A 56450-nucleotide genomic window follows, 5' to 3' on the forward strand; every position below is an offset into this window, starting at 1 on the left:
ACTCAGTCTGAACAGTGTCACCCCGACCGGCCACATCAACAATATTATCTACTGGTGCGCTGGCATCTTCAATATACGAGGTCTGACATTTGGACACGGACTCTTGCTTAGTACGTTCAATTCTTCGCTGCCTTTTGCGCCAGCGAAACGCGGTTGCCGGCTTCGCGCCAGACCCGGCATTCAAGGTCCCGCTGTCGTTACCGCAAATGATTGTCAGTCCAAGAGCGTGACGTTTTCAATGCCCCAGTACGCTCTGATGTCGCAGATTTTTCCTGATGCATCAAAGGTCATAACATCGATGATGTCGATGGAGATGTTGCGGCCGTCAATTTCAGCCCAAAACTTGAATGCCATCGCCGCCTGATTCTCCAGCGAGAAACGAATCGGAGAAATCAGTTCAGCCCTTTGTGGAGTAAAAGGAACATCGATCAATCGCGAGAGAACTTCCGAAACGCTCTCTTGCGTATTGCTGCCAGCCAATGGATCTGATCCGACCGGGTCTGCTAAAGTCAGACCCTCAGCCATGTACTTCGCGGCAAACTCCGGGTCCGCTTTGCCAATATTGGCGACGTATGCTTCCATGACTTTACGCATGTGCTCTTCAGTAGGGGAACTTGGCGACCGGTTCGGTGAGGTACCTGCGTCAAGATGCCGTAACAGTGCGCTGAAGCTGAAGTTAGTAGCCATGGCTTTCAATCCTTTCCAGTAAATTATCTAGAGCTCTATTGTATCGAACTCTAGATAAAATGGCGTACTGGTGCCGTCTCGTGATTGGTGACACTGGAGCTGGCTGTCAACAGGGATACTTAGGCATCAGCTGACCTGAGTACGCCCTAATGCATCAAGCTCCCGACGCAGCATTTCGGAGTGATCATCTGTCAACTTGCAAGCTGCATTCACCTGATCAGGGACCGCTTCAATTGCATCTCGAAGAAGCTCGCTCTCGCCTGTTAATACAACAAGTACCTTTCGTTCATCCTGTGGATCCCGTGACCGAGAAATTCTTCCTGCTTGTTCCATGCGTTTCAGCAGAGGTGTGATCGAACCGGTATCCATACCCAGCCTCGCACCCAGCGCGCCGACTGAACAGGGCGCGTTCTCAAAAAGTTCGATAAGGACGAGAAATTGAGGGAACGTCAGGTTCATTGGGGCGAGAAATGGCGTGTGCGCCTTTACCATCCGGCTCGCTGCGCCGTAAAGAGCAAATGTTACTTGTTTGTCTAACCGGCGCCGTGACGAACTTTTTGCAACCATGCAAACGCTCCAAATGAATGTGAATCGTGCAAGGTATATCGGTGTCGAAATTTTTACAACACCATGTCCAAATTGGCGCAATTCATGGAAGCACTTGGGGCAGACTTTCTTGTTCGCTCACGCTTGGCGCCGGTGGTAGGATGCTGCTTTCGTTCAGAAGTCCAGAGGAAGCAATGACCATATTCGCCATGTCCGTCTTCGATGCAACCGTGATCTACGACGGCAAGGAACTGTTCAAGGGGCAGGGCGCCGCCACTGGCTGGGCCGAGAAGCTTGCCAAGGAAATCGAGAGCCGCGTCACCGTCGAAAAGATCGGCACCGGTTGGGCGCTGGTGGGACGGGTCGACGGCGTCGATTGTCGTTGGGGCATCATGGGGCAGCGCCTCAAGCGGCTGGACTAATCGCCATGCGCAGTTCGAACGGCGGTCTCGTCTACTCCACGGAAACGGGCCGCATGTGCCCGACTTGTCGCCAGCCTGTGGCGCAGTGCACGTGCAAGACAGCTGCAAGTGCTGCGCCGGTCGGCGACGGCAATGTGCGCGTGTCGTTGCAGAGCAAGGGGCGGGGTGGCAAGAGTGTCACGCTCGTCAAGGGTGTGGCGCTCGATCCGATGGCCCTGGCTGTGCTCGGCAAGCAGTTACGTACGGCCTGCGGCGCCGGCGGGACCGTCAAGGACGGTGTGATCGAAGTGCAGGGTGACCATTGCGACACCATTCTGCAGGCACTCGCCAAACTCGGACATCGGGCGAAGCGGGCCGGCGGTTGACGCCGGCCCAGGTACATCAGTAGTCGCGTGCAGCGCGTGTGGCCAGCGCGACCACGGCAATGCCTGCCGTGACGATCAGCGCATCTTCAATCAGGCCGCTGCGGGTCTGGCCGATCTTGGCCATCGCCTGCTTGCGGGCGGCCAGCGTGGCATAGGCCAACGGCACGGCAGTCGCGACCGCAACCGCTGCGCCTGCCTTTTCACGACCTTCTGGCGCGAGCGCCGCACCGGCGATGCCGGCGCTGGCAATGCGTGCCAGCAGGCCGAGGAACACGGTGCGGTCCGGCGCCGACTTCATCTTGTCGCCATACAGTTCGCCGGCGCCCATGGCCAGTGCGCCGTACTTGAACAGCGGGCGGTCCAGCAGGAGCAGATTACCCGACGTGTTACGGCCGGCAAGGCGTGCGGCGGCAAGGGTGGCCATCGGGGTCATCGAGCGGGCGCTGGCGACGGCGCCAATCAGGGCGGAAGAAAGCAGGCTGGTAGATTTCATGGTAATTCCTAGGCAAGTTGTGTTGTTCGATACGTTGTTCAACCGAATGCAAGATTGATTCAGTTGCCTTATTTTTAACACAAAATCGGAAATCAGCCTGTTCTGTAAGGACGCTAGATCACGCGCCGTGGGGCCGCCGTGGCCAGGTGGCCGCTGTTGGGCGTGCCGGTGCGCTCGATCAGCATGATCTGCGCTTCGTGGGGCGCGCGGGGCCGGTGCCGCATGCCTTGCGGTACGACGTACAGCTGGCCCGGCCCCAGCGTCACGGTCGTGCCGTCGTCGAGATCGATCTCGAGACTGCCGGCCAGCACAAGGAAAAAATCGTCCGAATCGTCGTGCACATGCCAGTGGTAGTCGCCACGCAATTTGGCGACCATGACGTCGTGGCCATTGAACAGGCTGACCGTGCGCGGTTGCCAGGCTTCGCTGAAAGTGGCCAGTTTGCCGGCCAAGTCGATTGCAGCGTTCATGCGTTCTCCTTGAGTGAAAAAGTGAAAACGTCATGGTGCGCCTTTGGGTGGCCAGGGGTCTTGTACAATTGTTGCATGCACCCCCCACCCGCCCGGCCAGTGAACGACACCACCTTTTCGGCGCTGGCGGGCGGCGTCACGCTGATGCAGGCAAGCTTCACGGATCACGCGTTCGAGCGCCACAGCCACGATGGATTCGCGATCGGCGTGACGACCGCCGGGGTGCAGCGGTTTCGCTGCAAGGGCGCGCAGTACGACAGCCAGGTGGGCGATCTGGTCCTGTTCAATCCGGATGAAGACCATGATGGCAGCGCCGGCACGGCCGACGGGTTCCGCTATGCGATCTGGTATGTGCCGGATGCGTTCGTGGCAAGCTGCATCGCGCCCGAGGGCGAGCGCGCCGATGGCCGGTATTTCACCCGGCCATGCGTGACCGATCACCGGATGGCGGCGACGTTTGCGCGGCTGTCCAGCAATTTGCTGGCAACGCCAGCCGAGTCGTTGCGGGCGGAAACGCTGCTGCGTGCGTTCCTTGGCACGATGCTGGCGCGCCATGGCGAGCGACCTGGGGCGCCGGTTGTCCGGGCGGGCACATTCGCCGCCGATGCGCGCATGGCGCAAGTCAGGGACTATATCCGCATGTACTTCCAGCGCGATATCACGGTGGCCGACCTGGCCGCCGTGGCCGGCATGTCGCGCACGCATCTCACGCGTGCGTTCAGCGCGGCGTACCACACGCCGCCGCACGTGTACCTCAATTCGGTGCGCGTCGCCCATGCCTGCACGCTGATCCGGGGCGGGATGCCGCTCGCGGCGGTGGCGCCGGAATGCGGCTTTGCCGATCAGAGCCACCTGACCCGGCGCTTCAAGGGCTGTGTCGGCGTCACCCCGTCAGGCTGGCGGGACAGGCTGCGGCGCTAGCGCGCCGGCTGTGTTATCCGCTGCGTCGACCGCCGCAGGCCGGATCGTCAGCGTCTGCGCAAAGTGCGCGATCAGCGCCGTTACCTTGGGCGCGTGCTGGCGGCTGCGCTGCCACACCAGATACAGCGGCAGGCCGGACGTGGCCAGCTCGGGAAGGATTTTCACCAGGCTGCCGTCGCGCAGCTGCTGCTCGACGAGCCAGGTTGCCAGTTGCGCGATCCCCAGTCCCATCTCCACGGCCGTGACCTCGGCCTCGGCCTGTCCCAATATGATGCGCCCGTTCACGTGCTGGCGCGCCAGTGGCAGGTCGCCATCCTTGATCAGCCACGGACTCGTGCTGCCGTCGGCGCGGCCGTACAGAATCGCGTCGTGGCCCAGTAACGCTTCCAGCGTCGCCGGCGCGCCATGCCGCGCCACGTAGGCGGGCGAGGCGCAGAAGACGAGCTCTTCGTCACCCAGGTGCTGGTAGCACAGCGCCGCCGGCCATGTGTCCGAGCCGCCGATGCGCACCACCACGTCCAGGCCATCCTCGACCGGATCGACGAAGCGGTCGGTGAACGACACGTGCGGCTGCACCTGTGGATACTGCTCGGCAAACGCCAGCAGCGACCGCACGGCGTGCATGCGCCCGAAGGTGGCCGGCATGTCCACGCGCAGCCGGCCCGACGGGGCGATATGGTCATGCGCCAGCAGCCGCTCGGCCGCTTCGAGTTCATCCAGCACGCGTACGCAGACCTTGTAGAAGACATTGCCGGCATCTGTCATCTCGAGCTTGCGCGTGGTGCGGTCGAACAGCGGCCGTTTCAATCGCCCTTCAAGCCGGGCGATGGCCTTGCCGACCGCGGAGTTGGTCAGATTCAGCCGGTCGGCGGCCGCCGTAAAACTGCCGGCATCGGCCACGGCAACGAAGGTTTCAAGGCCTTTGAGGCGTTCTGCGGGTGTCATTGGCTATCTCCTAGAAATTTATTCCACATAATGCAGGAATTCTTATCCAACATGCGAATTTTTATCTCTTATATGATGACAGTCAGATAATTACAGGAGTTTTCCGCAATGCCCAATCCATCTACAACCACCGTCGATACGATGGCGGACAAGCCCCAGGCAACTGGCGGCACACTCTCCATCACGATTCTGGCTATTGCCGCGTTTGTCATCGTCACCACCGAATTCCTGATCGTCGGCTTGCTGCCGGCACTGGCGCGTGACCTGTCCATCACGGTTGCCACGGCGGGCCAACTGGTGACGCTGTTCGCCGTGGTCGTCATGGTGTGCGGCCCGTTTCTGACGGCGTGGCTGGCTAATGTCGACCGCAAGAAGCTGTTCGTCGCCGTGCTGGTGCTGTTCGCAGCAACCAATGCACTGGCCGCCGTCGCGCAGAACATCTGGGTGCTGGCGCTGGCGCGCCTGCTGCCGGCGCTGGCACTGCCCGTGTTCTGGGGCACCGCGAGCGACACCGCGGCCCAGATCGCCGGCCCAGAAAAAGCCGGTCGCGCCGTGTCGACCGTGTATCTCGGCATTTCGGCCGCGATGCTGTTTGGTATTCCGCTCGGCACGCTGGCGGCAGACGCCATCGGCTGGCGCGGCGCGTTCGGCCTGCTGGCCGCGCTGTCGCTGCTGGTGGCCGTGCTGATGTTCTTCAGCATGCCAACGGTGCGTGCGTCGCAACCGGTTGCCATGCGCGAACAGGCCAAGATTCTGAAAAGCCCGTTCTTCATGGCCAACGTGGCGCTGTCGATCCTGGTGTTTACCGCCATGTTCACGGGTTACACGTATCTGGCCGAGATGTTGGAGAAATCGGCCGGCGTGGCGCCGGCGCAGGTGGGTTGGTGGCTGATGGGCTTTGGCGCAGTGGGCCTGATCGGTAACTGGCTGGGTGGCCTCTGGGTCGACCAGAAACCGCTGGCCACCACTGCCATCTTCAGCCTCGTGCTTGCAGCCGGCATGGCCGCGTCGATGCTGTTCGCCGGCCTGAGCATCGGGTTCGCGATTGCGCTTGGCGTGTGGGGCATCGCCAATACTGCGCTGTATCCGATTTGCCAGATCCGCGTAATGAAGGCGGCAACCGGCGCCCAGGCGCTGGCCGGCACCATCAATGTATCGGCGGCCAACGGCGGCATCGCGCTGGGCGCCGTGATCGGTGGCCTTGCGGTGGCCAACTGGGGCGCGGGCAATGTCGGTTATGTGGCTGCGGGCATCGCCGTGCTGGCTGCGCTGGCGACCAGCCTGGTGGCACGCATGAATCCACCAACCAAGGCATAACATCATGGCACTCGCACCCATTGGCCCGTTGCCGGCCGAACTGGCAAGCCACGCCGGCTACCAGCGTATCTTCAAGCCGGGCAAGCTGACCTTCGGCTTCATCATGCCACTCGAAGGCTATCCAAATTCGCCGTTTCCGACGCTGGCCAATCACCAGACGATGGCGCGCATGGCCGACGAGGCCGGTTTCTCGACCCTGTGGCTGCGCGACGTGCCGTTTTACGATCCCAACTTCGGCGATACCGGCCAGGTGCTCGATCCGATGGTCTACATGGGCTTTCTGGCAGCGCACACGAGCCGCATCGCGCTGGGCACCGCTGGCATCGTGGCGACGCTGCGCGAGCCGTTGATCGTTGCCAAGCAGGCCGTGTCGGTCGACCAGTTGCTGGGCGGGCGCCTGGTGCTGGGTTTGTCGACCGGTGACCGGCCTGTCGAGTATCCGGCGTTTGGCCTGGATTTCGACAACCGCGGCGAGCGTTTTCGCGAAGCGTTCGGCCTGATCAAGACCGTGACCGAACAGGACTTTCCGCATGCGCGCACGGCGCACTACGGCAATCTCGACGGGGGCATCGACCTGGTGCCCAAGCCGGCGGCGCCGCGGCTGCCGATGATCGTTGTCGGCCGCGCACGCCAGGACATGGCGTGGATTGCCCGGCACAGCGATGGCTGGATCTGGCATCTGAGCGACTTTACCCGCCTGCCGCAACTGATCGAGGCATGGCGCGCCAGCCACGAGCCGGGGCAGTGGGTGCGCCCGTACGGCTACGGCACGATGTTCGACCTGGCCGAAGACCCGGATGAGCCGATGCGCTTCGTGCGCAATGGCATTCGTAGCGGCCGCCATGCATTGGTCGAGCTGTTTTACCATCAGCAGGAACAAGGCGTGAGCCATGTGGCGCTGAACCTGAAGCCGCTGCGCCGACCGGCGCAGGATGCGCTGGCCGAACTGGCGGAGCACGTGCTGCCACTGTTTAACGCTGACTGATTTTTTACCATTGTCTTTTAACGCACGATCAAGAAAAAGGAATGTCATGACCATTGATTTCGACCGTAGCGACAACCTGCAGCGCCCACCGATGGGCCAGACCCGCGATCCGATTACGCATCCGCTGATCGTCACGGCGACCTTCGTCAGCCGTGTCGACAGCACGCCGCGCAGCGAACGGCCGCAAGATGCCGGCTCGGCCAAAAGCAAGCACGGCAACGAGGTGCATCTGCCGAACTGGCGTCCCGGCGCGCTGGCGCTGGAAGGCAATGAAAACCTGGCGTTCGAGCACTGGGACGAATACTGGCGCAAGGTCCACGGCCCGAAATTCGCGTGGGATGAGCCGGGCAGTTCGTCCGAGCGCGTGCTGCGCTATGACCAGGTGCACCGTATTGCATCGGGCCCGTCGTCCTTCTTCCCGCCACCGTACCGCGCGATGATCGGTGACGACGGCAAGCTGCCGGCCGAGCCAGAAAAATGCGTGCCGCCATACGGGCGTCCGCGCTGGGATGGCCTGGCCTACATCACGTATGCCGAGCAGGACGATATCGAGCGCGTGCTGGGTCAGGAGAAATTTGCCGAGCGGATTATCGCTGACGAGCAGGTGGCGTTTCGCATGGTCACGCGTGAAATCACGCGCGAATACATCCTGATCCCGAGCGCGCGTCACCGTGATCCGATCAGCCTGGTCAAGATCCACATGCGCAACCCGGACCTGTCGCGCGAAGAATTCCAGCGCCGCCTGCTGGACGAGCACGCGCCGCTGGTCATGGGCCAGTCGGCGACGACCGAGTTCGTGAAGCGCTACGCTGTGCTGCTCAATATCGGCTCGACCCAGAAAGACCCGGAAGGCAGCAAGATCGATGCCGTCTCGATCCTGTCGTTTGCGTCACTGAACGATGTCGAGGATTACCTGGTCAGCAATGACCACGAAGCGATCGCGCAATCCGAAGCGGCGCTGACCGGCGAAGGCTCGGAGTGGTGGACGGCGATTAACTACAGCGTCATGAATCGCCTGATGCCGGAAGTGGCCACCGAGCGCTGACCGGCTACGGTAGAATCACGCCAACGCCGGTCGCGCCGACCGGCGGTAACGTGATACGGGGATTTGCCATGGCCAAGAAGGAAGAAGAACTCGATGAAGAAACGCTGGCGTTCGTCAACTGGTGTATCGAGGTCGAGGGGTTTTTAGTCGCGGGCGGCGCGACCGTACGGCAGGCGCAAGACCATATCGAAGAAGAAATCGAATGGTTCACCGACCAGTTCTACGATTCGCTCACGCCTGAAGAGGCGGCCAAGGAAGCACTGGCGTAACGACAGTATTGTCAATGAAAACAGGCCTGCACCGCGTGACCGCGGTGCAGGCCTGTTTGCTTGTGCGCGTGGCTATCTAGACGCAGGCGCCCGTGCTGCGGCGACGCAGCGCGGCGGCGCCCGCCAGGCCGGCGCCGAACAGCAGGATGCTGGCCGGTTCCGGCACATCGACGGGCACGTCCGGTCCGATGATATTGCTGATGCCGGACTGTTCGATCACGGCGATGTCATTGGTGGTACTGAGGAACAAGGTATCAGCTGTCAGGAACGACAGCGCCGAACTGCCGACGCCAATTGCTTCGAAACGAATGCTCGCCAGCAGGCCGCTGCCCGAGGCGCCCGGGCCAGGGCCAAACAGGGAGCCGTAGATGAACGAGATCAGTCCCGGCTCGTTGCCGACTGCGTCGACGCCGCTGGTGGTGGTACCTGCCGTGGCCAGGAAGCCGCCTTCGGTCACATCCAGTGCGCGCAGGTAGCGCGCGTCGTAGACAAGCGAAAACTGGTAGCCCGCCAGATCGGCGATATCGGCAATTTCGACGTTATAGGTCACTGTCGTGCCAACCTGCGCGGCAGGGCCGGTATTGATGCTCAGGATGGGCGCAGCCCAGGCTTGCGTGCTGGCGCCAAGCAGGACTGCGGCGATGAAGTGTTTCCATGTGCTCATTGTGTATCCCTTTTGTTGAATGGTTGACGCTGGCCGGATGACGTCACCCGGCCAGCCGGTCGAATCAGGCGCAGACCGTACCTGCCGGCACGCGCTGCGTTACGGCGTTCAAGTCGCGCAGGTTGACCACGCCATCGCCGTTCACGTCGGCGCGCGCGTCAAAACCAGCCTGGCCGGTGCGCTTGTTCATCGCTGCGCGCACCACTGCCACGTCGGCGCAGTCGACCACGCCGTCACCGGTCACGTCACCCACGACCGGCGCGTTCGCCAGTGTGAAATTGGCGTCCGAGACGTCGAAGAACACATTGCCCACGGCCTCGATCTTGATGCGGCCCTGCGTGGTCGCCAGTGCCGGGAACGTGACGTTGGCACTGCCCGTGTTCGGCACGCTTGCCGCCAGCAGGTGTGGCCAGGTCGCGCCGCCGTCGGTCGACAGCGTGATCTTCACGTTTGCAGTGCTCACTGGCGCCACGTTGGTGTTGGCCACGCTCCAGGTCACGGTCTGCGGGCCGGCGTTGATGGTGGCCGCCGTGTTGGGCGACGTGACCAGGAACGGACCGGCCGCAGGCGCCAGCACCAGCGTCGTGGTGGCGCTGTTGACGCCGCCACGGCCGTCACGCGCCGTCAGCTTGAAGTTCAGCGACGCCGGCGCCGCGTTGGCCCCGAAGCCCACGTAGGCAGCCGTTGGCAGGAACTCCGAGAAGCAGTCGATCTGCGCAGCCGTCAGTGGTGTGCTGGCCGCCGGGCAGGCGCCGGTCGCGGCATTGGTGTTGTTGGCCAGGATTTGCGCCATGTCCGGGAACACGCGGGTCGGATCGGTGGTCACCTGGTTCTGGCCTGGCGATGAGTACTCGAGCGTACCGGCGCTGGTCACGATGGCACGCGTGCCGAACTGGCGGAACAACGGGCCGTTGAGCTTGACGTTGTCGATCAGCGAGGTACCGGCGCTGCTGCCCCGGTCGTTCTGCTCCCACATATACGTCACGGTATCGTCGTCGCCATCGACGGCGCTGCCGGTCAGGGCGAATGGCGTGCGCACCGGGATCGTGAAGCTCGGTGGCACGGTGACGCTCGGCGCCGAATTGGTCGTACCCGCGACGCTGCCGCCGCGGGTGGTCGGGCCGCCGCGTGCGACTTCACCAATGAAGCCGGCGCCACCGCCGGTGACATTGCTCACCATCAGCGAAGGCACGTTGGTGCCGGCGAGCGTGCCGTTGAACGTCACGGTGAAGGCCGTGTCGGACAGCCCGGTGACCGACACGGTGGCGCCGGCTGGCCAGCCAGCAATACCTTCGATGGCCGCCTTGACGGCCGTAGCGGTGTAGTTGGGGCCGCGCACGATCGGGGCCGACAGGTTGCCGTTATAGCTCAGCTGGAACTGCTGGCCGTCGGTCGCAAAGCCGGTCAGGGCGCCTACCTGCACTTCGTTGAGATTGATCTCGGCGCTTGAGGTATAGGCCACGATCTCGTCGAAGCTGCGCTGCGACCAGTATGGATCGCTGTGTGGCTGCAGGTTGTCGACGCCGCAGATGCCGGCGTACGCCATGATCGACGAGCCACTGCCCGGCTCGACCGAGGTGGTGGCGCTGCGGTTGCCGCCACTGCAGCTGCCTACCGTGCCATTGAAGGTATGGTTGCCCGAGAACTGGTGACCCAGTTCGTGCGCGACGTAATCGACGGCGAAGAAGTCGCCGACGGGGGTCGGGATGCCGGTGCAGCCCTGGGCCTTGGCGTTGCCGCCCACGACACCCAGGCTGGCGACGCCGCCGCCATTCAAGCCGAGGGCGATGTGGCCCACGTCGAAGTTACTGGCGCCCGCCAGCAGGCCGGTGACGATACGGTTGCGGGACAGGGTGCTGCCCGTGCAGCCGGATGCCTGGGCCGGCGTGTAGCAGGCCGCGCCGCCGCAGGGGCCATCCGTGCCGGTCATCTGGGCCGCCGTATTCAGGTTGAGCGCATCGGTGGCGTCGATCAGCACCAGGCTGATCGAGGTTTCGTCTTCGTAGACCTGCGTCACGCGGTTGATCAGCGTGACCTTGGCGGCGGTGACGTTGGCAGGACCGAAGTAGGTGGCATAGCTCGGGTCGGTCACCAGCGCCAGGCGGTAGGTGCGCAGGGCGCTGCCGACGACGGCATTGGCCGCCATGCCGGCATCGACCACGCGGTAGGGCGCGCTGGTGCTGTTGCGGCCGTCGGAGGCGGTGATGTCGAACGCGCCCTGGCGCGCTGCGGCAGCCGGCAGCGTCACGCTGATCGCGCCGTTTTTGTCGGCGGTAGCTGTGGCATTGTGCAGCGCCACGCCGTCGCCATCGGCCGCGATGTTCAGGCTGACGCTGGCGCCCGGGGCAAAGCCGGCGCCGGTGACCACGACGCTGTCGCCTTCCTGGTAGAACGAGCGCGACAGGCTCAGCTGCGGCTCGATCGAGCCCTCGATCAGGGGGCCGCGTGGATTGATCAGGTCGGCGCGCGTGTAGCTGGCGTAGACGCTGGTGTCATTGCGGTAGTACGGATCGACATACCAGCCGCCGTCCGGCGAGCGCACCGATGCGTGCAGGCCAAGCTGCGTGATGTCCATGCGCAGCGTGGCGCGTGGATCGTCGACGCCCTTGCCGCGATAGGTCTTGATGTCGGGGTGTTTGGCAGCCAGACCTGGCTCCATGACCGGCGATTCTTCGAGCGTGAAGCGCTGGTAGCCGCCGTCCGGGTGCGGCAGCGAGATGGTCAGGCCGCTCGCCGACAGGTCACCGCTGCGCGCCATCGGCGCTTCGCGGGCAACGCCCCGGATACCGGCCAGATCGAGGCTGGCAGCGCGCACGCGGCGCAGTTGCAGGGCCGGGGTTTTGGCGCTGGAAGTGCGCGCGGTCGTTGATGCCGCCGGCACCGTCAAGTCCTGCCAGAATGCGGCTGCGCGCTGATTCTGTACCTGCACAGGACCGACTTGCGCCGCCAGCACGGATGGTGTACCAGCAACGAGGGCCAGCGCAACGCAGAGCGCGAGCGAGCCTTTTTTCAGGGGGGCGGTGTGCAGCTGGCTTTGCTTGCCGTGGTACGGCGAGCTCGAAGGCTTCGTTCTCATGCGTAGTCCTTTCGCGACTGGTGGGCGTGGGTCGTTGTGGTAAGCGTTGATGCGTCTTCCGTAGCTTCCTCGTGGTGCCAGCGATGCGTTGCACATCGAATTTCGCGATGAAAATAATGCAATGCGGGCGCATTGATATTATTGCTGCATTGATATTGAACGCAAGTAAATACTTTCTTGTTGTAATCCTGTTGAAATAATTGGTTTGGCCAATTGCGGTGCTGGCTTGCGGTCTTTTATCGTGCTAAATATGCACGCTTATGTCCGCTGCATACTTGTTGATAAATAAAGCTTGAGACGAAAAAAGGCGCATTCAACGTTATCTGTTGATGAAGCCGATTGCGATGCTTAGCAATTGTTCTGCAGAACTAACCCGCCTGCCGTCCAATGCCCAACGCCAACCCAGATAATTGGGCAGATAGCGTGACGCAACGCCACGAAAGCCCAACAGCCAGTTCTTGAAGCGCTGGTGATAGGCATTCACGTTCTGTACGTGGATGGCGCGACTGCCCGAATGCCGGACCCTGACGCCAGCGCGCAGGTTGACGGCCTCGTGCGCAATCCGGTGCTTGCGTGCAAAGGCGCGATAGGCGGCATGGCTGTCGCTGACCAGCAGCGCCTGCGGATCGAGCCTGGGCAGCAGATCGCGCTCGAGTTGGGCCGCGGTCAGTGCGCCGCGGCCGGTAACGGCATCGACCGTGCCTCCGCTGCGGTCGCGCGCCACCAGGATGCAATCGAGCTGCGTTGAAATGCCACGCTTGGTGGCGTGGCCGCCGCGCCGGCGTGGCGGGCGATCGAGCGTGCGCGATCCTTTTTGTGATTCGAGCAGGAACGTTTCGTCAGCCTCGACGATGCCATTCAGGGATGCAGGCCGGTCGAACTTGACCCAATCAAGGAAGCGGTGGCGCCACCGGAATGCGGTATTGCGGTGCACGCCAACCCGATCTGCGCCCTTTCGCACCGATAGTGAATCGAGCAGCACCTGAGAATACGTAATCCACTTGGCCTTGAGCCTGAGCCTTGCCAGCGGTGTGCCGCTCAGGTCGTTGAATGTGCGCCCGCAAGCGCAGCAGCGAAAGCGCTGCAGGTCGTTGGCGAAGCCGTGCCGGTGGCAGCGCCCGTTGCCACAGCTGGGACAGCAGCGGCCAGGCGCTCTGGCCTGAGCAATCAGCGCCACGACCTGGGCGAGGCCGGCCGCAGGATGCAAGGCGTCGAGCACTTGCCGGCGCTGCGGCTGATTCAGCGATGGCAGCCTGGCAAACCAGCTCTTGAAACCTGGCGCTTTCATGACCGACTCCTGGCATTGGGAACAGGAGTTGGACCACCGGGCTGCTCATCAGTTCAAAGCTCGCCTCTATTTAACGTTGACTGCGCCCGAAAAAATGCCCCGTGAGTGACACGGGGCATGCATGGGTACTGCGCTGGTCCGGTTACTTGTCCTGGACCGTGAATTCGCCATACGGCGCCAGCTGCGCATCGAGCTTGGAAGGGTCGCCGACGATCACGATCGACTGGTTCTCGGGCGCAAAATATTTCTGCGCCACCGTGCGCACCTGCTGCGGCGTGACCTTGCGCATCAGCGGCACGTAGTCGCCCAGGAACTCGGGCGGCAAGCCCACCAGCCAGTTGGCGGCCAGCGTGTTGGCCACCGAACGCTGCAACTGGTTATTCAGCAGGTAGCCGCCGGCGACATAGCGCTTGTTCATGTCCATCTCGGCCGTCGTGACCAGCTCGCTGCCCAGGCGCTTGTACTCCTTGAAGTATTCGGCCAGCGCCGCGCCCGTCACTTCATTGCGCACGTCGGCGCCGCCAACCATCATGCCGCCTGCGCGGCTCATGCGCGCACCGGCCGAGGCCCCATAGGTGTAGCCTTTTTCTTCGCGCAGATTGGTGTTGATCCGGCTCGAGAAGCCCCCGCCGATGATGGTGCTGGTCAGGCGCAACGGGATCTGGTCGGCGGCGCTGGCCGCGATGCCAGGGCTGCCCACGCGCAGCGTCGACTGCACGCTGCCATCGCGCTTGAGCAGGATGCGCGCCGGCTTCACGTTCGTGGCGACGGCAGGCGTGTCCGGCAAGGCCGCGCCGCTGGCCTTCCAGTCGCCAAATGCGGCTTGCGCCAGCTTCAGCGCTTCCGCTTCGGTGATGCGCCCCGTGATGACCAGCAGCGCGCGGTCCGGACGGAAGCGCTTCGCGTGCTCGGTGCGCAGCAGTGCTGCGCTCACGGCATTGATCGACTCGGCGGTCGGATCGGTGCGGCTGTACGGATGGTCGAGGTAGACCGCTTTCTTGATCGCGCGCTCGGCGCGGAAACCCGGCTGGGTTTCGGCCACGCGCAGCGCCTGCAGCGCATTGGCTTTCGCCAGCGCTACTTCGTTCTCGGGGAACGATGGCTGGCGCGCGATCTCGGCCATCAGCTCCAGCATGCCGCCCGCCTGCGAGGCGACGGCGTTGGCCGACAGGATGATGCCGTCCGAAGCCGGGCTGGCGGCCACTTCACCGCCCATGCCTTGCGCCGCTTCGGCGATGGCGCGCGAATCGCGCCTGGTCGTGCCTTCGTTGAGCATCCCGGCGAGCATCGCCGCAAAGCCGCCCTGGGCCGGCGCGTCGGCTGCAAAGCCGGCGCCGCGCAGTGCCAGCACGAAGTCCACGCGGGGCAAGCCCTGGCGCGGCACGACCCAGACGGTCAAGCCGTTGGCCAGCGTCTGCTTGCCGATCTTCGGTGCGGGAATCGATTTTTCCTGGCCATACGCAGGCATGCCGTTTGGCGTTTTGGTTTGTGCATGCAGCGTCGGCGCGAACGCCAGCGAGACGGCAAGCGCGAGCATCAATTTGTTCATGATGCGCTCCTTATTTGTTCGCGCCGGCAGGCGCAGTGGTGGTGGTGGCAGACGTGGCGGCGGTCTTGGCGGCCTCGATCATCGCGGCCGGTTTGCGGTCGATGACGGTGCGGTTGGTCGGCACCAGATAGGTCTTGACGACGCGCTGGATGTCGCTCGAGGTCACGCCGTCGATCCAGCCCGGAATCTTGTTGACGACATTGGCGTCGCCCCACAGCACCTGCAGCTTGGCCATCGTGTCGGCACGGTTGACGAAGCTTTCCAGCTTGTTGTTCCAGTCGGCAAGCATGCGCGTCTTGACCCGCTTGAGCGTGGCATCGTCGACACCGTCCCTGGCCACCTTGGCGATCTCTTCATCCATGGCCTTGAGGATGGCGTCCGCGCTGCTGTCGGGCTTGTACAGCGCATGCACGGTCATCAAGGTAGGGCCGTTGTATTCCCACGGGCTGGTCAGGCCAAACAGGATGTCGACATTCAGTGCGATTTCGCGGCCCTTGACCAGGCCCTGATAGAACAGCGACGCATCGCCGCCGCCCAGCAGTTCGGCCAGCACGGCGACCGGCGCCTGGTCGCGGCTGCCGCGCTCCGGCACCTTCCAGGCTGCCGCGATTGCCGGCACCTGGGCCAGTGCGTCGCTTTGCTGCAGGCGTTTTTCGGCCGTGTTGAGGGGCTCGCTGAAATCCGTGCCCTTCGGTACCGGCCGCGCAGGAATGGCGCCGAAGTATTTCTGCGCCAGCGCAAAGCCCTGCTGCGGCGTGATGTCGCCGGCGATGGCCAGCACCGCGTTGTTCGGGCCGTAGTAGTCGCGGTGGAACGCGCGCACGTCGTCCAGGCTGGCGTTTTCCAGGTCTTCGAAGCTGCCGTAGCCGTCGTGGTTGTTTTCCCATTTCTGGAACGCATGCTGGCTGATGTCGATCCACATGAAGCCGCCATATGGCTGGTTCTTCACATTGACGCGGATTTCTTCCTTGACGACGTCCTGCTGGTTCTTCAGCGTGGTGGCGCTGAAGTCGAGCGTCTTCATGCGGTCCGCTTCCAGCCACAGGATCGGCTCGAGTGCCGAGCTTGGCACGGTCTCGATGTAGTTGGTGAAGTCAGGACGGGTCGAGCCATTGTTCCAGCCGCCGCCGCCCGTGATCGTCGTATCAAAGATGCCCTTCGGCGCATTCGGCGTGCCCTGGAACATCAGGTGTTCGAACAGGTGCGCGAAGCCCGTGCGGTTCTTCGGCTCGAGGCGCATGCCGACGTGGTAGACGACCGAGACGCCGACGGTGGGCGAGGTGCGGTCTTCCGACACGATCACGGTCAGGCCGTTGTCGAGTTTCTTCATGGTGACCGGCAAGGTCCACCCATCAGCCGGTGCGGCAAATGCCGACATCGACAGGGTGAACCCGGCCAGCAGGGCGGGGTAGTGGCGCATGCGCATGGGGACCTCGAAATGGATCGCAATGAAATGGGTATGACCGGGACGCGGTGCGCCACCGGCGAAACATCTTAGCGCAATGGCATGCTTAAAAAGAATGTTTTTCTTGCGCTGGCGCAGGACGATGCGGGGTCATGCGTGCTGCATCGATCCCTGGCAGTTCTGCCCCAATCCGCCACCGTCACGCAGCTCGGGCGCCGTTTTTTGCAGTTCATCGCATGCATTGCGGCGGCGCTTGACTTTCGGGCTATAGTTTCATCATGACAAGTCCCGGCATTGGCCCGGGCCGCAACACACTGGAGACCCTCGATGAATCACCTTTTCAAGCTCGGCGCCGTGGCGGCGTTGTTGGGCGCCTCGGCCGGCCTCGTGCGCGCCGCGCCGGACACGGCCAGCGAGACGCGGCCCGTCGATGCGCAAGTCGTGCGCGTGACGCTCGAAGGGGTCGGGGATCTGGTCATCCGCCAGGGCGCGACGGCCACGCTGGTGCTGACGGGCGACGCGCGCCTGCTGTCGCGCACGACCACCACGCAGCGCGGCGACACGCTCAATATCGAGACCGAAGGCCGCCGCGGGGGCTTCAACTTCGGCCGTTCGTCGGGCATCCAGGCCGAACTCGTGCTGCCGAACCTGCGCGCCGTATCGTCCGAAAGTATCGGCGCCACCACGGTCAGCGGCTTTGCCGGCCAGTCGCTGGACATCAATCTCGATGGCGCCGGGTCAATGTCGGTATCATCATCGAATTATCGTTTTATTACCGCCAATCTGGGCGGCGTGGGCAACCTCAAGATCAACGGCATCGACAGCGAGGGCATCGACCTGAACCTGGGCGGTGCCGGCTTCGTGACCCTGACCGGCCGCAGCAAGCGCCTGAAGGCGGAACTGGGCGGCCTGGGCGGGCTCGATGCGCAGGGCTGCAGCGTCGACTCGGTGGCGCTCGATCTGTCGGGACTGGGTAATGCCACCGTCAATGTGCGCCAGAGCATCAACGTGTCGCTGTCGGGCATGGGATCGGTGACGGTACTGGGCAAGCCGGTCAATCGCAAGGTGGCGCTCGACGGGCTGGGCAAGGTCAACTGGAAATGACGGACACGCGACAACCACGCTGGCCGGGGACACCCCGGCGGCATCGGCAACGACCTGGATTCTGTGTGCGAACCATGAAGACACCATTCTTTGCAGTTCTCCTGGCGCTGTGCCTGCAGTTCGGTCTGCAGGGCAGCGCCCAGGCCGGTTTCCCCGAAGGCGCCAGTGCCTACAATGCCCGCAACTATGCGCTCGCGTTGAAGGAAGTCACGCCGCTGGCCAAGGCCGGGCATGCCGAAGCGCAGCATCTGCTGGGGCTCATGTACTACATGGGGCGGGGCGTGCCGCGCGACTACAAGCAGGCATTTGCCTGGCACCAGAAGGCCGCGCTGCAGGGCAAGGCCGATGCGCAGTACGTCGTCGGCGCCATGTATTACACGGGCAATTCGGTGCCGCAAGACCAGAAGCACGCCGTGACCTGGTTCCGCAGGGCGGCCGAGCAGGGGCACGCCGAGGCGCAGAACGCCCTCGGGCTGATGTACCGCTACCACGTGGCCGGGGTGCCGCAGGATGTCGTGCTTGCCTACATGCTGTATAACCTGGCCGCGGCCGGCGGCAACCGCAACGCCGTCGACCAGCGCGCCGCCATCGCCAAGCGCATGACGCAGGAGCAGATCGAAGAAGCGCAGGCACTGTCGCGCACCTGGAAGCCGGGCACGCCGCTGCCGGCGACGTCGAAGACGGGCGGCGACGCGTAACGCGCCAGTGTGGCCGGCGCAATCGCCTGGCAATCGTCCCGTTATGCGGGCTGGCGAACCGAGCCCGGGGGAAGGGCGGGCCATGATGGTGCGAACACACTGTCAAGGAGTCCCCGATGGCCAAGGTAACACTGACGATGACGACGCACGTGCCGGTCTCCACCGGCGAGGCCTGGGCCTGGTCGACGTCGCTCGAAGGCGTGCGCACTGAAATGCGCCCGCTGCTCAAGGTCGTCTTTCCCAAGGCAATGACGCATATCGGTCCCGATACAGCGCTCAACACGGTCCTGGGCCGTTGCCAGTTTTTGCTGTTCGGTCTGTTTCCGATCGACATGTCCAAGCTGCGCTTTACCGAGATGGAGCCGGGCCATCGCTTCGTGGAAGAATCCGATCTGTTGTCGATGCGATCGTGGCGCCATGAACGTGTGATCACGCCCTCGGCCGATGGTCGGGGCGCCCAGGTCACCGACCACCTGGCGTTCACGCCACGCCTGGCGACGCCCGTCGTGCGCTACCTCGTCAAGCTGTTCTTCGCGCACCGCCACAAGAAGCTGGCGCAGGCGCTGGGTGTCCGTGAGGCTACCGTCGCGGGCCGTGGCGCAGCCGGCCGGGCGCGCTGAGATCGGCTGAAATGCGTGCTTGCATGGTAGGCTTCGGCTTTGACTCATTCGCGCGCCCGAAACAATCGTGGCGTAGCGGCAATTTGGAGCTTGTATGTTGATTGCCACTCACGGCGGCAAATTCCACGCAGACGATGCGTGGGCCGTCGCCGTCCTGAAGGTGCTGTTCCCCGATGCCGACGTGATTCGCACCCGCGAGCAGGCCCGGATCGATGCCGCCGACTTCGCGATCGACGTTGGCGGGGTCTGGGACCCGGCCACCGGCCGGTTCGATCACCACCAGAAAGAATTCAACGCCACCCGGCCGTCCGGCGTGCCGTATGCCAGTGCCGGCCTCGTCTGGCGCGACCACGGCGCGCGCTGCGTCGCGGCGTTGGCGCTGCGGCACACGGGCGAGACTTTGTCCGACGATACCGCCCAGCAGATCGCGTACGCGATCGACGTCGATATCGTGCAATACCTCGATCTGTCGGACGTCGGCGTGGCCAAGAACGCGCCGGGCAGCTATGGCCTGTCGGCCGTGGTCTCGGGCTTCAATCCGGGCTGGCTCGACGAGCAGCGCCTGGGCTACGGCGAAGCGGTCGATGTGTATCGCATGGGCCAGTTCATGCGCGCCGTGGAGTTCCTTACCGACATCATGGGCAATGCCGTGCGCTACCGCGTGGGCGCCATGCTGGCTGTCACGCAAGTGCGCCAGGCCGAGGTGCTCGAGGGCGGCAAGCTGCTGTTCCTGAAGAACGCCGCGCTGCCGTGGAGCAGCATCGTGCGCAAGGAAATGCCGAAGATCCTGTTCGTCATCAGCCATAGTCTGACCGAGAACCGCTACATCCTGCACACGGTGTCGGTCGACACGGAAAGCTTCGATGCACGCGCCGACCTGCCTGAAACCTGGGCCGGCCTGCGCGAAGCGGACCTGGCGGCCGTGACGGGCGTGCCGGACGCCGTGTTCTGCCACACGGGCCGCTTCATTGCCGCCGCGCGCAGCTACGATGGCATCCGGACCATGGCGCGCCAGGCACTCGATGCGGTCGAGCAGGGCGTGACGGTCACGACGTATTCGTAGCCTGCGGGCGCGTTCATTGGCACCGTCACGGGCGGCGCGCACGATCGCCGGGGTCGTCGGCAAGCCGCCGCCGACTCCCGTACAATTGCGGTTTTGCTAATGCGGGAGCTTTCCATGCGCGCCATCGAGATTACCAAGCCGGGGGAACCCGACGTCTTGCAACTGTGTGAACGGCCATTGCCGGTCCTGAAAACCGGCGAAGTCCTGATCAAGGTCCATGCTGCCGGCATCAACCGTCCCGACGTGTTCCAGCGTCTGGGCAAGTACCCGGTGCCACCAGGCGCCTCCGACCTGCCAGGCCTTGAAGTGGCCGGCGAAATCGTCGACGGCGACCTCAGCGACAGCGGTTTTTCCAAAGGCGACCTCGTCTGCGCTCTGGTGCAGGGCGGCGGTTACGCCGAATACTGCGCCGCGCCACTCGAGCAATGCCTGCCGGTGCCAGAAGGGCTGACCCCGCTGGAAGCGGCCACCTTGCCGGAAACCTATTTCACGGTCTGGAGCAATGTCTTTGACCGTGCCCGCCTGAGCGAAGGCGAGAGCCTGCTGGTGCAGGGCGGCAGCTCGGGTATCGGCGTGACCGCCACCCAGGTCGCCAGCGCACTGGGTCACCGCGTGTTCATCACCGCCGGCAGCGAAGACAAGTGCCGCGCCGTCGAAGCGCTGGGCGCCGAGCGGGGCATCAACTACCGCGATGAAGATTTTGTCGCCGTGGTCAAGGAACTCACGGACGGTCGTGGTGTCGATGTGATTCTGGATATGGTCGCCGGCGACTACGTAGCACGCGAGATCGAGTGCCTGGCCGACGATGGTCGCCTGGTCGTCATCGCGCTGCTGGGCGGGCCGCAGGCCAACCTGGACATGAACCACGTGCTGCGCCGCCGCCTGACCATCACCGGTTCGACGCTGCGTCCCCGGTCAGTCGAATTCAAGGCGGCCATTGCACGCCAGTTGCGTGAGCAGGTCTGGCCGCTGTTTGCGCAGAAGAAGATCAAGCCGGTGATTCATCATGTGTTCCCGCTCGAAGAAGCCGCGGCAGCCCACACGATGATGGAATCGAGCGCCCATGTGGGCAAGATCGTGCTGCAAGTGCTGGCCGACTGATCATAAAAACAACAGGCGCGCCGGCGGGACCCACAAGCCCTGCGCGGTGCATCCACGGGCGGTAGCAAGCAGATTGGCACTCCCAGCCATCGTTTGACCGCCACAATATCGACCGCTAGAATAGCGGGTTATTTGACATGGGGTAGTATGCGTCCCACACTCGTAGTAGGTAACTGGAAAATGAACGGCAGCCGGGCAGTCAATGCCGAGCTGCTGCAAGGCATTCTCGCGGGTCTGAGCCCGGACATTCAGGCGTCGTGCGCGGTGTGCGTCCCCGCGCCGTACCTGTTCCAGTGCGAGCAATTGTTGGCCGGTAGCAGCGTGGCCTGGGGCGCGCAGGATGTCGCGACCGAGCCATGCGGGGCCTTCACCGGCGAAGTGTGCGTCTCGATGCTGCACGATTTCGGTTGCCGGTACGTGATCGTCGGCCACTCCGAGCGCCGAGGCTACCACGGCGAGTCGAACGAGCTGGTCGCGCGCAAGGCGAAAGCGGCGCTGGACGCCGGCCTGACCCCGATCGTGTGCATCGGCGAAACACTGGAGCAGCGCGAAGCGGGCGAGACCAACGACGTTGTCGGTGGCCAGCTGCACGCGGTGCTGGAACTGGTGGGCTTTGAGGATGTGTCGCGCCTGGTGCTGGCCTACGAGCCGGTGTGGGCAATCGGTACCGGCAAGACGGCCACGCCCGAGATGGCGCAGCAAGTCCACGCCGACATGCGCGCGTTAGTGCGCAAGTGCAACGTTGATGCTGCAGAAACCGTACAAATCCTTTACGGCGGCAGCATGAAGCCGGAGAATGCACGCGAGCTGCTGGCGCAACCGGATATCGATGGCGGCCTGATCGGCGGGGCGGCACTGAAGGCCGACGACTTCCTCGCCATTCTGCGTGCTGCTTAAAGACTTAATCTCGCGCATTTAGTTTTGCGAAGATTTTGGAATTACAAAAAATTTGAAACGCTGTTAAACCTTGGAATGGAATTGCAATGATCTGGTCTAATCTTATTATCGTCGTGCAGGTTATCTCGGCCCTGTCCATTATTGGCCTGGTCCTGATGCAGCACGGCAAGGGCGCTGATATGGGTGCGGCCTTCGGTTCCGGCGCGTCGGGCAGCCTGTTCGGTGCATCCGGATCGTCGAACTTCCTGTCCAAGGCAACGGCAGTGGCCGCCGCCGTGTTCTTCGGCACCACGCTGACGCTGGCCTACATCGGCAACAACCGCACTGGCAGCGACAACGCCGGCGTGATGGGCCGCGCCCAGGCGCCAGCAGCCGGTATTCCGGTCACCGCGCCAGTGCAGACCGCCCCAGCCGATGTGCCGACGCTGCCAGCGGGCAGTGCCGTCCCGGCAGCCCCGGCAGCGGGTGTCCCGGCCGCTCCGGTGACCCCGGCGCCAGCGACCAAGTAAGTCACGCAGTCCCGGCGCCATGCGCGCCAATGCTGTTCCAAAACAATGCGCCTTTTTATCGGGCGCATTGTCGTTTTTAGGCGTAGAATACTGCGGCGCGTGACAGGGTTGAACAACCGGTCTGTGCAGCCTCGCAATATTGACGCTGTTGTCGCAACGAACTTTGTCATGCTCATGTCAGTAAAAGAGCGTCCAATAGATTGTTCGGCGATATGATTCAATTAAATGGCAAATATCTTTGTGATTGCGCAATTTGAGCATTGAAAGATAGTGCTAAAGCAGGGTAAAATACTGTTCTCCAGCCGACGTGGTGAAATTGGTAGACACGCTATCTTGAGGGGGTAGTGGCGCAAGCTGTGCGAGTTCGAGTCTCGCCGTCGGCACCAAAATTTAGAAAGAAAGCCAGCAAGGGCGCACGAGTTTTTACCTCATGCCTGAGCTGGCTTTTTTACGAGGATCTGTCGTACGATCCTGGCGGCAGGCTCGAAGCCAGGTTCGCACGATTCGGTGCTGCATCTCTGCAGCGTTCCATTAACCGATCGTTCAGAAGGCTTCATCGTGAACCTCGAAAGTTATCTCCCCGTTCTTCTCTTTATCCTGGTTGGCATCGGTGTCGGTGTAGCCCCTCAGGTGCTTGGTCGCCTGCTCGGGCCGCACAAACCCGACGATGCCAAACTGTCTCCGTATGAATGCGGCTTCGAAGCCTTCGAAGACGCGCGCATGAAGTTCGACGTCCGGTACTACCTGGTCGCGATCCTGTTTATTTTGTTTGATCTTGAAACGGCATTCTTCTTCCCATGGGGCGTCTCGATGCGCGAACTGGGGTTCACCGGTTTCATCACGATGATGGTGTTTATCGCCGAATTCGTCGTGGGCTTCTGGTACATCTGGAAGAAAGGTGCCCTTGATTGGGAATAAGCCATGGCTATTGAAGGCGTACTAAACGAAGGTTTCATCACCACCACAGCCGACAAGCTGGTCAACTGGGCACGTACCGGGTCGATGTTCCCGATGACGTTCGGTCTGGCCTGCTGCGCGGTCGAGATGATGCACGTGGGCGCGGCCCGCTACGACATGGACCGCTTCGGCATCGTGTTCCGCCCGTCGCCACGCCAGTCCGACGTCATGATCGTTGCCGGCACGCTGTGCAACAAGATGGCGCCGGCGCTGCGCAAGGTCTACGACCAGATGGCCGAGCCGCGCTGGGTCATCTCGATGGGCTCCTGTGCCAACGGTGGCGGCTACTACCACTATTCGTATTCCGTCGTCCGTGGCTGCGATCGCATCGTCCCGGTCGATGTCTACGTGCCAGGCTGTCCACCGACCGCCGAAGCTCTGCTGTACGGCATCATGCAGCTCCAGAACAAGATCAAGCGCACCAATACCATCGCGCGCTAAAAACGGACGGCGTACTCCATGACGACAAAACTCGAAACCCTTCAACTCGCCCTGCAGACTGCATTGGGCGAGGGCGCCGCGATCTCGGCGGCGCTGGGTGAAGTCACGGTGGTGGTCAAGGCCGCCGACTACATCCGCTCGATGACGGCCCTGCGCGATACCCCTGCGCTGGCGTTCGAGCAGATGATCGACCTGTGCGGCGTCGACTATTCGGAATATGGCGAAGGCACCTACGAAGGACCGCGCTTTGCGGTCGTCGTGCACCTGCTGTCGCTGACCCACAACTGGCGCGTGCGCGTGCGGGTGTTCTGCCCGGACGACGACATGCCGCTGGTCGAATCGATCACGCCGATCTGGCGCGCCGCCAACTGGTTCGAGCGCGAAGCGTTCGACCTGTTCGGCATCCTGTTCGATGGCCACGGCGACCTGCGCCGCATCCTGACCGACTACGGTTTCATCGGCCACCCGTTCCGCAAGGACTTCCCGATCTCGGGCTATGTCGAGATGCGCTACGACCCCGATCAGAAACGCGTGATCTATCAACCCGTCACAATCGAACCGCGCGAGAACATTCCCCGCGTGATTCGCGAAGAGACTTACGGGACGAAATAATGGCTGAGCTTAAGAACTACACCCTGAACTTTGGTCCGCAGCACCCGGCAGCGCACGGCGTGCTGCGCCTCGTGCTCGAGCTCGACGGCGAGGTGATCCAGCGTGCCGACCCGCACATCGGCCTGCTGCACCGCGGCACCGAGAAGCTGGCCGAAACCCGCACCTACCTGCAATCGGTGCCGTACATGGACCGTCTCGACTACGTGTCGATGATGTGCAACGAACACGGCTACGTGCTGGCCATCGAAAAGCTGCTCGGCATCCAGGCGCCGATCCGCGCCCAGTACATCCGCACGATGTTCGACGAAGTCACCCGCATCCTGAACCACCTGATGTGGCTCGGCGCGCACGCGCTGGACATCGGCGCCATGGGCCCGTTCCTGTACTGCTTCCGCGACCGCGAAGACCTGTTCGACGTCTACGAAGCGGTATCCGGCGCGCGCATGCACGCGGCCTACTACCGCCCTGGCGGCGTGTACCGCGACCTGCCGGACACGATGCCACAGCACAAGGCTTCGCCAATCCGCAGCGCCAAGGCAATCGATGCACTGAATGAACACCGCCAGGGCTCCGTGCTCGACTTCCTCGACGCGTTCACGAAGCGCTTCGATGGTTACGTCGACGAATACGAAACCCTGCTGACCGACAACCGTATCTGGAAGCAGCGTACGGTCGGCATCGGTGTCGTGACGCCGGAAGACGCGAAAGCGATGGGCTTCACGGGCGCCATGCTGCGCGGCTCGGGCATCGCCTGGGACCTGCGCAAGACGCAGCCGTATGCAGCGTACGACAAGGTCGAGTTCGACATCCCGGTCGGCACCAACGGCGACTCGTACGACCGCTACCTGGTGCGCGTCGAAGAGATGCGCCAGTCGAACCGCATCATCAAGCAATGCATCACGTGGCTGCGCGCGAATCCGGGCCCGGTCATGATCGACAATAACAAGATTGCGCCGCCGAACCGGATGGACATGAAGTCCAATATGGAATCGCTGATTCACCACTTCAAGCTGTTCACCGAAGGCTTCCACGTCCCAGAGGGCGAGGCGTACGCTGCGGTCGAGCATCCGAAGGGCGAATTTGGCATCTATATCGTCTCCGACGGCGCCAACAAGCCATACCGCCTGAAAATCCGCACGCCGGACTATGTCCACCTGCAGAGCCTCGACGAAATGGCACGCGGACACATGATCGCTGATGCCGTCGCCATCATCGGTACGCAAGACATCGTGTTCGGCAGTATTGATCGCTAGTCCGAAAGGCAGAGAAGAATATGTTATCCCCGCAGTGCTATCAAAAAATCGATCGGGAGCTGGCCAAGTACCCAGCCGATCAACGCCAGTCGGCCGTGATGGCCTCGCTCGCCCACGCCCAGGTCGAACTGGGCTGGCTGTCGCCAGAGACGATGCAGGAACTCGCCGATTACATCCAGATGCCGGCGATTGCCGTGCAAGAGGTGGCGACTTTCTACAATATGTTCAACGTCAAGCCGGTTGGCCAGCACAAGATCACCGTGTGCACCAACCTGCCATGCGCACTGTCGGGCGGCGAACGCGCGGCCCAGCGCATCAAGGACGCCCTGAACATCGACTTCCGTGACACCACGGCGGACGGCAAGTTCACGCTGATGGAAGGCGAGTGCATGGGCGCCTGCGGCGACGCACCCGTCATGCTGGTGAACAACCACCGCATGTGTTCGTTCATGAGCGACGCCAAGATCGACGCCCTGCTTGAGGAACTGAACAAATGACCAGCCTGCACGATCGTCACATCAAGCCGCTGATCCTGAAGGATCTGAACGGCGCCAACTGGCACCTGACCGACTACGTCAACCGTGGTGGTTACTCGGCGCTGCGCCGCATCATCGAAGAAAAGATCACGCCCGAGCAGATCATCGCCGACATGAAGGCGTCGGGCCTGCGCGGCCGCGGCGGCGCCGGTTTCCCGACCGGCCTGAAGTGGAGCTTCATGCCACGCCAGTTCCCGGGCCAGAAATACCTCGTCTGCAATACCGACGAAGGCGAGCCGGGCACGTTCAAGGACCGCGACATCATTCGCTACAACCCGCATGCGCTGATCGAAGGCATGGCCATCGGCGCCTACGCGATGGGCATCACCGTGGGTTACAACTACATCCACGGCGAGATCTTCGAAGACTACCTGCGCTTTGAAGAAGCGCTGGAAGAAGCGCGCGCTGCGGGCTTTTTGGGTGACAACATCCTGGGCAGCACGTTCTCGTTCCAGCTGCACGCGCACCACGGTTACGGCGCCTACATCTGCGGCGAAGAAACCGCGCTGCTCGAGTCGCTCGAAGGCAAGAAGGGCCAGCCGCGCTTCAAGCCGCCGTTCCCGGCCTCGTTTGGCCTGTACGGCAAGCCGACCACCATCAATAATACTGAGACGTTCGCTGCGGTCCCGTTCATCCTGAACATCGGCGCCGAGAACTACATGGCGCTGGGCAAGCCGAACAACGGCGGCACCAAGATCTTCTCGATCTCGGGCGACGTCGAGCGGCCAGGCAACTACGAAGTTCCGCTGGGTACGCCATTTGCGACCCTGATGGAACTGGCCGGTGGCATGCGCGGTGGCAAGAAGATCAAGGCCGTGATTCCAGGCGGTTCGTCGGCGCCAGTCGTGCCGGGCGAGCAGATGATGCAAACCGATCTCGATTACGATTCGATCGCCAAGGCCGGCTCGATGCTGGGTTCGGGCGCCGTGATCGTGATGGACGAGACGCGCTGCATGGTCAAGTCGCTGCTGCGCCTGTCGTACTTCTATTACGAAGAATCGTGCGGCCAGTGCACGCCATGCCGTGAAGGCACGGGCTGGATGTACCGCATGGTTCACCGCATCGAGCATGGACAGGGCCGACCGGACGACATGGATCTGCTGAACAACATCGCTGACAACATCAAGGGCCGCACGATTTGCGCGCTCGGCGATGCGGCCGCGATGCCAGTGCAGGCCATGATCAAGCACTTCCGCGAAGAATTTGAATATCACATTGAGCACAAGCACTGCCTCGTGCCCTCATACCTTTAAACCAGGTCAGGTAACGATCCCATGGTTGAAATTGAATTAGACGGCAAGAAAGTTGAAGTCCCACCGGGTTCGATGGTGATGGACGCCGCAAACAAGCTCGGAACGTACATTCCGCACTTCTGCTATCACAAGAAATTGTCGATCGCTGCGAACTGCCGCATGTGCCTCGTCGAAGTGGAAAAGGCGCCGAAGCCTTTGCCAGCGTGCGCGACTCCGGTCTCGCCGGGCATGATCGTGCGCAGCCACAGCGACAAGGCCGTGCAGGCCCAGAAGTCGGTGATGGAATTTTTGCTCATCAACCACCCGCTCGACTGCCCGATCTGCGATCAGGGCGGCGAATGCCAGTTGCAGGATCTGGCCGTGGGCTATGGCAAGAGCGGTTCGCGCTACGAAGAAGAAAAGCGCGTGGTGGCCCCGAAAGAAGCGGGTCCGCTGATCTCGATGGAAGAGATGTCGCGTTGCATCCAGTGCACCCGTTGCGTGCGTTTCGGCCAGGAAGTGGCCGGCGTCATGGAATTCGGCATGCTGGGCCGCGGCGAGCATTCCGAGATCACGACATTCGTCGGCAAGACCGTCGACTCGGAAGTCTCGGGCAATATGATCGACCTGTGCCCGGTCGGCGCGCTCACCAGCAAGCCATTCCGTTATTCGGCACGTCCATGGGAACTGCAGCGCCGCAAGTCGGTCTCGCCGCACGATTCGCTGGGCGCGAACCTGATCGTCCAGGTCAAGGGTGGCCGCGTCATGCGCGTGCTGCCGCTCGAAAACGAAGCGGTCAACGAGTGCTGGCTGTCGGATAAAGAGCGTTTCTCGTACGAAGCGCTGAACAACACCGACCGTCTGACCAAGCCGATGATCAAGCAGGGCGGCATGTGGCAGGAAGCCGAGTGGCAGACCGCCCTCGAATACGTCGCCCACGGCCTGCGCAATATCCGTCACGAACACGGCGCCGATGCGATCGCTGCTGTTGCGACTGCGCACTCGACCGTCGAAGAACTGCACCTGCTGAACAAGGCTGTGCGCGGCATGGGCTCAGACAACGTCGAGTTCCGCCTGCGCCAGAGCGATTTTTCGCTCGACGGCCAGGTCACGCCATGGCTCGGCATGCCGATCGCCGAGCTCAGCACGCTCAAGCGCGCGCTGGTCATCGGTTCGTTCCTGCGCAAGGATCACCCGCTGGTCACGACGCGTCTGCGCGCCGCCACCAAGTCGGGTCTGCGCCTGTCGCTGGTGGCCGGCGCTGACGACGAACTCTTGATGAAGGTCGCGCACAAACTGATCGCTGCACCAAGCGACTGGCTCGTCGCGCTGTCGGAAATCGTCGTTGCCATCGCTGCCGACAAGGGCATCGCGGCGCCAGCCGGTTTCGAGCAGATCGAAGCGTCGGACATCGCGAAAGCCATCGCCGCGTCGCTGGTCGTCGTTGGCGACGTTGAACTGCCAGGCGCGATCCTGCTGGGCAACGCTGCTGCGCAACATCCGCAAGCATCGAAAATCCACGCCGCCGCGCAGTGGATCGCCGAGCAGACCGGTTGCTCGTTAGGTTACCTGGTCGAGTCGGCCAACACGATCGGCGGCCACCTGGTGGGCGCCACGTCGGGCAAGAACGAAGCACCGTTCGCGACGCCGAAAAAAGCCTATGTGCTGCTGAACGCCGAACCGCAACTGGATGCCGCGAACCCGCAGCAAGCCACGGCTGCGCTGGCTGCTGCCGAGATGGTCGTCGTCATGTCGGCCTTCAAGCATGGCCTGGACTACGCCGACGTGCTGCTGCCAATCGCGCCGTTCTCGGAAACCTCGGGCACGTTCGTCAATTGCGAAGGCCGTGCACAGAGCTTCAACGGCACCGTGCGTCCGCTGGGCGACACCCGTCCGGCCTGGAAAGTGCTGCGCGTACTGGGTAACCTGCTGGGCCTGCAAGGCTTCGACTACGACACGTCCGAATCGATCCGCGACGAGCTGTTCGGCAAGGGTGTCACCGATCTGTCGGGCAAGCTGAACAACAAAGCCACGCTGGCACCGACCGTCGGCGCCTATGCGCCAGCGGGCCAGCTCGAGCGCGTGACCGACGTGCCGGTGTACTTCACCGACGCGCTGGCACGCCGCGCTGAGCCGCTGCAGCGCACCGCCGACGCGAACGCGCCGCTGGTTACGCTGTCGAAAGCGGTGGCTGAATCGATCGGCGTCAAGGCCGGCGACAGCGTCACCGTCACGCAGGGCGCCGGTTCGGCCGTGCTGGTGGCCGATGTCGACGCCACGCTGCCATCGAACGCAGTGCGTGTCGCCGCCGGCCATCCGGCCGTGGCAGGCCTGGGCGCCATGTTCGGTTCCATCCAAGTTGCAAAAGCAGGGGAGAGCAAGTAATGGCCGCGCCCGGTTACATTGATTCATTCAACGCCGGCGGTGCAGACCTGCTCGGCCCGGTCTGGCCGATCGCCTGGACCCTGATCAAGATCATCGCGGTGCTGGCACCGTTGATGATCGCGATTGCCTACGCCACGCTGTGGGAACGCAAGTTCATCGGCTGGATCCAGATCCGCGTGGGCCCGAACCGCGTCGGTCCTGGCGGCCTGCTGCAGCCGATGGCCGACGGCCTGAAGCTCCTGATCAAAGAGATCGTGATCCCGGCCAAGGCGAGCAAGAGCCTGTTCGTGATCGGTCCGGTCATGACGATCATGCCGGCGCTGGCCGCCTGGTCGGTCATCCCGTTCGGCCCGCAGTTTGCGCTGGCCAACGTGAACGCCGGCGTGCTGCTCCTGATGGCCATCACCTCGGTCGAGGTGTACGGCATCATCATCGCCGGCTGGGCGTCGAACTCGAAGTACTCGTTCATGGGCGCCATGCGCGCATCGGCCCAGATGATCTCGTACGAAATCCCGATGGGCTTCGTGCTGGTGGTCGTGCTGATGGTCACGGGCAGCCTGAACCTGTCGGACATCGTCGCCGGTCAGCAGATGGGCACGTTCGCCGGCTGGGGCGTGAACTTCCTGTCGTGGAACTGGCTGCCGCTGTTCCCGCTGTTCATCATCTACCTGATTTCGGGCCTGGCCGAGTGCGGCCGTCACCCGTTCGACGTGATCGAAGGTGAATCCGAGATCGTTGCCGGTCACATGGTCGAATATTCGGGCATGTCGTACGCGATGTTCATGCTGGCCGAGTACGGCAACATGATCCTGATCGCCTGCCTGGCTTCGCTGTTCTTCCTCGGCGGCTGGTCGGCACCATTCAGCTTCCTCGAAGTGGGCGGCACCCTGGGCGGCTTCATCGGCTTCTTCTGGCTGTTCCTGAAAACGTTCTGCCTGGTTACGTTCTTCATCTGGGTGCGCGGTACGTTCCCACGTTACCGTTACGACCAGATCATGCGTCTGGGCTGGAAAGTGTTCATTCCGATCACGCTGGTCTGGCTGGTGTTCATCGCCGCCTGGATGCAGACGTCGTGGAATATTTGGAAGTAAGGGGACGCACATGTCACGTATGAAAGAAATCCTCGGCAGCCTGATGCTGACCGAGTTGATCAAGGGCCTGGCCCTGACCGGCCGCTACGCTCTGTCGCGCTCGATCACGGTCCAGTACCCGGAAGAAAAGACCCCGATGTCGAACCGCTTCCGCGGTCTGCATGCGCTGCGTCGCTACCCCAACGGGGAAGAGCGCTGCATCGCCTGCAAACTGTGCGAAGCAGTCTGCCCGGCCATGGCGATCACGATCGAGTCGACCCAGCGCGAAGACGGCACCCGCCGCACCTCGCGTTACGACATCGACCTGACCAAGTGCATCTTCTGCGGCTTCTGCGAAGAATCGTGCCCGGTCGATTCGATCGTCGAAACGCACGTGCTGGAATACCACGGCGAAAAACGCGGCGACCTCTATTACACCAAAGAGATGCTGCTGGCCGTGGGTGACCGCTACGAAACCGAGATTGCCGCTGCCCGCGAGGCGGACGCCAAGTTCCGCTAAGTGTTAATTACAAGAGGCTCCTGGGTTAGTCATGACATTTACTGATATTTTGTTCTACGTGTTTGCGGCCGTGATGGTGCTGGCTGGCCTGCGCGTCATCACCGCCAAGAACCCGGTTCACGCCGCGCTGTTCCTGGTGCTGGCCTTCTTCAACGCCGCCGGTATCTGGCTGCTGCTGAAGGCCGAATTCCTCGCCATCGTGCTGGTGCTGGTCTATGTCGGCGCCGTCATGGTGCTGTTCCTGTTCGTCGTCATGATGCTCGATATTAATATCGACCGCATGCGCGAAGGCTTCTGGGGCTTCCTGCCACTGGCAGCTGGCGTCGGCGCCCTGATCGTGCTCGAGATGGGCGCGGTGCTGTGGCACGGCTACAGCAACTTCCAGCAAACGCCGGAAGCGGCTGCCCTGAACATCGGCGGCACCAAGGAACTGGGCTTGCAGATCTACACCCGCTACATCTACGGCTTTGAAATCGCTGCCGTGGTGCTGCTGGTGGCGATCATTGCTGCTGTGGCGCTGACGCTGCGCCGCCGCAAGGACAGCAAGGCCATCGATCCGGCCGACGCCGTGCGTGTGAAACGCAACGACCGCCTGAAGATCATCAAGGTCGCGACCGTGAACCAGCCGGCCATCGATGCCGCGAACGTGGCGAAAGCCGCCGCAGCCGCTGCTGCTGCCGCGCCGACCGAACCGAAGGAAAGCAAATGACCGTCTCCCTCGCACACTATCTGATCCTGGGCGCGATCCTGTTCGCGATCTCGGTGGTCGGTATCTTCCTGAACCGGAAGAACATCATCATCTTGCTGATGGCCATCGAATTGATGCTGCTGGCGGTGAACCTGAACTTCATCGCGTTTTCCCACTACCTGGGCGACGCGGCGGGGCAGATCTTCGTGTTCTTCATTTTGACCGTCGCGGCCGCCGAAAGTGCAATTGGCCTGGCGATCCTGGTGGTCCTGTTCCGCAATCTGGACACGATCAACGTGGAAGACCTCGACAGCCTCAAGGGCTGATCGGTCTCGCTCGATAACTTATAACGAATAAGGTTCAACATGGCGGGGCAAATTTCAACCTCACTCTTACTGGCAGTGCCACTGGCACCGCTCGCAGGCTCGGCAATTGCCGGTCTGCTGGGTACCAAGTTCCTGGGCAATGTCGTCGGCCGCAAGGTGTCGCATACCGCGACCATTCTCGGCGTGGCGATCGCGCTGGTCATCTCGGTCATGACCCTGATGGCCGCGCTCGACGGCTTCAAGCTTAACCAGGACCTGTACACCTGGATGACCGTCGGCACGCTCAAGCTGGCCGTCGGCTTCCAGATCGACACCCTGACCGCGATGATGATGTGCGTCGTCACGTCGGTGTCGCTGATGGTGCACATCTACACGATCGGCTACATGGCCGAGGATGACGGCTACAACCGCTTCTTCTCGTACATCTCGCTGTTCACGTTCGCCATGCTGATGCTGGTCATGTCCAACAACTTCCTGCAGCTGTTCTTCGGCTGGGAAGCAGTGGGCCTGGTCTCGTATCTGCTGATCGGCTTCTGGTACACGCGTCCAACGGCGATCTTCGCCAACATGAAGGCGTTCTTGGTCAACCGCGTCGGCGACTTCGGCTTCATCCTCGGTATCGGCCTGATCCTGGCCGCCGCCGGCACGATGAACTACGCTGAAGTGTTCGCACAGGCCGACCAGCTGGCTTTGATGACCGTGCCGGGCACCGACTGGCCGCTCTTGACCGCCGCCTGTATCTGCCTGTTCATCGGCGCGATGGGCAAGTCGGCGCAGTTCCCGCTGCACGTCTGGCTGCCTGACTCGATGGAAGGCCCGACCCCGATCTCGGCACTGATCCACGCCGCAACGATGGTTACTGCCGGCATCTTCATGGTGTCGCGCATGTCGCCGCTGTTCGAGCTGTCCGATGGCGCGCTGTCGTTCATCATCGTCATCGGTTCGATCACCGCGCTGTTCATGGGTTTCCTGGGCATCATCCAGAACGACATCAAGCGCGTGGTCGCTTACTCGACGCTGTCGCAGCTGGGTTACATGACCGTCGCACTGGGCGTGTCGGCCTACTCGGTCGCCGCATTCCACCTGATGACGCACGCATTCTTCAAGGCACTGCTGTTCCTTGGCGCCGGCTCGGTCATCATGGGCATGCACCACGACCAGGACATGCGCAATATGGGCGGCCTGCGCAAGTACATGCCGATCACCTGGATCACCTCGCTGATCGGTTCGCTGGCCCTGATCGGTACGCCGTTCTTCTCGGGCTTCTACTCGAAGGATTCGATCATCGAAGCAGTGCACGCGAGTAATCTGCCAGGTACCGGCTTCGCGAACTTCGCGGTGCTGGCCGGCGTGTTCGTCACGGCGTTCTACTCGTTCCGCATGTACTTCCTCGTGTTCCACGGCGAAGAGCGTTTCGGCAAGGCTCATGCGCATGATCATCATGATGCTCACGCAACTCATGCTGCTCATGACACGCACCACAAGGCGACCGCTGGTCACGAGCATGACGATCCGCACGCACTGCACGATTCCGGTTCGCACCACGAGGAAGACGCGCACGACGACCACGGCCACCACGGCCTGGCCCCGGGCCAGAAGCCGCACGAGTCCCCATGGGTCGTGACGGTGCCGCTGGTCCTGCTGGCGATTCCATCGATGCTGATCGGTTTCTTCACGATCCAGCCGATGCTGCATGGCACGTTCTTCGATGGCGTCATCACCGTGAACCCGAACCACCCGGCCATGGCCGAACTGGGCGAGATGTTCCACGGCGCTGCCGCGATGGCCCTGCACGGTCTGCAGACCGCACCGTTCTGGCTGGCACTGGCTGGCGTCGTTGCCGCCTACTACTGCTACATGATCAACCCACGCGTGCCGGCCTGGTTCTATGCCAAGTTCAAGCCGCTGCACACCCTGCTGGACAACAAGTACTACATGGATGCGTTCAACCAGAAAGTCTTCGCCGGTGGCTCGCTGCTGCTGGGCGGCGGCCTGTGGAAAGTGGGCGACCGCGGCCTGATCGACGGCCTGGTCGTCAACGGCAGCGCCAAGGCAGTCGGCTGGTTCTCGACCATCACCCGTAAAGCACAGACCGGTTACATCTACCACTATGCGTTCGTGATGATCGTTGGCGTGCTGGCGGCCATGCTGTACTTCTTCCCGTTCTGGCGCGGTTAATCACAGGCAGAGATAACGAAAAATGATGCAGTCTACAATTTCAACATTTCCACCGTACCTGAGCCTGGCCATCTGGCTCCCGATCCTGTTCGGCGTGCTGGTCCTGGCCGTCGGCCGCGACAAGAATGCCGGCATGGTACGCATGCTCTCGCTCGTGGGCGCCATCGTCAGCCTGTTGCCGACGATCCCCCTGATCACAAACTTCGACAACGCCGCCCACGGCATGCAGTTCTTTGAACAAGCGGCCTGGATCGATCGCTTCAACATCTTCTACCGCCTGGGTGTCGATGGACTGTCGCTGTGGTTCGTGCCGCTGACCGCCTTCATCACGATCATCGTCGTGCTGGCGGCCTGGGAAGTGATCCAGGAACGTGTCGCCCAGTACATGGGTTCGTTCCTGATCCTGTCGGGTCTGATGATCGGCGTGTTCTGCGCGCTGGACGGCCTGCTGTTCTACTTCTTCTTCGAAGCGACGCTGATCCCGATGTTCATCATCATTGGCGTGTTCGGCGGCCCGAACCGCGTGTATGCAGCGTTCAAGTTCTTCCTGTACACGTTCTTCGGTTCGCTGCTGACGCTGGTCGCGATCATCTACCTGTACAACGCATCGGGTACGTTCAACATCCTCGACTGGCACCTGCTGCCATTGACGATGAAAGAGCAGATCCTGATCTTCTGCGCGTTCTTCATGGCATTTGCCGTCAAGGTGCCAATGTGGCCAGTGCACACGTGGCTGCCGGATGCCCACGTCGAAGCGCCAACCGGCGGTTCGGTCGTGCTGGCCGCGATCATGCTGAAGCTGGGCGCCTACGGTTTCCTGCGCTTCTCGCTGCCGATCACCCCGGACGCAAGCCAGTACCTGGCGCCGGTCGTCATCGTGCTGTCGCTGATCGCCGTGATCTACATCGGTCTGGTCGCGCTGGTCCAGAAGGACATGAAGAAACTGGTGGCGTACTCGTCGATTGCTCACATGGGCTTCGTCACGCTGGGCTTCTTCATGTTTAACGACCTGGGCGTGCAGGGCGGCCTGATGCAGGCAATCTCGCACGGCTTCGTGTCGGGCGCGATGTTCCTGTGTATTGGCGTGCTGTACGACCGTGTCCACTCGCGTGAAATCGCCGCCTACGGTGGTGTGGTTAACACGATGCCGAAGTTCGCTGCGTTCGCCGTGCTGTTCTCGATGGCCAATGCCGGCCTGCCGGCGACGTCGGGCTTCATCGGCGAGTTCATGGTCATCCTGGGCGCGGTCGAGTTCAACTTCTGGACCGGTCTTGCTTCGGGCACCGCGCTGATCCTGGGCGCCGCCTACTCGCTGTGGATGGTCAAGCGCGTCATCTTCGGCCCGGTCGCCAACAAGCATGTCGCCGAGCTGGTCGACCTGAACGGCCGTGAGTTCGCCATCCTGTCGGTGCTGGCCATCGCCACCCTGGCCATGGGCCTGTACCCGGCGCCGATCGCCGACACCCTGCAGGTGTCGGTCACCGATCTCCTGCAACATGTCGCAGTCAGCAAAGTGCCTCAATAAAACGCCATGAACGAGATGAACACAACCCTGTTATCGGCGGTCGACACCAATCTGGTGCCGGTCTACGCCGAGATCTTCCTCCTGATCGCCACCTCGGCGATCCTGCTGATCGACATGTACCTGAAGGCCGGCAAGCGCAACCTGACGTATGCGCTGTCGCTGCTGGCAATCGCCGGTTGCGCCGTGTTCTCCTTCGTCGATTTCAATGCCGGCACGACCGTCTTCACCTTCAACGGGATGTACGTGTCCGACCCGATGTCGAACCTGCTCAAGCTTTTCACCTATGCAGCCACGGCAATGACCCTGGTCTATTCGCGCCAGTACATTGGCGAGCGCGACATGATGTCGGGTAACCTGGGCGGCGAGTTCTACGTGCTCGCGCTGTTCGCGATGCTGGGCCAGATGATCATGATCTCAGGTAACAGCATGCTGTCGATCTACCTGGGCCTGGAACTGATGTCGCTGTCGACCTACGCTCTCGTGGCCCTGCGCCGTGATCACGCGATCTCGACCGAAGCGGCGATGAAGTACTTCGTCCTCGGCGCACTGGCCTCGGGCTTCCTGCTGTACGGCATGTCGATGATCTACGGCGCCACCGGTTCGCTGGACATCACCACGATCGGCCAGGTCACGAGCGCCAACCAGGCGGATCCGATGATCCTGGTCTTCGGCCTGGTGTTCCTGGTGGCTGGCCTGGCGTTCAAGCTCGGCGTCGTGCCATTCCACATGTGGGTGCCGGACGTGGTGCAGGGCGCCCCGACGGCCGTCACGATCCTGCTGGGCGGCGCGCCGAAGCTGGCAACGTTCGCCATCATCATCCGCCTGCTGGTCGAAGCGCTGCCATCGATGGCATTCGACTGGCAGCAGATGCTGATGGTCGTGGCCGTGCTGTCGCTGGCGTTCGGTAACATCACCGCGATCGCGCAGACCAATCTCAAGCGCATGCTGGCCTACTCGACCATTGCCCAGATGGGCTTTGTCGTGCTGGCCCTGGTGGTGGGCAATATCGGTGGCGATACGACCGATGCAGCCGCTGCCTACAGCGCCGGTATGTACTACACGATCATCTACGTGCTCACGACGGTCGGTACCTTCGGCCTGATCATGATGCTGGCCCGTGCCGGCCATGAAGCTGAGCTGATCAGCGACTTCAAGGGTCTTGGCAAGCGCAGCCCATGGTTCGCGATTGTCATGACCATCCTGATGTTCTCGCTGGCTGGCGTGCCGCCGATGGTGGGCTTCATCGCCAAGTACGCAGTGCTGCAGGCCGTGGCCAATGCCGGCATGGTGTGGCTGGCCGTCGTCGCGGTGATGTTCTCGCTGATCGGCGCGTTCTACTACCTGCGCATCGTCAAGACCATCTGGTTCGACGAAGCCGTCGACACTTCGGCCATTTCGACCCCGCTGGACATGCGCATCATCATGTCGCTCAACGGCGTGGCGATCGTGGTAATGGGCGTGATTCCAGGCAGCCTGCTGGCCGTCTGCTACAGCGCCATGCAAGCCACGCTGGCCAAGTAAGGCGTGGATCTGAACCTGGCCGCCTGGCTGGTGGTGCTGCTTGCACTGGCCGCCGCCAACCTGCCGTTCATCAACGAGCGCCTGTTCGGGCTCGTGACGCTCCCCAGCCGCAAGCCGGCCGGGGAGCGCCGCACCAAGCCGTTCCCGGTGCGGTTGCTCGAACTGATCGTGCTGTACTTCGTGGTGGGCTTCATTGCCCGCCTGCTCGAATCGCGCATCGGGTCGGTGGCCGCGCAGACCTGGGAGTTTCACGCCGTGACCGGCTGCCTGTTCCTGGTACTGGCGTTTCCCGGCTTCGTGATGCGGTATCTGCACAAGCCACGCAGGTAGAGATCGAGCGGTTCGCTTATGATGCTTCGTATCGCAGCCTCAACGATAAGGAGCACATAGTGTCGGAACTGAAAGAAACCCGCCTCGACGGCAGCGTCGTCTACGATGGTCACTTCCTGAAGGTCGAACGCGACCGCATTCGCCTGCCGGATGGCAAGGAAAGCCACCGCGAATTCATCCGCCACCCCGGCGCCGTTGTCATCCTCCCGCTATTGCCCGATGGGCGCATCCTGCTGGAACGCCAGTTCCGCTACCCGAACGGCAAGGTCTTCATCGAATTCCCGGCCGGTAAGATCGATCCGGGCGAAGACCACCTCGACTGCGCCAGGCGCGAACTGGTCGAGGAGACCGGCTACACGGCGGCCAAGTGGCGCTTCGTCTGCACCATCCACAATGCCATTGCCTACTCGGACGAGCACCTCGAGATCTTCCTGGCCGAAGACCTGACGCACGGCGAGCAACAGCTCGACGCCGGCGAATTCCTCGAACTGTTCAGTGTCACGCTGCCCGAACTGCTGGAGCTCGTGCGCCGTGGCGAGATCACCGACGTCAAAACGATCATCGGCACGTTCTGGCTCGAGAAGATCCTGGCCGGCGACTGGACGCCCGCCTGAACACGATGCAGCCTTGGTTGTTTGCAGCAGTGCTATCCCTGTTGGCTTCGTCGGTGTCGGCGCAGACGCGCACGTCGCTGCAGGCGCGCTGCGAAGACACGATCGGCGAGAGCATCTCGGTGCTGTCGACGCGCGGGCAGGGCTACCGGATCGACAACACGCGCTCGTTCTACGACCTCACGCGCCTGATGCCCAGCGTGCGGCGCGGGTCGTGGGTGCTGGGCCTGACGCACACCGAAGCACGCGTGCGCATCAAAGTCGACGGACGCATGCTGATCGACCCGGCGACGGGTTACGAATGCGTGGCGCCGCGCATTGACGTCAGTCTCGATTACGCGCCCATCGTCGTGTATGTCAGCCGCGAATTCCCGCCCGCGTCGTGCGCCTACCGCGAAGTGCTGGCTCATGAAATGCGCCACCTGACGACGTACCAGACCTTCATGCCGAAGGCCGAGGCCACCGTGCGCGCCCGGCTGGCGGCGCGCTTTGGCGGCAAGCCGCTGTATGCGCCCATCGGCCAGGCGCGGGGTCTGCTGCAGCGCGAGATCGACCGCAGCTGGATGCCCTACATTAAAGGCGAGATGGCCAAAGTTGAAGTACTGCAGGCCGCGATCGACACGCCGCAGGAGTACGCCCGCCTGGGCAAGGTTTGTGCAGGTGAGGTACAGTCCTTGCTGAGACCTGCACGGCGTAATGGATGACAACCAGCTGTTGATGACAATGAACGAACAACCCGACGTAACCCGCCACGTGGCCCTGATTCCGGCCGCCGGTGTCGGCGCCCGCATGGCTGCCGGCAGTCCCAAGCAATACCTGCCGATCGGCGCCAAGCCCATGCTGCGCCACACGGTCGACGCTTTTCTCTCTAGCCCGCTGATTGCGCACACCTATGTAGTTGTCAGCGCGGACGACCCGTTCATCGACGCCGTTCTGCCGGACGCCAGCGATGGCGCGAGCCGCGTCACGGTCCTGCGCTGTGGCGGCGCGACGCGCATGGAATCGATCCGCAATGGCTTGCACGCGGTGCGCGCCGCGCTGGCCGATACCGACCACGTTCTCGTGCACGACGCCGCGCGCCCTGGCCTGAACGCAGCGCTGATCGAACGCCTGATCACCGAGACGGGTGACCATCCGGCCGGCGGGCTGCTGGCCTTGCCGGTGGTCGATACCGTCAAGCGCAGGGGCGACGATGGCATCGCCACCGTCGATCGTGCCAACCTGTGGCTGGCCCAGACGCCGCAGATGTTTACCTACGCGCTGCTGTGCCGCGCGCTCGACGCGGCGACCGACCCGGCCGCCATCACCGACGACGCCAGCGCCGTGCAAGCTCTCGGCCTGGCCCCCAGGCTGGTCGAAGGGCACCCGCGCAACCTGAAAGTCACGCTGCCATCGGACATCCGCATTGCCGAGATGTACCTGGCCGCCGACGCCTCCATTTGACCAAGACAAGAAACGACCATCATGGCACTCGCATCCTACAATCCCACTCCACCGTTTCGCATCGGCACCGGCTATGACAACCACGCGCTCGTCGAAGGGCGCAAGCTCATCGTTGGCGGCGTGACGATTCCGCACCGCCTGGGCCTGCAAGGCCATTCGGATGCCGACGTGCTGCTGCACGCGATCATCGATTCGCTGTTGGGCGCGGCCGCGCTGGGCGACATCGGCAAGCACTTCCCGGACACCGACCCGCTGTTCGCTGGCGCCGATTCACGCACGCTGCTGCGCGAAGTGGGGCACCGCGTGCTGCAATCGGGCTACACCATCGGCAATATCGACGCGACCATCATTGCGCAGCAACCGAAGATGGCGCCGCACATCCCGCTGATGGTCTCGCGCATTGCCGAAGACCTGGGCGTCTCGCCGCAGCAGGTCAACATCAAGGCCAAGACCAACGAGAAGCTTGGCTATCTCGGGCGCGAAGAAGGCATGGCCGCGCAATCGACCGCATTGCTGATCCGCGCGCCAGCCGACTAATCGGTCGACTGATCGTCGCCCACGGCAGGGGCGCTGGCTCTATAATTGCCAAATGACAAACACCTCTGCCACCCTGTCGCCACGCGCGGCCTGGACCCTGATCCTGGTGGCCAGCGCCGTCATGATGATCACGACGGGGACGCGCCTGACGAGCGGCCTGTTTCTGTCACCACTGAACACGGCTACCGGCCTGGGCGTGGCCACCATCAGCTTCGTGATGGCGGTGGCGCAGTTGATGTGGGGTGTGGCGCAGCCGGTCTTTGGCGCCGTGGCCGACAAATATGGCCCGGGCCGCGTGATTGCGCTGGGCGGCGTGATGCTGGCGGTCGGTACGGCCGCCACGCCGTTCGTCGGCTCCGAATGGGCGCTGCTGCTGACGATGGGCTTCCTGTCGGCGGCCGGGGCAGGGGCGGGCAGCTTCTCGATCCTGATCGGCGCCACGGCGCAGCGCCTGCCGCCCGAGCGCCGAGCGTTCGCATCCGGCTTCATCAATGCCGGCGGGTCCTTCGGCCAATTCGCGCTGGCCCCGCTGATGGGTGCGATCATCGCCGGCGCTGGCTGGATCGTGGCGATGCTGACCCTGGCGGGGACTGCATTGCTCACCATTCCGCTGGCCTGGCCGCTGCGGCGCAAGCGCGCCGCCGTCGCGCCCGCATTGACCGCGGCAGTGCCGGCAACACCAGCGCTACCACCCATCGCCCTCGGCCAGCAACTGCGCCAGGCACTGCGCGACCGCAGCTACCTGTGCCTGCATGCTGGCTTTTTCACCTGCGGCTTTCACATCGCCTTTCTCGTCACCCACTTGCCGGGCGAAGTCGCCATGTGCGGCTTGCCGACGACGGTGTCGGCCGCGGCGCTCGCGCTGATTGGTCTGTTCAACATTGCCGGCAGCCTGTCGGCTGGCATGCTGGCCTCGCGTTATCGGATGAAGTCGCTGCTGTTCTGGATCTACGCGAGCCGTGTCGTCATCGTCGGCCTGTATCTGCTGGCGCCCAAGACCGCGTGGACCTTTTATATTTTTGCTGGCGCGCTGGGCTTTACCTGGCTGGCCACGGTGCCGCCCACGGCGGGGCTGGTCGGCAAATTGTTCGGCGTGCGTTACCTGGCGACGCTGTTCGGCATGACCCTGCTGTCGCACCAGATTGGCGGCTTCTTCGGCGCCTGGCTGGGCGGGCTGGCCGTCGTCCACACGGGTGACTACAGCTGGATGTGGTACGCCGACATGGCCCTGGCGACGGCTGCCGCGCTGATCAATCTGCCGATCCGCGAAGCGCACGTGGTCCGTACGCCCGTGCTGGCGAAGGCGTAACGATGGCGCGCGATGCATGGGCATACCGCGAGGTGGCGGTGGAATCGAGGCTGGACTGGCGTGGCCGGCCGTGCATTTCGCCCGTCTCGGGGCAGGCGTTTTCGACCGGCATGCGGGTGCACTGTTCGCGCCGCCTGCTCGACCTGGCGCAGTACCCGCTTGGCACGTCGTTCCTGCTGTCGGTGCGCATCAGCGACCGCCAGGGCGGGGCGCCGTTCCTGTATGCGTGGCATGGCGATCCGGTGGTGGTCCTGACCAAGGCACGGCGCAAGCGCTTCCTGCAGATGTACCGGCGCCTGCGCCTGTAACGGCCCAGCGTCGCGATGAAAATGGGTATCATGAGAGATCGATAACACATCATGCATACTCAAAGGATCGCCATGACCACCAAGAAAATCGCCGTCCTCGTCGGCAGCCTGCGCAAGGAATCGTTCACCCGCCGCGTTGCCAACAGCCTCATCGCCGTGGCCCCGGACGGGTTTGAACTGACGATCGTCGAATTGCGCGACCTGCCGCTGTACAACGAGGACGACGAGACCGCCACGCCGCCACCCGCGTTCACGGTGTTTCGCGAGGCGATCCAGAGCGCGGACGGCATCCTGTTCTGCACGCCCGAATACAACCGCTCGGTGCCTGGTTCGCTCAAGAACGCGATCGATGTCGGCTCGCGCCCGTATGGCAAGGCAGCGTTCGCCGACAAGCCGTGCGCCGTGGTCAGCGTTTCGCCGGGCGCCCTGGGCGGCTTCGGCGCCAACCACCACCTGCGCCAGATGCTGCCGTTCCTGAACATGCCGACGATGCCGGCGCCGGAGGCCTATATTGGCGGCGTCGCCAGCAAGTACGAGGGCGACCGGCTGGTCGACGACAGCGCGCGCGCCTTCTTTGAAAAATTCATGGCCGCATTCGGCGCCTGGGTCACGCAGCACGCCCGATGAGCCGGGCGACCGACAGCCACACCGCACCGGCCGCGCCGCGCGATATGCCAACCCTGCTGGGCCGCCCGCCCGGCGGCTGGCGCGCGCGCATGTTCGACGTCATCTTCGGCACCGACACGCCGGCCGGGCGCCGCTTCGACCTCGCGCTGGTGGCGATCATCCTGCTCAGCATCCTTACCGTGGTGCTCGACAGCGTGCCGGCCATTGGCCGGCGCTACGCAGCGCAGATGTCGGTGCTCGAATGGACGTTTACGATTTTCTTCACGCTCGAGTACATCGCGCGCCTTGTCTGCGTGCAGCGCCCGATGCGCTATGCGCGCAGCTTCTATGGCGTGATCGATCTGGTCTCGGTGCTGCCGACCTGGATTTCGCTGCTGGTCCCGGGCAGCCAGGTATTTCTCGACGTGCGCATCCTGCGCCTGCTGCGCATCTTCCGCATCCTCAAGCTCACGCGCTATGTCGACGAGTACACGCGTCTCGGTGAGGCGCTGGTGGCCAGCAAGCGCAAGATCATGGTGTTCCTGTCGGTCGTGCTGATGCTGATCCTGATTCTGGGCACCGTCATGTACGTGGTCGAGGGGCCCGAGAGCGGCTTTACCAGCATCCCGATGGCGATGTACTGGGCCACGGTGACGATCACGACGGTCGGCTATGGCGACATCACGCCGCACACGCATCTGGGCAAGGCGATTGCGTCGTTCATGATGCTGCTCGGCTGGGGCATCCTGGCGGTGCCGACCGGGATCGTCAGCGCCGAGATGACGTCACAGAAGCTGGCGCGCCATGCGCCGCGCGGCGAACCGCGTACCTGCAGCAGCTGCGGCAGTTCGGACCACGACCCGCGCGCGCAGTTCTGCAAGGATTGCGGCGCGGGGCTCGCAGCAGGGGCTTCCCGCGCAATCAATCCATCCTGAACCCTTCACGAAAAAACCATCTCATGTCGATCCATTTCTACGAACCCCGTCAAGGCCACGGGCTGCCCCATGATCCCTTCAATGCCATCGTCGGACCGCGCCCGATCGGCTGGATCTCGTCACTGAGCGGGGAGGGCGTGCGCAACCTGGCCCCGTACAGCTTCTTCAACGCCTTCAACTACGTGCCGCCGATCGTCGGGTTTGCCAGCATCGGCGCCAAGGACACGCTGCGCAATGTGCAAGAGACGGGCGAATTCGTGTGGAATCTCGCGACCCGGCCACTGGCCGAGGCGATGAACGCGTCGTGCGCCGCCGTCGGTCCCGAGGTCGATGAATTCGCGCTGGCCGGGCTGACGCCCACGCCGTCACGCCTGGTCGCAGCGCCGCGCGTGGCCGAAAGCCCGGTCGCGTTCGAATGCAAGGTCACGCAGATCATCCAGCTGCAGCAGGTCAGCGGCGAGACGGTGCCGACCTGGCTGGTACTGGGTGAAGTGGTGGGCGTGCACATCGCCGCAGCGTCGCTGAAGGATGGTGTCTACGACACGGCCAATGCCGGCCATATCCTGCGCGCGGGTGGGCCGGCCGATTACTTTTCGGTCGGGCCGGAGCAGCTGTTCCAGATGCACCGGCCACGCTAGACGATTATCCGGTGCGCACCACGGTGGCGTGCGGCGCACCGGATTGGAGGCTTACGGCATGGCCGCGTGGTGGGCAAAGCGTGGTGCAGCGCGGCCCGGCAATGGTGCACACGGGCGCGTCAGCGTGACCGCTGGCGGGGCAGCGGCATCGCGTTCGAGCCAGTAATTGAATTGGCCGAAGCTCGGCAGGCCACCTGCATCCTGGCCCTGGAAGAAGTCGCCCAGCATCTGGCGGTACGCCGCGCGGCGCGAAAAATCGTCGTGGCTGGCGGCGTAGCGCGCCGCAGCGGCGCGGAAGATTGCACGCATCCGCTCGTCGGCATTGGTGCCGGTGGCCTCGCCCTTGCGTGGCCGGCCGCGCTTGATGCCGGCGGTGACGGCGCGCGTGCGGCCCGGTGCACCCGAGTTGCCGTAGTCCGGCAGCAGCGCGTCCGGCGTCTGGCCCCGTTCCCAGTAGCGGCGCAGGTAGCGCAGGATGCTGGACTTCGAGATGCCATGCGTAGCAGCGTACCCGGCCATCAGGATGGCGCGTTCGCGCGGCTGGTACAAGGCCTGGCGGTCGGCGTGCAGGGCGCGCACGGCCGACCAGGCCTTGGCCTGCAGGGCCAGGTAGCCTTGCGGTACCGGCTCTTGCGGCGGCGCGGCCGCGAACGGATCGACCAGCAACCGGCGCACCCCACCGGCGCGCAGTGCTTCCTCGAGTTCGTGCAACAGCACCGGCTCGGGCAGGGCAGAGTGGCTGCCCAGGCGGTACGTCCAGGCCAGCGCCTGTGAACGGTCGATCCATAGCACGCGGATCATATGGCCTTGCATGCCCGTGTATTCGAGCACATCGTTTTGGGTAAACATCGACTTCTCCCGCAGTTCAGTGTGCTTTTATCCATGCAAGGATCGGGCCAGCCCGGTTCACTGACTGGCCCGCCTTGATGCGACCACTTTTGGTGCACGCCGGATGCGCGGGATGCTGCTTACTGCGGCACTGCGGTTCCCGCCACGGATCCGCTCGGCCGAACGGCGCGCGCTTGCCGCGACAGGCCGAACAACGGCCGCATGGGCGGCACGCGCCGCACCGCCTCGTACAATGCCAAGCTGCCGCAGGCGGTCAGGATCATCAGCAGCACCGCTTCGAGGCCAGGCGCCAGCTGCAGTGGCTTGAAGGTGTGCGCCATCGTGATGATCAGCGTCTGGTGCACGATGTAGACGGGGAACACGGCGTCGGTCAGGTAGCGCCGCGCCGGGCCGTCGCGGTTCAGGTGGCAGCGGGCGAAGCCGCAGGCCGCGATGATGGCGCTCCAGGCGCACAGCGCGTACACGAACCGCATGCCAGTGCGCCAGCGTTCGATGTCGTGCGGCGTCATGGTCTCGTGCGGCCCCAGCAGCCACAGCACGATCCCGGCCCAGGCCGCCAGGGCCAGGCACAGCGCAGGCCAGCGCTGCGCCGTCATGGTGGCCCAGATCCGTGGGGTGCGCGCCAGCAGTGCACCGAGCACGAAGACCGGCAGGTAGGTGGCATGGTTGTACCAGTCGTTCGTCAGCGAATGGTCTTGCGGAAAACGGTCGAGCAACAGGATGCGTACCAGGCCCAGGAACACGACCGGCAGCAGTATCAGGCGCCACCCGTCCAGCAGGGCGCCGACCCGGCGCGCAAGCGCAGCAATGCGCGCTTCTCCGAGCAGCGCCGCGCCGGCGGCGAGCACCACCGTGTAACACCACAGGTACAGCACGAACCACAGGTGGTTCCAGGTGGGCAGCGACAGGCAATCCTCGCGGCAGAAGCCATCGTAGCCGACGATATACAGCCGCATGAATGCCAGATAATCGCCCGTGTAGCCAAGTTTTTCGACGACTTCGAGATAAGGCTGCGGCGGCACGATCACCAGCATCCCGAACAGCAGCGGCACCAAGAGGCGCAGGCTGCGCCGGCGCAGGAACATCCGCGGGCCCAGGCGCCCCAGCATGAAATGCGAGGCAACGCCGGCCACGAAGAACAGCAGCGTCAGGCGCCAGGGCGACGACAGCAGCATGAAGGGCTCGGCCGCTTCGCTGGCGTACGGACTCTTCACGTGCCAGTCCCAGCTCACGTAATACATGCCCACGTGATATGCGATCAGCACGAAAAACGCCAGGATTCGCACCCAGTCGAGAAAGTACAGGCGCTCGCTGGTGGCAGGAACAGATGGCTGCATGGGGTGTCCTCATAGTTGAAGGCCCCAGCATCGCGCAACCGTGCATGACGGCGCCAGCGTGATGGGGCGAACCGGACTTCAGGCGGGGCGAAGCGGATCGAGCAGGGCGGCCCGGTATTGCCGGCTGCACGGAACGACGGCGCCGCTATGCAGCACGAGTGTGCAATCGCCCTTGCTGTGCGGGACGATGCGGTTGACAGCGGTGAGGCGCACCGCCGCGCACCGGTGGCAGCGCACGAACGCGGGGCCGAGTTGCCCGAGCAGCGTCCCAAGGGACTGGCGCAGCAGCGGCGCGCCGTCGCGCGTGTGCAGCGCAACGTAGTTGTCGGCCGTCTCAAGCCATTCGATATCGGCGACCTGCACGATGCGGGTGGCGCCGCGCTCGGTCACCAGCAACTGGCGCGGGGGTGTACAGGTGCTTGCCGGCGCGCGTGCCGCTGCGGTCAGTCGACTCTGCAGCCGATCCAGCGTGCGCCGCAGCCGCGCGCCATCGAACGGCTTGAGCAGATAGTCGACCGCCTCGGCATCGAACGCACGCAGCGCGTAGTCGTCATACGCGGTCACGAACACCACCAGTGGCGCCGGGACCACCAGCGAGGCGGCCACATCGATGCCCGACAGTTCCGGCATCTCGATATCGAGCAGCAGCGCATCGGGCGCGTCGCGCGCGACCAGCGCCAGCGCTTCCACGCCGTCCGCCGCTTCCGTCACCGACGTGACGCCCGGTTCGTGCGCGAGCATGCGGCGCAGGCGCTCGCGCGCCGGCCGTTCGTCGTCGACGATCAGGAGGCGCATGGCACCCTCAGTTCGGCGCGTACGCCGGCCGGTTGCAGGGCGCTGAGCGTCAGGCCTGCGCGATCGCCGTGCAGCGCGGCCAGGCGGGTGCGCAGGTTGATCACCGTGATGCCGGACGTGCCGGGCGTGCATGCTGGCGCCAGCACACCGCCATCGTCCTCGATCGACAAGTGCAGCGCGCCGTCGACGATCCGGGCCTCGACCCGGATCGCTGTCGATGCGCGCCGGTGCGCCACCGTGTGCTTGAACACGTTCTCGAGCAGTGGCTGCAGGCTGATGGCGGGCAGCCGCACTGCGAGAGCCGCCGGCTCGATGGCCCAGGTCAGCGTCACGCGCCCCTCGAAGCGCTCCTGCATCACGGCGGCGTAGCCCTGTGCCAGACGCAACTCGTCATCCAGGCTCGCCTGCGGCTTGTCGCCCAGTGCCAGTGTCGCGCGCAGCACGTCGGCCAGCCGCACGAGGGTCACATCGGCGCGTGCCACATCGGTATGCATCAGCGAGGAAATCGTGTTGAGCGCATTGAACAGGAAGTGCGGCTGCATCTGGCGCGTCAGGCGTTCGAGCTGGGCTTCGCGCAGCAGGGCGCCGGCCTGCTCGGCGCGCACGCGCTCCTTCATCATCTCGCGGTACGACAGCAGGCCGAAGCCGATTGTCGTAAACAGCCCGAAGAATAACGAAATCTTGAGCGCCTCATAGACGAATACCTCGGCCCAGGCCTCGTGCTCGTAGCGAGTGCCGGCCAATGCATAGACGGCGTGGCGCAGTGTGAACACGATCGGCGTGAAGCCGAACCAGTACAGCGGCAGCCAGCGCGCCTGCTGGCCGAACCAGCGCCAGGGCGTGGCAACCAGCACGTCATGCTGCGCGCTGAAGCGGCGCTGGATCACGAACAGACAGGTCGCCACCAGCGCCGACGAGGTTTGCCACAAGACCGGCTGCCACGGCGCGCTGCCCCCGTCGCGCCGGTCGTCTTCGACGGCGACGAGCACCAGCAGCGTCCAGAACAGGAGCCAGGCAATGCTGGCGACGAGCATGGTGCGGCGTGATGGCATGGGGCAGACCGGAAGGGGAACGGCCGATCTTCCAGCATTCGTGACCGCATGTCAAAGCGCCATGCATGCTGCGTACCGCCGCTGCAAAATTGCATCATCAAGAAAGCAATTGCCTACTGTCAATTGGACTTCATGCGACAATCAAGCCATGAGCGATCCGGGCCGACCTTCTTCCATGTCCTCCGACCATCGAGGCATGCGCGCGCTGGTGCGCAACCACGATTGGGCAGCAACCCTACTTGGCGACGCGGCCGACTGGCCGCCCGAACTGCGGGTGGCCGTCGACCTGATGCTCGACGCGCGGCATCCGGCGCTGGTTGGCTGGCGTACCCCTGGGTCGGACGCCATGCCGGTGCTGTTCAACGATGCCTACGCCAGCCTGCTGGGCGAACAACCCGCGCAAGCGCTGGGCCAGCCGTTGGCTGCCATTCTCCCCGCCGCGTGGCCGCACTTCGCGCCACTGGTCGACAGCGTGCTTGCCGGCACGCCGGCGTGGCTGGACGATGTGCTGCTCGGGCCTGGCACGCACCACTTCAACACCGCTTTCTCGCCGCTGCGCGATGCCGCCGGCACGGTGCACGGCTTCTTCCATACCGCACTCGCGAGCGACGCCGGCGAGCACGGGCGCGTCGAGGCAGCGTTGCAACGCCAGGCGCACGAATCGGCCGAGGCCAGCCGCCATCGCAGCGAATTCCTGGCAGTGCTGGCGCACGAACTGCGCAACCCGATGGCCCCGATCCGCACCGGCCTGGAAATCATGCGCCTGCGCGCCGACAGTCCCGAGACGATCGAGCGCGTGCGCGAAATGCTCGAGCGCCAGACGCGCCAGATGACGCACCTGATCGACGACCTGCTCGATGTCGCCCGCGTCACCAGCGGCAAGATCGATATCCGCAAGCAGCTGGTCGACCTCAATCGCGTGGTGGCGAGCGCCGTCGAGACCAGCACGCCGATGATCCAGGGCGCGCGCCATGTGCTCGACGTGGCCATGTGGGGTGAGCCGCTGCTGCTCGATATCGATCCGACCCGCGTCGCGCAGGTGATCAACAATCTGCTGACCAATGCAGCCAAGTACACGCCGCCCGGCGGCAGCATCCGCCTCACGGTGCACAAGGACCGGAGCGATGGCGGACAGGCCGTGGTAGCAGTGACCGACAGCGGCGTGGGCATCCCGCCCGAGCACCACGACACGATCTTCGAGATGTTCAACCAGGTCGGCCGCAATAGGGGCCTGGCGCAGGGCGGGCTGGGTATCGGCCTGTCGCTGGTGCGCCAGCTGGTGGCGCTGCACGGCGGCAGCGTCAGCGCTGAAAGTCCCGGCGCCGGCCTTGGCAGCACGTTCACTGTGCGCCTGCCGCTGGGCGCGCGCATGGCGGTGGCGGGCGATGACACGGCGCGCCAGGACCGCCGCACGGCGCAGCGCCGTACCTATCGCATCCTGGTGGTCGACGACAACACCGACGCCGCCGAAAGCCTGTCGCTGCTGCTGCAACTGAACTCGCACGAGATCCGCACCGCGACTAATGGCCGCGATGCGCTGGTCCTGGCGCGAGAGTTCGTGCCGGACGTCGCATTCCTCGATATCGGCATGCCCGGCATGACGGGCTTCGAGCTGGCCACGCGCCTGCGCGCGATGCCGGCGCTGGCGCGGATGACCATCGTCGCCGTGACCGGTTGGGGTTCGGAAGAAGACCAGGCGCGCTCGCGCGAGGCCGGGTTCGATCAGCACTTCACCAAGCCGATCGCGGCCGAAACGGTGAGCCGCCTGCTGGCGGCGCTGGACTAGGTCTGTAATTTACTGGGCGTCGCCACTGCGCTCGGCGTCGATCTCGCGCTTCATCGCGCCCACGCTGCCCATGTAATCGGCCACCGGCACAGCGGGACTGGCGCGCAGCTCGGGCGGCAGCAGCACCGGCATGTACAGCTCATCGGCAGTGCGGCCATTGCGCTGCATGTTCCCGGCCAGGATCAATAGCGACACCAGCACCGCGATGCCGGCGCAGGACAGGCGCAGGCGGCGCCGGAACTGCGGCGTCACGGTGGCCAGGTGGAAGTAAATCATCATCGACACCGTCACGACGACCGCGTGCGAGCCATAGCCGGTCAGCCATTCGAGCGACCACGCATAGGCCACCACGCTGGCCAGCAGGCGCACGCCGACTAGCGCGGCCAGGCCAAAGCCGACAATGAACAGATGCCGCCCGAGGCGCGCGCGGCGCCCGAACAGGCGGTTGGAAAACGCCCACATGCCGCTCCAGGCCAGGCCGGCGCCCACGGCCACCGCCGGGTACACCCCGTAGCGTTCAGGGTCGGCGCCGGCGTCGAGCAGCCACGCGACGAGCAGCGCGGTCAGCACGCACAGAACGATGCCGGCGCCGCCCGGCAGCATGCCTTCCCAGCCGTGCATCGTGCGGTCGACCAGTTCGGGCGGCACAGGGTGCGCGGCCGGGCGGATGCGCAGCGACGTGTGCCCCATGCGCACGACGGTGTCGCCGCCCAGCGTCAGTTCCTTGACGCGCCGGCCCTTGTGGTTGATGCCGTTCCGCGTGTCGAGGTCGCGCAGCAGCAGGGCGCCATCGGCGCCAAGCTCGACCAGCGCATGGTGCGCGGCGGCGTATTCATCATCGACGATGAAGTCGTTGTCGTAGGCGCGGCCAAGGCGGATCGGCAGCGTGGTCACGCGATGCCGGTGCAGCACCTCGCCATTGCGCGCCAGCGTTTCGATGGTCCAGGGGCCGCTCATTTGCGCACCGGGCGCCCGAAGGCGCCAAGATAGGCGCGCGTGACGCGCATGCCGTTTTCGTACGACACGCCCGAGACATCGAGCCGGCTTTGCAGGCTGGCCTGCGAGGCGTCGGTGCTGGCCGTGAGCAGCGTGAAGTTGTACAGCCCTTCGAACTTGCGGTAAGCGCGCACGCAGGTCACGGCGCGCAGTGGCAGCGTGCGCGTGTGCACGAAGCGCTCGGTGCAGAACGGCTTGGTCAGGCGCGGATCGCCCGTGCTGCCCAGGTTATCGACCTGGAAGATGTCGGTGGCCAGCGCGGCAAAGCGCATCGGGTCCATCGTCCCCGAGCGGATGTAGCGGTGTGTCATCGAGACATTACCCGTCTGCTGGACGTCCGAGACGAACACCGCCGACTGCATCACGCAACTCATGGCGTCGACCGCGTACGCGGCGCCGCGCGAATTGGAGCGCCCCCAGCAGCGCACCTGGCCCGACTCGCGCACCGGCACCAGGTACGGCCCCATGCCCTTGAGCGTCAGCGGTTCTTCGAGCAGCCGGTCGACCATGCCGGCCTGATGCGCCAGCAGCTGCTTGCCGATCAGCGGATTGAAGTCAAGCGGCGGCGCGGCTTGCTCGGCCACCTTGCGCAGCAGCTCCTGCGCATACATTACAGGCACCAGAAAGCTGACCGATTCGCCGTCGCGCCGGCGCGAGACGTTGATGCCGGCCACAGTGCCGCTGGCGGTCACGCTCGGGCCGCCGCTCATGCCCGAGTTGATCGGACCGCTGAAGATCAGCCGGTCGTAGAAGCTGCGCGTGAGTACGCCGTTGTAGGCGCCCTCCGAAATCGCAAAGCCCAGGTCGAGCGGATTGCCCAGCGAGTACAGGGGCTGGCCCTGGCGCAGTTTCACTTTCTGCTCGGGCACCTTGAAAAAGCCGCTGCCATTGCGGTTGATCCGCACCACGGCCAGATCGTGCAGCACGTCGACTGCCAGCAGTTCGACCGGGCCGGTATTGCCGTCGGTGTCGATGTATTCGGCTGTGTAGATGGCCGGGTCGAGCGCCATTTGCGAGACCACGTGATAATTGGTCAGCGCGAGATTGCTGGTGCCGACCAAAAAGCCCGAGCCCACCGTGGATTGCGTGCGGCCGTTCTTGAGCAGCATGCGGATTTGCAGCAGGTCGCTGCGCGCCGATTCGTACAGATCCTGCGCGGCTGATGAGGGTTGGGGCAGGGCGTCCTGCGTGTCGGCCTCGCCCGCGATCAGCTCGGTCGGCGTGGCGGCCGGCGGCGTGTCGACGGCGATCTGCGGCACGGGCGTGGCGACCGGGGCGCCCGCCGGTGGCGCCAGCCCGGCGCGCGCGACGGCGCCCGCGCCCGTCTGCGCGCTCGCTGGCCGCGTGACGAGATCGAGCCCCGCGCCAAGCGCCAGGGAGGTGATCAGGAGTGCGGCCAGGCGTGCCACGACGGTCCGGTTCATGCGGTTACCAGGAAGCAGGGGGAAAGCGCTATCTTGCCATCGGGGCGGCCAGCGCTGCGCGCGTTAGCGCGCCCACGCTCAAGCAACCGACGCAGGCGTGGCCGGGGCGACCGGCTCGCCCTGCTCGAGCGACGTCAGAGGCGCCATCATGTGGCCCAGCTTGGCCTGCTTGGTATTGAGGTAGCTGTTGTTGTGGGCGTTGCGGTTCACCAGCAGCGGCACACGTTCTGTGACCGTGATCCCCAGGCGGGTGAGGGCGTCGATCTTGCGCGGGTTGTTGGTCATCAGGCGCACCGCCGTGATGCCGAACTGGTCCAGCATCGGCCGGCACAGTTCATAGTTGCGGGCATCGGCGTGAAAACCCAGTTGCAGATTGGCTTCCACCGTGTCGGCGCCGGCTTCCTGCAGGCGGTAGGCGCGGATCTTGTTGAGCAGCCCAATGCCGCGGCCTTCCTGGCGCAGGTAGAGCACGATGCCGCGGCCTTCTTCGGCGATGCGGCGCAGCGCGCCTTCCAGTTGTGCGCCGCAATCGCAGCGCTGTGAGAACATCACGTCGCCGGTGAGGCATTCGGAATGCACGCGCGCCAGCACCGGCTCCCCATTGCCCAGGTCGCCCAGCGCCATCGCCAGGTGTTCCTTGCCGGTTGAAGCCTCGACCCAGGCGTGCAGCGTGAACTCGGCCCACGGCGTCGGCAGCGCGCACGAAGTGGCGTAGTCGAGCAGGGCGGGCGGGACGTTGGCGGGAATGGCGGCGGCTTGCATGACGGTGTTTCCAATCGATGACGATAGACTTGTAAGGCGCAAGTTTATCGGAAATCGGGCGTGGCCGTGCGGAATCACCCCGGCCACCGCCGCACCACCGCGGCCCGTGGGTACAGACTGACAAGGCGGCCTCGCAACACATTTAGGCAGAATGGGTAATTACACGGGATTTTCCTGTAACTATCGGTCGATAACCAAGTGTAGTATTGCCCTAGGCCATCATCTGCATGCTACGCTTGAAGAATCGACACACTCATGTCTTCCATGCAGAATTCCGAATCCTTCTGGCATCGCCTGACCCCGCGCGGCCTGGGCGCACGGCTTGCTCTCGCGTTTACGCTGATGAGCGGCATTCTCACGCTGCTGCTGGTCGAAGTGGTCGAACGCTCCGCGACGGCGCAGGTCAAGACCAGTATCGGCGGGGGCCTGGGCGAGATGGCAATGCAGACCGCCGACAAGCTCGATCGCGGCATGTATGAACGGTTCCGCGAAGTGCGCCTGATGGCGCGCCGCAACGACCTGATTTCCCCCGCGACGAGCCAGGCCGAACGGCGCCGCATCCTGGCCGACATGCAATCTACCTACGGTTATTACGAATGGATCGGCTTGGCCGCCCTGGACGGCACGGTGCTCGTCGAGGCGCGCGGGCTGCTCGAAGGGAAGAACGTCGCCAAACGGCCCTGGTTCAGCAACGCCCTGGCGGGTACGTATGTGGGCGACGTCCACGAAGCGGTGCTGCTGGCCAAGCTGTTGCCGGTCCAGCAGGGCGAGCCGCGCCGGTTTGTCGACGTGGCTTTTCCCTATATGGATGCCAACGGGCAGCCGGCCGGCGTGATGGGCACGCACCTGTCGTGGGAATGGGCGCGCGAGGTCGAGCGCTCGATCATTGCGCCGGTCCAGACCCGCAACAAGGTGCAGGCGCTGATCGTCAGCGCCGAAGGTGTGGTGCTGCTCGGGCCGCAAGACCTGCTCGACACGACCATCAAACTGGGCAGCTTGAGCTCGGCGCGCGAAGGGCGCACCGGGTATGCAGTCGAGCGCTGGCCGGATGGGCATGACTATCTGGTCGGCTACGCGTCGACCAAGGCCGTGGGCGACTATCCTGGCCTGGGCTGGCACGTGCTGGTGCGCCAGGATCTCCAGGATGCCTACGCGCCGGTACGACAATTACGCTCGCGCGCCCTGTGGAGCGGCGGCGCGCTGGCGCTGCTGTTCTCTCTGGGCGGCTGGCTGCTGGCGCGCCGCATCACGCGCCCGCTCGCGGCGCTGGCCCATTCGGCCGATGGCCTGCGCCGCGGCGACACGCATGAACTGGTGCCGGCCGGGAGCAGCTATACCGAAGTCCATCAGCTGTCGGGTGCGCTCAATGCGCTGGTGACGGCGCTGGTGCAGCGCCGCGCCGATCTGCAGACCCTGAACGATACGCTGGAACAGCGGGTCGACCGCCGCACCCGCGAACTGGAACGTGCACTGGTCGCAGTGCGCGCCAGTGAGGGCCGCATCATCGCCATCGTCGAGGCGGCGCAGGATGCTTTCATTGCGGTCGACTTGCGCGGCATGATCGTGGACTGGAACCCGGCCGCCGAGCGCATGTTCGGCTGGACCCGGCACGAAGCCGTGGGCTGGCCGCTGGCAGAAATGATCCTGCCCGAGCGCTACCGCGACAGCATCGGCAAGGCCTTGCAGTCGTTCCGCCACAACGGCCAGTTCATGCTCGCGCGCCGCATGGAGCGCACCGTGATCAACCGCCAGGGCTTCGAGTTCACGGTCGAGAGCACGGTAACGCTGGCCGGCGGGGGCGAGGACGCGTTCTTCTCGATCTTCCTGCACGATATTTCCGAGCGCAAGAAGGTCGAGCGCATGAAGAACGAATTTGTCTCGACCGTCTCGCACGAGCTGCGCACGCCGCTGACGTCGATCCATGCATCGTTGTCGATGCTCGACGGCGGGATGGCCGGCAACCTGCCACCCGATGCGGCGCGGCTGATTGCGATTGCCAGCCAGAGCTGCGATCGCCTGATGCGGATGGTGAGCGACCTGCTCGACATCCAGAAGATCGAAGCGGGCCATATGGAATACCAGCGTACCGCTCAGTTACTGGTGCCGCTGATGCATCATGTGGCCGATGCGATGGAAGGTCAGGCGCGCCAGGCAGGCGTCACGCTGCGCCTCGACATGCCGCCGGGCGCCGAATGGGTCCAGGCCGAGATCGACCACGACCGCATGGTGCAGGTGCTGACCAACCTGGTCTCGAACGCGATCAAGTTTACACCGGGCGGCAAGGACGTCATTCTGGGCCTGGCGCAGCGGCCGGGCTGGGCGCGCCTGAGCGTGACCGACGAAGGGCCGGGCATTCCGCCGGCCTTCCAGAGCCGCGTGTTCGAACGCTTCGCGCAAGCCGACGCCGCCGACTCGCGCCAGCGCAGCGGCTCGGGCCTGGGCCTCTCCATCAGCAAGGCGATCGTCGAAGAGCATGGCGGGTCGATCGGGTTCGAAACCCGCGCCGGCGCAGGGACGCGGTTTACGGTGGAGCTGCCACTGGCATAACGGTGGCCTAGCGCAGGTCGTGCAAGGCCATGCCGCCGAAGCTTTCCCACGCCCCGAACGTGCGTTCGAGCTGCGGCAACAGCCGCATCAGCGCGCCCTTGTCCGAATGGAAGCTGGCGTCGGCCGCGTCGATCTCCTGGCTTGCGGCCAGCGCGTAGGCCTGCGCCTTGTCGTGCGCCGCCGGCACCTGCTGCAGCAGCAGGATTTTCTGGCCACCCAATGTGAACACGAGCAGGTCGCCGCGCGCGCCGGGTGGACGACGTTCATAACGGCGCTGGACACCGGCGCCGATCGGCCCTGCATCGAGCGCCACGCGCACGGTCTTGCCATGCTCGACGCCCCAGTCGAGGAACGGCACGGCCAGGCGATAGATCTGCGCCGGATCGGTGCGAGGGCTCTTGACCGTCAGGATGTCGGCGTGCTTTGCCAGCCCGGCCAGCAGCGCGCCCTTGTCGGCCCACCAGTGTGGCACCACGAAGTCCAGCGTCAGCGGGCCGGCCGC

At 64.0% G+C, this 56450-nt stretch carries 58 protein-coding genes and 1 tRNA gene (1 of these 59 running past the window's edge); 41 read left to right on the forward strand and 18 right to left on the reverse strand.

Annotation, left to right across the window (positions count from 1 at the left end; translation table 11 throughout):
- Positions 1 to 213: 213 nt before the first annotated feature.
- Complete coding sequence (locus HD842_RS22000) at positions 214 to 687, reverse strand: steroid delta-isomerase (RefSeq protein ID WP_183557596.1); 474 nt, start codon at positions 685 to 687, stop codon at positions 214 to 216.
- A gap of 126 nt (positions 688 to 813) precedes the next feature.
- Positions 814 to 1254, reverse strand: a complete 441-nt coding sequence (locus HD842_RS22005; RefSeq protein ID WP_183557599.1) for a MarR family winged helix-turn-helix transcriptional regulator — start codon at positions 1252 to 1254, stop codon at positions 814 to 816.
- A gap of 173 nt (positions 1255 to 1427) precedes the next feature.
- Here HD842_RS22005 and HD842_RS22010 point away from each other — a divergent pair, with 173 nt between their 5' ends.
- Positions 1428 to 1655, forward strand: a complete 228-nt coding sequence (locus HD842_RS22010) for a hypothetical protein (protein ID WP_183557602.1) — start codon at positions 1428 to 1430, stop codon at positions 1653 to 1655.
- A 5-nt stretch (positions 1656 to 1660) separates the two neighbouring features.
- Positions 1661 to 2020: a translation initiation factor Sui1 gene (locus HD842_RS22015; protein ID WP_183557605.1), complete on the forward strand. Its 360-nt coding sequence runs from the start codon at positions 1661 to 1663 to the stop codon at positions 2018 to 2020.
- 16 nt (positions 2021 to 2036) lie between these two features.
- On the opposite strand, the gene HD842_RS22020 is transcribed toward HD842_RS22015, so the two are convergent.
- Positions 2037 to 2513 (reverse strand): hypothetical protein, encoded by a 477-nt coding sequence (locus tag HD842_RS22020; RefSeq protein WP_183557608.1) that lies wholly within the window; start codon positions 2511 to 2513, stop codon positions 2037 to 2039.
- A 113-nt stretch (positions 2514 to 2626) separates the two neighbouring features.
- Complete coding sequence (locus HD842_RS22025) at positions 2627 to 2983, reverse strand: cupin domain-containing protein (RefSeq protein WP_183557611.1); 357 nt, start codon at positions 2981 to 2983, stop codon at positions 2627 to 2629.
- A gap of 99 nt (positions 2984 to 3082) precedes the next feature.
- On the opposite strand from HD842_RS22025, the gene HD842_RS22030 reads away from it, so the two are divergent.
- Positions 3083 to 3904 (forward strand): AraC family transcriptional regulator, encoded by an 822-nt coding sequence (locus HD842_RS22030; protein WP_370660873.1) that lies wholly within the window; start codon positions 3083 to 3085, stop codon positions 3902 to 3904.
- Here the strand turns inward: HD842_RS22030 and HD842_RS22035 are convergent.
- Entirely contained in the window at positions 3875 to 4849 is a 975-nt protein-coding gene (locus HD842_RS22035; RefSeq protein ID WP_183557617.1) for a LysR family transcriptional regulator, read from the reverse strand. The two genes, HD842_RS22030 and HD842_RS22035, sit on opposite strands and share 30 nt — an antisense overlap.
- A 141-nt stretch (positions 4850 to 4990) precedes the next feature.
- On the opposite strand from HD842_RS22035, the gene HD842_RS22040 reads away from it, so the two are divergent.
- The 4 genes from HD842_RS22040 to HD842_RS22055 all read left to right on the forward strand — a co-directional run bounded on the left by HD842_RS22040 (position 4991) and on the right by HD842_RS22055 (position 8465).
- On the forward strand, positions 4991 to 6166 hold the full coding sequence (locus HD842_RS22040) for an MFS transporter (RefSeq protein WP_221290818.1): 1176 nt from the start codon (positions 4991 to 4993) through the stop codon (positions 6164 to 6166).
- A gap of 4 nt (positions 6167 to 6170) precedes the next feature.
- Entirely contained in the window at positions 6171 to 7151 is a 981-nt protein-coding gene (locus HD842_RS22045) for an LLM class oxidoreductase (RefSeq protein ID WP_183557623.1), read from the forward strand.
- A gap of 46 nt (positions 7152 to 7197) precedes the next feature.
- Positions 7198 to 8196: an EthD domain-containing protein gene (locus tag HD842_RS22050; RefSeq protein ID WP_183557626.1), complete on the forward strand. Its 999-nt coding sequence runs from the start codon at positions 7198 to 7200 to the stop codon at positions 8194 to 8196.
- Between the two features lie 68 nt (positions 8197 to 8264).
- Positions 8265 to 8465, forward strand: coding sequence for a hypothetical protein (locus tag HD842_RS22055; RefSeq protein ID WP_183557631.1), 201 nt, complete (start codon positions 8265 to 8267; stop codon positions 8463 to 8465).
- Between the two features lie 76 nt (positions 8466 to 8541).
- Here HD842_RS22055 and HD842_RS22060 read toward each other — a convergent pair whose 3' ends face one another.
- The 5 genes from HD842_RS22060 to HD842_RS22080 form a co-directional block, all read right to left on the reverse strand.
- A complete protein-coding gene (locus HD842_RS22060) occupies positions 8542 to 9129 on the reverse strand; it encodes a cohesin domain-containing protein (protein ID WP_183557634.1) in 588 nt (195 codons plus the stop codon).
- A 64-nt stretch (positions 9130 to 9193) separates the two neighbouring features.
- Positions 9194 to 12205: a M12 family metallo-peptidase gene (locus HD842_RS22065; protein WP_183557637.1), complete on the reverse strand. Its 3012-nt coding sequence runs from the start codon at positions 12203 to 12205 to the stop codon at positions 9194 to 9196.
- A 319-nt stretch (positions 12206 to 12524) separates the two neighbouring features.
- On the reverse strand, positions 12525 to 13493 hold the full coding sequence (locus HD842_RS22070) for an IS1595 family transposase (RefSeq protein ID WP_183557640.1): 969 nt from the start codon (positions 13491 to 13493) through the stop codon (positions 12525 to 12527).
- Positions 13494 to 13635: 142 nt separating this feature from the next.
- Positions 13636 to 15042 carry a M16 family metallopeptidase gene (locus HD842_RS22075; protein WP_183557643.1) on the reverse strand — a complete coding sequence of 469 codons (1407 nt, stop codon included), beginning with the start codon at positions 15040 to 15042 and terminating at the stop codon, positions 13636 to 13638.
- 10 nt (positions 15043 to 15052) lie between these two features.
- A complete protein-coding gene (locus HD842_RS22080) occupies positions 15053 to 16468 on the reverse strand; it encodes a M16 family metallopeptidase (RefSeq protein WP_183557646.1) in 1416 nt (471 codons plus the stop codon).
- Positions 16469 to 16774: 306 nt separating this feature from the next.
- Here HD842_RS22080 and HD842_RS22085 point away from each other — a divergent pair, with 306 nt between their 5' ends.
- The 32 genes from HD842_RS22085 to HD842_RS22240 all read left to right on the forward strand — a co-directional run bounded on the left by HD842_RS22085 (position 16775) and on the right by HD842_RS22240 (position 44400).
- Entirely contained in the window at positions 16775 to 17551 is a 777-nt protein-coding gene (locus tag HD842_RS22085; protein ID WP_183557649.1) for a GIN domain-containing protein, read from the forward strand.
- 74 nt (positions 17552 to 17625) lie between these two features.
- Positions 17626 to 18249: a tetratricopeptide repeat protein gene (locus HD842_RS22090; RefSeq protein ID WP_183557651.1), complete on the forward strand. Its 624-nt coding sequence runs from the start codon at positions 17626 to 17628 to the stop codon at positions 18247 to 18249.
- A gap of 116 nt (positions 18250 to 18365) precedes the next feature.
- Positions 18366 to 18869, forward strand: a complete 504-nt coding sequence (locus HD842_RS22095) for a hypothetical protein (protein ID WP_183557654.1) — start codon at positions 18366 to 18368, stop codon at positions 18867 to 18869.
- 94 nt (positions 18870 to 18963) lie between these two features.
- Complete coding sequence (locus HD842_RS22100; protein ID WP_183557657.1) at positions 18964 to 19932, forward strand: MYG1 family protein; 969 nt, start codon at positions 18964 to 18966, stop codon at positions 19930 to 19932.
- 114 nt (positions 19933 to 20046) lie between these two features.
- Positions 20047 to 21033, forward strand: a complete 987-nt coding sequence (locus HD842_RS22105) for an NAD(P)H-quinone oxidoreductase (protein ID WP_183557660.1) — start codon at positions 20047 to 20049, stop codon at positions 21031 to 21033.
- Between the two features lie 147 nt (positions 21034 to 21180).
- Positions 21181 to 21930, forward strand: a complete 750-nt coding sequence (tpiA, locus tag HD842_RS22110; protein WP_183557664.1) for a triose-phosphate isomerase — start codon at positions 21181 to 21183, stop codon at positions 21928 to 21930.
- Positions 21931 to 22016: 86 nt separating this feature from the next.
- A complete protein-coding gene (secG, locus tag HD842_RS22115) occupies positions 22017 to 22439 on the forward strand; it encodes a preprotein translocase subunit SecG (RefSeq protein ID WP_183557667.1) in 423 nt (140 codons plus the stop codon).
- A gap of 301 nt (positions 22440 to 22740) precedes the next feature.
- Positions 22741 to 22825: transfer RNA gene (locus HD842_RS22120), tRNA-Leu, on the forward strand.
- A gap of 172 nt (positions 22826 to 22997) precedes the next feature.
- Positions 22998 to 23357, forward strand: a complete 360-nt coding sequence (locus HD842_RS22125; protein WP_183557670.1) for an NADH-quinone oxidoreductase subunit A — start codon at positions 22998 to 23000, stop codon at positions 23355 to 23357.
- Between the two features lie 3 nt (positions 23358 to 23360).
- Entirely contained in the window at positions 23361 to 23837 is a 477-nt protein-coding gene (locus tag HD842_RS22130; protein ID WP_147933132.1) for a NuoB/complex I 20 kDa subunit family protein, read from the forward strand.
- Between the two features lie 18 nt (positions 23838 to 23855).
- Positions 23856 to 24449 carry an NADH-quinone oxidoreductase subunit C gene (locus tag HD842_RS22135; RefSeq protein WP_183557674.1) on the forward strand — a complete coding sequence of 198 codons (594 nt, stop codon included), beginning with the start codon at positions 23856 to 23858 and terminating at the stop codon, positions 24447 to 24449.
- A complete protein-coding gene (locus HD842_RS22140) occupies positions 24449 to 25702 on the forward strand; it encodes an NADH-quinone oxidoreductase subunit D (protein WP_183557677.1) in 1254 nt (417 codons plus the stop codon). The genes HD842_RS22135 and HD842_RS22140 overlap by 1 nt, the downstream gene beginning before the upstream one ends.
- 20 nt (positions 25703 to 25722) lie before the next feature.
- On the forward strand, positions 25723 to 26199 hold the full coding sequence (gene nuoE, locus HD842_RS22145) for an NADH-quinone oxidoreductase subunit NuoE (protein ID WP_183557680.1): 477 nt from the start codon (positions 25723 to 25725) through the stop codon (positions 26197 to 26199).
- Complete coding sequence (gene nuoF / locus HD842_RS22150) at positions 26196 to 27491, forward strand: NADH-quinone oxidoreductase subunit NuoF (RefSeq protein ID WP_183557683.1); 1296 nt, start codon at positions 26196 to 26198, stop codon at positions 27489 to 27491. The genes nuoE and nuoF overlap by 4 nt, the downstream gene beginning before the upstream one ends.
- A 21-nt stretch (positions 27492 to 27512) precedes the next feature.
- Positions 27513 to 29855: an NADH-quinone oxidoreductase subunit NuoG gene (gene nuoG / locus HD842_RS22155; protein ID WP_183557686.1), complete on the forward strand. Its 2343-nt coding sequence runs from the start codon at positions 27513 to 27515 to the stop codon at positions 29853 to 29855.
- Positions 29855 to 30946, forward strand: a complete 1092-nt coding sequence (gene nuoH, locus HD842_RS22160) for an NADH-quinone oxidoreductase subunit NuoH (protein ID WP_183557689.1) — start codon at positions 29855 to 29857, stop codon at positions 30944 to 30946. The genes nuoG and nuoH overlap by 1 nt, the downstream gene beginning before the upstream one ends.
- Before the next feature lie 10 nt (positions 30947 to 30956).
- Positions 30957 to 31445 carry an NADH-quinone oxidoreductase subunit NuoI gene (nuoI, locus tag HD842_RS22165; protein WP_183557692.1) on the forward strand — a complete coding sequence of 163 codons (489 nt, stop codon included), beginning with the start codon at positions 30957 to 30959 and terminating at the stop codon, positions 31443 to 31445.
- A 31-nt stretch (positions 31446 to 31476) separates the two neighbouring features.
- On the forward strand, positions 31477 to 32154 hold the full coding sequence (locus tag HD842_RS22170; RefSeq protein WP_183557695.1) for an NADH-quinone oxidoreductase subunit J: 678 nt from the start codon (positions 31477 to 31479) through the stop codon (positions 32152 to 32154).
- Complete coding sequence (gene nuoK, locus HD842_RS22175) at positions 32151 to 32459, forward strand: NADH-quinone oxidoreductase subunit NuoK (protein ID WP_183557698.1); 309 nt, start codon at positions 32151 to 32153, stop codon at positions 32457 to 32459. Before HD842_RS22170 ends, nuoK begins: the two co-directional genes overlap by 4 nt.
- Positions 32460 to 32498: 39 nt before the next feature.
- Entirely contained in the window at positions 32499 to 34637 is a 2139-nt protein-coding gene (gene nuoL / locus HD842_RS22180; protein ID WP_183557701.1) for an NADH-quinone oxidoreductase subunit L, read from the forward strand.
- A gap of 22 nt (positions 34638 to 34659) precedes the next feature.
- Positions 34660 to 36162, forward strand: a complete 1503-nt coding sequence (locus HD842_RS22185; RefSeq protein ID WP_183557704.1) for an NADH-quinone oxidoreductase subunit M — start codon at positions 34660 to 34662, stop codon at positions 36160 to 36162.
- 6 nt (positions 36163 to 36168) lie between these two features.
- Positions 36169 to 37683, forward strand: coding sequence for an NADH-quinone oxidoreductase subunit NuoN (nuoN, locus tag HD842_RS22190; RefSeq protein WP_370660874.1), 1515 nt, complete (start codon positions 36169 to 36171; stop codon positions 37681 to 37683).
- 3 nt (positions 37684 to 37686) lie between these two features.
- Positions 37687 to 38013, forward strand: coding sequence for a DUF2818 family protein (locus HD842_RS22195; RefSeq protein ID WP_183557707.1), 327 nt, complete (start codon positions 37687 to 37689; stop codon positions 38011 to 38013).
- A gap of 56 nt (positions 38014 to 38069) precedes the next feature.
- Complete coding sequence (locus HD842_RS22200; protein ID WP_183558563.1) at positions 38070 to 38627, forward strand: NUDIX domain-containing protein; 558 nt, start codon at positions 38070 to 38072, stop codon at positions 38625 to 38627.
- A gap of 29 nt (positions 38628 to 38656) precedes the next feature.
- The gene (locus tag HD842_RS22205) at positions 38657 to 39328 is read left to right on the forward strand and encodes a hypothetical protein (RefSeq protein WP_370660875.1); all 672 of its coding nucleotides are present in this window, start codon (positions 38657 to 38659) and stop codon (positions 39326 to 39328) included.
- Positions 39329 to 39347: 19 nt separating this feature from the next.
- Positions 39348 to 40067 (forward strand): 2-C-methyl-D-erythritol 4-phosphate cytidylyltransferase, encoded by a 720-nt coding sequence (gene ispD / locus HD842_RS22210; RefSeq protein WP_183557710.1) that lies wholly within the window; start codon positions 39348 to 39350, stop codon positions 40065 to 40067.
- A gap of 21 nt (positions 40068 to 40088) precedes the next feature.
- Positions 40089 to 40604 carry a 2-C-methyl-D-erythritol 2,4-cyclodiphosphate synthase gene (gene ispF, locus HD842_RS22215; protein ID WP_183557713.1) on the forward strand — a complete coding sequence of 172 codons (516 nt, stop codon included), beginning with the start codon at positions 40089 to 40091 and terminating at the stop codon, positions 40602 to 40604.
- Between the two features lie 52 nt (positions 40605 to 40656).
- A complete protein-coding gene (locus HD842_RS22220) occupies positions 40657 to 41913 on the forward strand; it encodes an MFS transporter (RefSeq protein ID WP_183557716.1) in 1257 nt (418 codons plus the stop codon).
- 2 nt (positions 41914 to 41915) lie between these two features.
- Positions 41916 to 42221: a hypothetical protein gene (locus HD842_RS22225; RefSeq protein ID WP_183557719.1), complete on the forward strand. Its 306-nt coding sequence runs from the start codon at positions 41916 to 41918 to the stop codon at positions 42219 to 42221.
- 72 nt (positions 42222 to 42293) lie between these two features.
- On the forward strand, positions 42294 to 42848 hold the full coding sequence (locus HD842_RS22230) for an NADPH-dependent FMN reductase (RefSeq protein WP_183557722.1): 555 nt from the start codon (positions 42294 to 42296) through the stop codon (positions 42846 to 42848).
- Positions 42845 to 43762: an ion transporter gene (locus HD842_RS22235; RefSeq protein ID WP_183557725.1), complete on the forward strand. Its 918-nt coding sequence runs from the start codon at positions 42845 to 42847 to the stop codon at positions 43760 to 43762. Before HD842_RS22230 ends, HD842_RS22235 begins: the two co-directional genes overlap by 4 nt.
- Positions 43763 to 43785: 23 nt before the next feature.
- Positions 43786 to 44400 carry a flavin reductase family protein gene (locus HD842_RS22240; protein ID WP_183557728.1) on the forward strand — a complete coding sequence of 205 codons (615 nt, stop codon included), beginning with the start codon at positions 43786 to 43788 and terminating at the stop codon, positions 44398 to 44400.
- Positions 44401 to 44451: 51 nt separating this feature from the next.
- Here HD842_RS22240 and HD842_RS22245 read toward each other — a convergent pair whose 3' ends face one another.
- The 4 genes from HD842_RS22245 to HD842_RS22260 all read right to left on the reverse strand — a co-directional run bounded on the left by HD842_RS22245 (position 44452) and on the right by HD842_RS22260 (position 48433).
- Positions 44452 to 45249 carry a hypothetical protein gene (locus HD842_RS22245; RefSeq protein ID WP_183557731.1) on the reverse strand — a complete coding sequence of 266 codons (798 nt, stop codon included), beginning with the start codon at positions 45247 to 45249 and terminating at the stop codon, positions 44452 to 44454.
- A gap of 119 nt (positions 45250 to 45368) precedes the next feature.
- Positions 45369 to 46586, reverse strand: coding sequence for an acyltransferase family protein (locus HD842_RS22250; RefSeq protein WP_183557734.1), 1218 nt, complete (start codon positions 46584 to 46586; stop codon positions 45369 to 45371).
- Between the two features lie 78 nt (positions 46587 to 46664).
- Positions 46665 to 47381: a LytR/AlgR family response regulator transcription factor gene (locus tag HD842_RS22255; protein ID WP_183557737.1), complete on the reverse strand. Its 717-nt coding sequence runs from the start codon at positions 47379 to 47381 to the stop codon at positions 46665 to 46667.
- A complete protein-coding gene (locus HD842_RS22260) occupies positions 47369 to 48433 on the reverse strand; it encodes a sensor histidine kinase (RefSeq protein WP_183557740.1) in 1065 nt (354 codons plus the stop codon). Before HD842_RS22260 ends, HD842_RS22255 begins: the two co-directional genes overlap by 13 nt.
- Before the next feature lie 175 nt (positions 48434 to 48608).
- Here HD842_RS22260 and HD842_RS22265 point away from each other — a divergent pair, with 175 nt between their 5' ends.
- Positions 48609 to 50219 (forward strand): hybrid sensor histidine kinase/response regulator, encoded by a 1611-nt coding sequence (locus HD842_RS22265; RefSeq protein ID WP_183557743.1) that lies wholly within the window; start codon positions 48609 to 48611, stop codon positions 50217 to 50219.
- 9 nt (positions 50220 to 50228) lie between these two features.
- Here the strand turns inward: HD842_RS22265 and HD842_RS22270 are convergent, their stop codons facing one another.
- From HD842_RS22270 to ribA, 3 genes are all read right to left on the reverse strand, one after another.
- The gene (locus HD842_RS22270) at positions 50229 to 51176 is read right to left on the reverse strand and encodes an FHA domain-containing protein (RefSeq protein ID WP_183557746.1); all 948 of its coding nucleotides are present in this window, start codon (positions 51174 to 51176) and stop codon (positions 50229 to 50231) included.
- Positions 51173 to 52639, reverse strand: coding sequence for a S1 family peptidase (locus tag HD842_RS22275; RefSeq protein WP_183557750.1), 1467 nt, complete (start codon positions 52637 to 52639; stop codon positions 51173 to 51175). Before HD842_RS22275 ends, HD842_RS22270 begins: the two co-directional genes overlap by 4 nt.
- Positions 52640 to 52717: 78 nt before the next feature.
- Positions 52718 to 53401, reverse strand: a complete 684-nt coding sequence (gene ribA, locus HD842_RS22280) for a GTP cyclohydrolase II (protein ID WP_183557753.1) — start codon at positions 53399 to 53401, stop codon at positions 52718 to 52720.
- Positions 53402 to 53656: 255 nt separating this feature from the next.
- Between ribA and HD842_RS22285 the strand changes: the two genes are divergently transcribed.
- Complete coding sequence (locus tag HD842_RS22285) at positions 53657 to 55948, forward strand: ATP-binding protein (RefSeq protein ID WP_229424891.1); 2292 nt, start codon at positions 53657 to 53659, stop codon at positions 55946 to 55948.
- 7 nt (positions 55949 to 55955) lie between these two features.
- Here HD842_RS22285 and HD842_RS22290 read toward each other — a convergent pair whose 3' ends face one another.
- A protein-coding gene (locus HD842_RS22290; protein WP_183557756.1) for a hypothetical protein crosses the window boundary here: on the reverse strand, positions 55956 to 56450 show its 3' portion. The gene runs 1209 nt beyond the window's last position; the window shows 495 of its 1704 coding nt (coding positions 1210-1704); its start codon lies beyond the right edge, outside the window — the gene reads right to left on this strand; its stop codon occupies positions 55956 to 55958.

Source organism: Massilia aurea (assembly GCF_014200505.1).
Lineage (GTDB): Bacteria > Pseudomonadota > Gammaproteobacteria > Burkholderiales > Burkholderiaceae_D > Telluria > Telluria aurea_B.

Coding starts and splice junctions, on each gene's coding strand:
- HD842_RS22000 (WP_183557596.1), bottom strand. CDS start 687: ATGGCTACTAACTTCAGCTTCAGCGCACTGTTACGGCATCTTGACGCA.
- HD842_RS22005 (WP_183557599.1), bottom strand. CDS start 1,254: ATGGTTGCAAAAAGTTCGTCACGGCGCCGGTTAGACAAACAAGTAACA.
- HD842_RS22010 (WP_183557602.1), top strand. CDS start 1,428: ATGACCATATTCGCCATGTCCGTCTTCGATGCAACCGTGATCTACGAC.
- HD842_RS22015 (WP_183557605.1), top strand. CDS start 1,661: ATGCGCAGTTCGAACGGCGGTCTCGTCTACTCCACGGAAACGGGCCGC.
- HD842_RS22020 (WP_183557608.1), bottom strand. CDS start 2,513: ATGAAATCTACCAGCCTGCTTTCTTCCGCCCTGATTGGCGCCGTCGCC.
- HD842_RS22025 (WP_183557611.1), bottom strand. CDS start 2,983: ATGAACGCTGCAATCGACTTGGCCGGCAAACTGGCCACTTTCAGCGAA.
- HD842_RS22035 (WP_183557617.1), bottom strand. CDS start 4,849: ATGACACCCGCAGAACGCCTCAAAGGCCTTGAAACCTTCGTTGCCGTG.
- HD842_RS22040 (WP_221290818.1), top strand. CDS start 4,991: ATGGCGGACAAGCCCCAGGCAACTGGCGGCACACTCTCCATCACGATT.
- HD842_RS22045 (WP_183557623.1), top strand. CDS start 6,171: ATGGCACTCGCACCCATTGGCCCGTTGCCGGCCGAACTGGCAAGCCAC.
- HD842_RS22050 (WP_183557626.1), top strand. CDS start 7,198: ATGACCATTGATTTCGACCGTAGCGACAACCTGCAGCGCCCACCGATG.
- HD842_RS22055 (WP_183557631.1), top strand. CDS start 8,265: ATGGCCAAGAAGGAAGAAGAACTCGATGAAGAAACGCTGGCGTTCGTC.
- HD842_RS22060 (WP_183557634.1), bottom strand. CDS start 9,129: ATGAGCACATGGAAACACTTCATCGCCGCAGTCCTGCTTGGCGCCAGC.
- HD842_RS22065 (WP_183557637.1), bottom strand. CDS start 12,205: ATGAGAACGAAGCCTTCGAGCTCGCCGTACCACGGCAAGCAAAGCCAG.
- HD842_RS22070 (WP_183557640.1), bottom strand. CDS start 13,493: ATGAAAGCGCCAGGTTTCAAGAGCTGGTTTGCCAGGCTGCCATCGCTG.
- HD842_RS22075 (WP_183557643.1), bottom strand. CDS start 15,042: ATGAACAAATTGATGCTCGCGCTTGCCGTCTCGCTGGCGTTCGCGCCG.
- HD842_RS22080 (WP_183557646.1), bottom strand. CDS start 16,468: ATGCGCATGCGCCACTACCCCGCCCTGCTGGCCGGGTTCACCCTGTCG.
- HD842_RS22085 (WP_183557649.1), top strand. CDS start 16,775: ATGAATCACCTTTTCAAGCTCGGCGCCGTGGCGGCGTTGTTGGGCGCC.
- HD842_RS22090 (WP_183557651.1), top strand. CDS start 17,626: ATGAAGACACCATTCTTTGCAGTTCTCCTGGCGCTGTGCCTGCAGTTC.
- HD842_RS22095 (WP_183557654.1), top strand. CDS start 18,366: ATGGCCAAGGTAACACTGACGATGACGACGCACGTGCCGGTCTCCACC.
- HD842_RS22100 (WP_183557657.1), top strand. CDS start 18,964: ATGTTGATTGCCACTCACGGCGGCAAATTCCACGCAGACGATGCGTGG.
- HD842_RS22105 (WP_183557660.1), top strand. CDS start 20,047: ATGCGCGCCATCGAGATTACCAAGCCGGGGGAACCCGACGTCTTGCAA.
- tpiA (WP_183557664.1), top strand. CDS start 21,181: ATGCGTCCCACACTCGTAGTAGGTAACTGGAAAATGAACGGCAGCCGG.
- secG (WP_183557667.1), top strand. CDS start 22,017: ATGATCTGGTCTAATCTTATTATCGTCGTGCAGGTTATCTCGGCCCTG.
- HD842_RS22130 (WP_147933132.1), top strand. CDS start 23,361: ATGGCTATTGAAGGCGTACTAAACGAAGGTTTCATCACCACCACAGCC.
- HD842_RS22135 (WP_183557674.1), top strand. CDS start 23,856: ATGACGACAAAACTCGAAACCCTTCAACTCGCCCTGCAGACTGCATTG.
- HD842_RS22140 (WP_183557677.1), top strand. CDS start 24,449: ATGGCTGAGCTTAAGAACTACACCCTGAACTTTGGTCCGCAGCACCCG.
- nuoE (WP_183557680.1), top strand. CDS start 25,723: ATGTTATCCCCGCAGTGCTATCAAAAAATCGATCGGGAGCTGGCCAAG.
- nuoF (WP_183557683.1), top strand. CDS start 26,196: ATGACCAGCCTGCACGATCGTCACATCAAGCCGCTGATCCTGAAGGAT.
- nuoG (WP_183557686.1), top strand. CDS start 27,513: ATGGTTGAAATTGAATTAGACGGCAAGAAAGTTGAAGTCCCACCGGGT.
- nuoH (WP_183557689.1), top strand. CDS start 29,855: ATGGCCGCGCCCGGTTACATTGATTCATTCAACGCCGGCGGTGCAGAC.
- nuoI (WP_183557692.1), top strand. CDS start 30,957: ATGTCACGTATGAAAGAAATCCTCGGCAGCCTGATGCTGACCGAGTTG.
- HD842_RS22170 (WP_183557695.1), top strand. CDS start 31,477: ATGACATTTACTGATATTTTGTTCTACGTGTTTGCGGCCGTGATGGTG.
- nuoK (WP_183557698.1), top strand. CDS start 32,151: ATGACCGTCTCCCTCGCACACTATCTGATCCTGGGCGCGATCCTGTTC.
- nuoL (WP_183557701.1), top strand. CDS start 32,499: ATGGCGGGGCAAATTTCAACCTCACTCTTACTGGCAGTGCCACTGGCA.
- HD842_RS22185 (WP_183557704.1), top strand. CDS start 34,660: ATGATGCAGTCTACAATTTCAACATTTCCACCGTACCTGAGCCTGGCC.
- nuoN (WP_370660874.1), top strand. CDS start 36,169: ATGAACGAGATGAACACAACCCTGTTATCGGCGGTCGACACCAATCTG.
- ispD (WP_183557710.1), top strand. CDS start 39,348: ATGAACGAACAACCCGACGTAACCCGCCACGTGGCCCTGATTCCGGCC.
- ispF (WP_183557713.1), top strand. CDS start 40,089: ATGGCACTCGCATCCTACAATCCCACTCCACCGTTTCGCATCGGCACC.
- HD842_RS22220 (WP_183557716.1), top strand. CDS start 40,657: ATGACAAACACCTCTGCCACCCTGTCGCCACGCGCGGCCTGGACCCTG.
- HD842_RS22225 (WP_183557719.1), top strand. CDS start 41,916: ATGGCGCGCGATGCATGGGCATACCGCGAGGTGGCGGTGGAATCGAGG.
- HD842_RS22230 (WP_183557722.1), top strand. CDS start 42,294: ATGACCACCAAGAAAATCGCCGTCCTCGTCGGCAGCCTGCGCAAGGAA.
- HD842_RS22235 (WP_183557725.1), top strand. CDS start 42,845: ATGAGCCGGGCGACCGACAGCCACACCGCACCGGCCGCGCCGCGCGAT.
- HD842_RS22240 (WP_183557728.1), top strand. CDS start 43,786: ATGTCGATCCATTTCTACGAACCCCGTCAAGGCCACGGGCTGCCCCAT.
- HD842_RS22245 (WP_183557731.1), bottom strand. CDS start 45,249: ATGTTTACCCAAAACGATGTGCTCGAATACACGGGCATGCAAGGCCAT.
- HD842_RS22250 (WP_183557734.1), bottom strand. CDS start 46,586: ATGCAGCCATCTGTTCCTGCCACCAGCGAGCGCCTGTACTTTCTCGAC.
- HD842_RS22255 (WP_183557737.1), bottom strand. CDS start 47,381: ATGCGCCTCCTGATCGTCGACGACGAACGGCCGGCGCGCGAGCGCCTG.
- HD842_RS22260 (WP_183557740.1), bottom strand. CDS start 48,433: ATGCCATCACGCCGCACCATGCTCGTCGCCAGCATTGCCTGGCTCCTG.
- HD842_RS22265 (WP_183557743.1), top strand. CDS start 48,609: ATGTCCTCCGACCATCGAGGCATGCGCGCGCTGGTGCGCAACCACGAT.
- HD842_RS22270 (WP_183557746.1), bottom strand. CDS start 51,176: ATGAGCGGCCCCTGGACCATCGAAACGCTGGCGCGCAATGGCGAGGTG.
- HD842_RS22275 (WP_183557750.1), bottom strand. CDS start 52,639: ATGAACCGGACCGTCGTGGCACGCCTGGCCGCACTCCTGATCACCTCC.
- ribA (WP_183557753.1), bottom strand. CDS start 53,401: ATGCAAGCCGCCGCCATTCCCGCCAACGTCCCGCCCGCCCTGCTCGAC.
- HD842_RS22285 (WP_229424891.1), top strand. CDS start 53,657: ATGTCTTCCATGCAGAATTCCGAATCCTTCTGGCATCGCCTGACCCCG.